The sequence below is a fragment of the Rhizobium sp. R634 genome (genome assembly GCF_002211305.1).
Taxonomy (GTDB): Bacteria; Pseudomonadota; Alphaproteobacteria; order Rhizobiales; family Rhizobiaceae; genus Rhizobium.
On the sequence record NZ_LOKW01000025.1, the window covers coordinates 56,675 to 113,573 of the forward strand.

Here is a 56,899-nt window from a genome sequence, read left to right on the forward strand (position 1 = left end):
GTCGTTCGAACTCATATCGTATCGCAACCGCCGTTAACATCTCTGATTTGTACTCCCATATAGTCCGCCTATACAGATGATTCAAATGATGGCTGGCATCTTCGCCGGCGTCCAGAGGAGACCGGCAAGGCCGGGGAAATGACGACCATGCGTTTTTCGATCCTGCCAGCTTTCATTCTGCTGCTGCCGCTCGCCGAAATTGCCGGTTTCGTCGTCGTCGGCCGGGCGCTCGGATTGGCGCTGACGCTGGCGCTGGTGATGCTCAGCTTCGTCGCCGGCATGATCCTGCTGCGCCGCCAGGGCATCGGCATTCTCCGGCGCATGTCGAGCGAAGGGCGAAACGGAATGATGCCGGGGCGCGAGTTGCTGCGGCCGGCGATGAACGTCATCGCCGCGCTGCTGCTGATCATTCCCGGCTTCCTCTCCGATCTCATCGCCATCCTCATTCTCATTCCGCCGGTGCGCGATCTCGTCTGGCGGGCGATCGCCAGACGTTTCGTCGTCGTCAATGCCAAGGGCGGCTATTCTCCCGGCCCGCAGCCCGATGTCCGGGATCGCAACCCGAATTCGAAGGTGGTCGATCTCGACGAGGAGGACTATCATAGGGAGCCGAAGCCGAACTCGCCGTGGTTCGGCAAACATCTCGGCGATTGAGGTCCGGCGGCCGATCAGCCGCGTCCAGCGCCCAGGGTTGTAAGCCCCTGTCTGAAATGTTAGATGGCGGCACCATTCATGCCCTTCGAGGAAAAGCCAATGGCAGACGATAACAACAACGGTGCGACCAGCCCCACCCTTTCGATCCTTGCGCAATACACCAAGGACCTCTCCTTCGAAAATCCGGGCGCCCCGCGTTCGCTGCAGGCCCGCGACAAGGCGCCGACGATCAACATCAACGTGAACGTCAACGCCAACCCGCTTTCCGACACGGATTTCGACGTCGTGCTGTCGCTGAATGCCGAAGCCAAGGACGGCGACAAGACGGTCTTCCATACCGAACTCGTCTATGGCGGCGTCTTCCGCGTTGCCGGCTTCCCGCAGGAGCACATGCTGCCGGTTCTCTTCATCGAGTGCCCGCGCATGCTCTTCCCCTTCGCCCGCCAGATCATCGCCGACGTCACCCGCAATGGCGGCTTCCCCCCGCTGATGATCGACCCGATCGACTTCACGCAGATGTTCGCCCAGCGCGTTGCCGAAGAACAGGCCCGCGCCAAGGTTCAGGCTGTTCCGAACTGATCGGACATTTCCGCTTTGAAAATCAAGATGCCCGGGCAAGTCCCGGGCATTTTTCATTGCAGCGCCAAATCGATTCCGATTTTAAAGCATGTCGCGCAAGAGTGTGCAGCGGGCGGTTTTGGGGCAACGGCATGCGTAAAACAAAGAGCTAAAGCGCGAAGAGCGAATCTGAAAGATCGCGACGCGCTTTGGGGAATTATGCGGGAGGGCTGCCGTATTTCGCCCAGATGCCTTTTTCGCCGAGTTTGGCGACCAGCGCCTCATGCGCTTGCGCCTCGGCCTGGCTGAGGCGGGGTGCAAGCAGTCGGGGCCGTTCAAGCGCCGCCGATATCACCGCATCGTCTTCCATCGCCATGTCGCCGCGCGCCGCCTGGCCGGATTGACCCGACATGCCGAGGCCGAGAGCCGCCTGCCTGCCGCCGATCATCTCGATATAGACTTCAGCGAGCAGTTCGGAGTCGAGCAGCGCGCCGTGTTTGGTGCGGTGCGAATTGTCGATGCCGTAGCGCCGGCAGAGCGCGTCGAGCGAATTCGGTCCCATCGGGTGCTTGCGACGCGCCATGGACAGCGTATCGACTACCCGTTCCGGCAGGATCGGCGGCAGACCGAGCCGCGCCAATTCGGCGTTGATGAAGCCCATGTCGAATGTGGCGTTGTGGGCGATCCACTTGGCATCGCCGAAGAAGGCAAGGATTTTTTCGGCCACTTCGCCGAAGGGCTGCTTGTCCTTCAGGAATTCGTCGGTGATGCCGTGGACGGCGAGCGCATCCGGATGAACCTTCTGATCACCGGGATTGATGAAGATATGGATCGTGTTACCGGTCGGGAAATGATTGAAGAGCTCGATGCCGCCGATTTCGATGATGCGGTCCGTCCGGTTGTCGAGGCCGGTGGTTTCCGTATCGAAAATGATCTCACGCATTCCGGAAATCTCCTTTGGCAATTCGCATTTTCAGATCGGCGACGATCTCACGCACCCGTTCCCCCGTCTCCGCTATGCTGCCGCTGGTATCGACCAGATAATCGGCGCGGCGGCGTTTTTCCGCATCCGGCGTCTGGCGGGAGAGAATCATGTCGAATTTTTCCTCGGTCATGTCGTCCCGCGCAAGCACCCTCTGACGCTGAATCTGTGGATCGGTGCTGACGACGACGATGACATCCACCCTCTCCCAGGCGCTGGTTTCGAAAAGCAGGGGAATGTCGAGCAGGACCATCTCGGCGCCGGCCGCCTGCTGGCGCGCCAGAAATTCGTTCTCGCGCTTGCGGACCAGAGGATGAACGATCGCTTCCAGCTGTTTGAAACCGGCCGGATCGAGAGCGAGCTGGCGGCCGAGCTCATGCCGGTCGACCGCCCCGTCCTTCATCGAACCGGGAAAGGCGGCGTCCACCAGGGGTGCAGCTTCACCGGCATAGAGATCATGGACCACGGCATCGGAATCGTTGAGCGGTATCCCGGCGTCGGCGAACAGCTTGCCGACCGTCGATTTTCCCATTCCGATAGAGCCGGTGAGACCGATCTTCAGCATCAGTGCGCTTCCATGTCCGCGACGATCAGGGCGCGCAATGCTGCGTCGACCATGGGGCGTTTGCCGAACCATTTCTCGAAGCCGGGCGCGGCCTGATGCAGCAGCATGCCGAGGCCATCGACGATGGAATATCCCTGTTCTTCCGCCTGTGCCAGGATCGGCGTCTTCAAGGGAATGTAGACGATATCGGTGACGACGGCATCGGCCGCAAGCACGGTGAAATCAAGCTGAGGTGCTGCTTCGCCGTCCATGCCGAGCGAGGTGGTGTTGACGAACAGACCGGCCCCTTTCATCACTTCGGCAAGCGCACCGGCCGGGTGGGCGTGGACTTTCGGACCAAAGCGATCAGCCAGCTCACGCGCGCGTTCGACGGTTCGGTTGACGACATGGATCTCCTTGAAACCGCGATCGCGGACCGCCTGGATGATTGCCCGGCTGGCCCCGCCGGCGCCGAAGACGATGGCCGTATCGTGCCGGTCCCAGCGCGGATGGCGTTCGTCGAGATTGGCGGTGAAGCCGCGGCCGTCGGTGTTCGTCGCCTGCAGGACGCCATCTTCCAGCCAGAGCGTGTTCGAGGCGCCGAGCTCCTGCGACAGCTCATCCGGTCTGTCGGCGAGGCGGCAGGCCATTTCCTTATGAGGGATGGTGACATTGCCGCCGGTAAAGCCGGAGCTGCCGTCTTTCAGGGAGGCGATGAAATCCGCAAAGGCATCGGGCGTTACTTCATGGGTGCGGTAGCTGCCGGGCAGGCCGAGTGTTTTCAGCCAATATCCATGGATGAGCGGCGAGCGCGAGTGCTTGACCGGAAAGCCCGTGACAAACGCTTTCGGCCCCAATGTTTCACGTGAATCATCCATCGATCGCTCCGAGTTCCCGCAGTTTTTCGAGAAGCGGCAGCATCGGCAGACCAAGAATAGTGAAATAATCACCCTTGATCTTTTCGAAAAGCTGAATGCCCTCTCCTTCCAATTGATAGGCGCCGACGCTGGAAAGCGCGCGTTCGCCGACCCGCGCCAGGTGCCGGGTGATGAAATCCGCCGTCAACGGCCGCATCGTCAAATCGGCATGGGAAAGATGTTCCCACAAGACCACACCGCTGCCGATAATCGCCACGGCACTGTTCAAGCGATGGGTCGCTCCAGACAGGGTCTGGAGGTGATTCGCGGCGTCGGCCATGTCTCTCGGTTTATGAAAAACGCGCTCACCGAGCGACATCGTCTGATCCGAACCGATGACCAGGCTATCGGGAAAACGGCGGCTGACCTCTTCGGCCTTGGCCTTGGCCAGGACGAGCGCCACGGCATCGGGTGCCGCGCCGGCTTTTTCCAACGGGGCTTCGACGGCCCTTTCATTGATCCTTGCGGCCTGCGCCTCGAAGGACAGGCCGGCATTTTCCATCAGCGCCCGTCGAAAGGGGCTCGACGATGCAAGGATGAGTTTTACTGTCATGCGGTCCTCGACGTGCCGGCGTTTCGTCAGCGCTTAGCGCAGCTTCGGGCGCAGGGCAACAATGGCCGCCGCCGTTTCCTCGATCGAACGGCGCGTCACATCGATCAGCGGCCAGCCGTGGCGAGCGCAGAGCGAGCGGGCATATTTCAATTCCTCGGAGATCGCGGCGCGATCGGTATAATGATCTCGGTCGAAACCCTGCGTCGTCCCGAGGATGCGATTTTCCCGCACCTGGGAAATACGGTCGGTGGTGGCGATGAGGCAGACGATCACCGGTTTCGTTGCGGCAAAGAGGCTCTCCGGCAAGGGTACGCCATAGACGATCGGAATGTTCGCCGTCTTGATGCCTCGGTTGGCGAGATAGATGCTGGTCGGCGTTTTCGAGGTGCGGCTGATCCCGATGATGACCACGTCGGCGTCATTATAGTCATCCGGCATCTGGCCGTCGTCATGGTCCATAGTGAAATTCAGCGCTTCGATACGCGCGAAATATCCGGCGTTCATGACGTGCTGCGCTCCGACCCGGCGGCGCGACGGGGCGCCGAGATAGACCTGAAACGCGTTCATGACAGGCTCCAGCACATTGACTGAGGCAACGCCCATTTCGGCGCAGCGCTCGTCGATGAGGCTCGCGAGCTCCCGGTCGACGATCGTATAGAGCACGATGCCCGGTGCGTCGTCGATCGCCTGCAGAACCGGCAGCAGCTGCTTGCGATTGCGGATCAAGGGATAGACGTGTTCGATCGGCTGGGAGGATCTGAACTGGGCCGATGCGGCGCGGCCGGCAGAGATGAGAGTCTCTCCTGTTGAGTCAGAAATCAGATGCAGATGAAAGAAGTTCGTTCTGTTCTCCACGCTATTTTCCGCTGCCTGTTGAAAAGACTGGATGATGAAGAGCTAAGTAGCCAGGGTGGGGCCGGGCTCGGGAAAACATGGCTGCTTATCCACATTACGAATTTTGCAAACCGGTTTCATCGGGCCCTGTGGAAGATGGGGAGCAGTTCAATTTCCTTAGAGCAGGTCCACAGCTTATCCACAAGCTAGCTGAAAATCATTCATTCGGAAGCGACTGGAATCACTTTCGGATTCGGCGTCTCCCCGAAATTTGAGCACAGCCGGAGAATCCTTGCCACGTTCTCTGGCGATGCGCGACAAATGGCATCGGCGGTGGATGGATTTTAATCCTTGATAGACACCGACTCTAAGAAATAGAAACCTTTTAAAATATCTTTGATTTTTTATAGGGAAGAAGCGCTTGAGCGAAACGCGCCGAAAGATCATGAGGGTTCTCGATGGCGAAAGCCTCTCCCCTCCTCCTCTCTGGCTGATGCGGCAGGCCGGACGTTACCTTCCGGAATATAGGGAGACGCGGGCAAAGGCCGGGAGCTTTCTCGATCTCTGCTACACGCCCGATTATGCCGTTGAAGTGACATTGCAGCCGATCCGCCGCTACGGCTTTGATGCGGCCATCCTGTTTTCCGACATCCTCGTCATTCCCGATGCGATGAAACGAAACGTCCGCTTCACCGAAGGCCATGGTCCTGAAATGGATCCGATCGATAAAGCCGGTATCGGCAGGCTGAACGGCGAAGAGGTTGTCGATTATCTCCATCCGGTTCTGGAGACGGTGCGGCGGCTGCGCAGCGAGCTGCCTGACGAGACGACCCTGCTTGGCTTCTGCGGCGCGCCCTGGACGGTTGCGACCTATATGATCGCGGGTCATGGAACGCCAGATCAAGCCCCTGCCCGTCTCTTCGCCTACAAGCATCCACGCGCTTTCGAGCATCTGCTGATGCTGCTGGCGGATGTGTCGGCCGATTATCTCGTCGCGCAGATCGATGCCGGCGCCGATGCCGTGCAGATCTTTGATTCCTGGGCCGGCGTTCTCGGCGAAAAGGAATTCGAAGCTTTTGCGATCCGGCCTGTCGCCCGGATGATCACTTCGATCAGGTCGCGGCGGCCGCATGCCCGCATCATCGCCTTTGCCAAAGGCGCAGGCTACCAGCTGAAGACCTATCGTCAGAAGACCGGTGCGGATGCGATCGGCCTCGATTGGTCGGTGCCATTGGCCTTTGCCGCCGAACTTCAGAAGGACGGGCCGGTTCAGGGCAATCTCGATCCGATGCGCGTCGTTGCCGGCGGCAAGGCTTTGGAAGAAGGCATAGACGATATTCTCCAGCATCTCGGCAATGGGCCGCTGATCTTCAATCTCGGTCACGGCATCACGCCGCAGGCCGACCCAGAACATGTGCGCATGCTGGTCGACCGCGTGCGGGGTCTGACGTGACGATGGAGAAGCAGACGGATCAGAGGACGGGCGCCTATGCCCGGCGCCGCGCGCATTTTGCGTTGGCCTTCTTCGCCCTGCTAGCGGTCGGGCTCTTCGCCTGGAGCCCGGACAATCTCTATCTCTGGATCAAGGCGCTCCACATCATCGCGGTGATCTCCTGGATGGCCGGATTGTTTTATATGCCGCGGCTGTTCATCTACCATACCGATGCCGAACCGGGTTCGGTGCAGTCGGAAACCTTCAAGGTGATGGAGCGCCGGCTGCTTCGGATCATCATGACGCCGGCAATGATGCTGACCTGGATTTTCGGTCTCTATCTGGCCTGGTCGGTCTATGGTTTCCAGGGCGGCTGGCTGCATGCGAAGATCGGTCTCGTCGTATTGCTGACCGGTGTTCATGTGTTCTTCAGCCGGGCTGTGAGGGCTTTCGAGCGGGATGAAAATCGCCGTTCCGCCCGCTATTGGCGGTTCATGAACGAGGCGCCGACGCTGCTGATGATCCTGATCGTGATCCTCGTCGTGGTGAAGCCATTTTGAGGAAAATCACCCCTCAGGTTAAATTTGCTTCATTTTAAGCAGCCCCCTTGCGGCGGCGATAACGAGTCGCTATTTTCCGCGCATCTCATCTACGTGGCATGTGTGTAGAGTTCAGTCGTCTGCGAGCCCCTTTCGCAGTACCGAATACGACCCAACATCGCCTTTCCCCTTCAAAATTGAAAAGAGCATTGGTCACTTCATGGCTGAAATGAAGCTTCAGGAACTTAAGAGTAAATCCCCGACGGATCTTCTGGCTTTTGCCGAGTCGCTCGAGGTCGAGAATGCAAGCACGATGCGCAAGCAGGAACTGATGTTTGCGATTCTCAAGATGCTTGCCAGCCAGGATGTGGAAATCATCGGCGAAGGGGTCGTCGAAGTGCTGCAGGACGGTTTCGGCTTCCTGCGTTCCGCCAATGCCAATTACCTGCCGGGTCCCGACGACATTTATATTTCCCCGTCGCAGATCCGCCGGTTCTCGCTGAAGACAGGCGATACGGTCGAAGGGCCCATCCGCGGACCGAAGGAAGGCGAACGCTATTTCGCGCTGCTGAAGGTCAACACCATCAATTTCGACGATCCGGAAAAGATCCGTCACAAGGTCCATTTCGACAATCTGACGCCGCTCTATCCGAACGAGCGTTTCAAGATGGAACTGGATATTCCGACCTCCAAGGATCTGTCGCCGCGCGTGATCGATCTGGTGGCGCCGCTCGGCAAGGGCCAGCGCGGCCTGATCGTCGCGCCGCCGCGCACCGGTAAGACCGTGCTGCTGCAGAACATCGCGCATTCGATCACGGCAAACCATCCGGAATGCTATCTCATCGTTCTCCTGATCGACGAACGCCCTGAGGAAGTGACCGACATGCAGCGTTCCGTTCGCGGCGAGGTCATCTCTTCGACCTTCGACGAGCCGGCGGTTCGTCACGTCCAGGTCGCCGAAATGGTCATCGAAAAGGCGAAGCGCCTGGTCGAGCACGGACGCGACGTCGTCATCCTGCTCGATTCGATCACCCGTCTCGGTCGCGCTTACAACACCGTCGTTCCTTCTTCCGGCAAGGTTCTGACTGGCGGTGTCGATGCCAACGCGCTTCAGCGTCCGAAGCGCTTCTTCGGCGCCGCGCGCAATATCGAGGAAGGCGGTTCGCTGACGATCATCGCCACGGCGCTGATCGATACCGGCAGCCGTATGGACGAAGTTATTTTCGAAGAATTCAAAGGCACCGGCAACTCGGAAATCGTGCTCGACCGCAAGGTCGCCGACAAGCGCATCTTCCCGGCCATGGATATTCTCAAGTCCGGCACGCGTAAGGAAGACCTGCTGGTTCCGCGCCAGGATCTGCAGAAGATCTTCGTGCTGCGCCGTATCTTGGCGCCGATGGGCACGACCGACGCGATCGAATTCCTCATCGACAAGCTCAAGCAGACGAAGAACAATTCCGACTTCTTCGATTCGATGAATACCTAATCCTTAGCCGGATTCATCTACGAGAGCTGGTGGCATCGTCGTGATGCCGCCAGCTTTTCTATTTAGAGAGACCGACTCGGATTCGAACCGATAGACAGACGCATGGCCATATCGCATGACACCATATATGCCCTCTCAAGCGGGGCGCCGCCTTCGGGCGTCTCGGTGGTTCGCATCAGCGGGCCAGCGACCAAGGACGTGCTTGTGAGCCTCATCGGCTCGGTTCCCGCCGATCGGGCGGCGGCCTATCGAACGATTCGAACTCGTAACAATGAGCCGATCGATCGCGGTCTGGCGCTGTTTTTTCCCGCGCCCAACTCGTTTACCGGCGAGGACGTTGCCGAGTTGCAGATCCATGGCAGCAAAGCTGTCCTGGCCGCATTGTTTCAGGCGCTTGGTGAATTTCCCAATGTTCGTATGGCCGTCGAAGGAGAGTTCTCGCGACGAGCCTTCGAAAACGGCAAGCTGGATCTTGTCGAAGTTGAGGGACTGGCCGATCTGATCGGCGCTGAAACGGAAATGCAGCGTCGCCTCGCCGTCGAACATAGCGCCGGCGGCCTGTCGGCGATTTACGATTCGTGGGCGGAACGATTAACCCGTGCGCGGGCCCTGATCGAAGCGGAATTGGATTTTCCGGATGAAGACGATGTGCCGGGCTCCGTCTCGGATATGGTCTGGTCCGATATGGAGACGCTTCGCGCGGATATCGCTCAGCATTTGAGCGCTGCTTCGGCGGGGGAAATCATCAGGGACGGCTTCAAGGTGGTGATCGCCGGCGCACCGAATGCCGGTAAATCGAGCCTGTTGAACGCCTTGGCGCGCCGTGACGTCGCGATCGTCACCGACATCGCCGGAACGACGCGCGATGTGCTGCATCTCGATCTCGATATCGATGGCTATCTTGTGAAACTCTACGATACGGCCGGCCTCCGGGAGACGGAGGACCGGGTGGAGATGGAAGGCGTGCGGCGGGCGCGTGTTGCCCTTCTTAACGCCGATCTCGTGCTGCTGCTGGTCGACATGACCAGTCCCGAGATACCTGGCGACTTGGAGCCGACTTTTCCGCATGTTACTGTCGGCACGAAGAAGGACCTTATCGGTATCGCCCCTGGCCGGTACGACCTGCAGATCTCCACGACGACAGGCGATGGTTTGCCGGAGCTGCGGCAGCTGATCGGCAGGGTCGTCGCAGCTCGCTTCGGTGGCCTGTCCATGGCGATTCCCAGCCGGCAAAGGCATAAGGATTCGCTGGCGAAATGTTTGTCGGCCCTCGACGAGGCGATTTCGCAGGTCGATGTGGATCTGGAACTGCGAACCGAGCAGCTTCGAGTTGCCGCCGACTATCTGGGTAGGATTACCGGTCGAGTGGATGTCGAGCAGCTGCTTGGGGTGATCTTCTCGGAGTTTTGTATCGGCAAATGATTCACGTGAAACCTTTCAGCCTGGACGGCTGACCGGTCTCAGATGAAGCTACCGCCGGATTGGAGTCTTGGAATGACCGTAGATGTCTATGATGTGATTGTGATCGGCGGCGGCCATGCGGGGTCGGAGGCGGCGAGCGCAGCTGCGCGGCTTGGCGCGAAGACCGCGCTTGTTACGCACAGGCGGGACACGATCGGCGTCATGTCGTGCAATCCGGCCATTGGCGGACTCGGAAAGGGTCATCTCGTGCGCGAGATCGACGCTATGGATGGTTTGATGGGCCGGATCGCCGATGCCGCCGGCATTCAATTCAGAATGCTGAACAAGAAGAAGGGTGCGGCCGTTCGCGGACCGCGGACGCAGGCGGATCGAAAGCTTTACCGGCTGGCGATGCTGGCCGCTATCGAAGCGACGCCGGGTCTCGACATTATCGAAGGGGATGTGTTCGATCTGGATGTCGTTGATGGCGGCGTGACGGGTGTCATCATGAAGGATGGCCGAACCTTTAAAACGCCTGCGGTGGTTTTGACGACGGGCACCTTTCTTCGCGGCCTTATCCATATCGGTTCGGAAAAGACCCCGGCCGGTCGTGTCGGCGAAGCGCCTTCGATGGGACTGTCCGCCACGCTGGCGCGGCTCGGCTTGCGGTTGGGGCGCTTGAAGACAGGAACGCCGGCGCGGCTGGACGGAAAGACGATCGACTGGCAGTCCGTGGGCCGGCAGGGCGCCGACGAGGAGCTCGTCCCCTTCTCCTTTATGACCGATCGAATTACGACGCCGCAGATCGACTGCGGGGTGACGAGGACCACTGAAGCGACACACCGCATTATCGTCGAGAACATCATGCGGTCGGCAATGTATTCCGGCCAGATCGAGGGTGTTGGCCCGCGCTATTGCCCCTCGATCGAAGACAAGCTGGTGAAATTCGGCGAGCGGGATGGACATCAGGTCTTTCTCGAGCCGGAGGGTCTGGATGACGACACCGTTTATCCGAACGGGATTTCGACCTCCCTGCCGGCAGAGGTTCAGGCAGATTTCATCAAGACCATTCCTGGTCTCGAAGCGGTGAAAATCCTGCAACCGGGTTATGCCATCGAATATGACCATGTCGATCCGCGGGAGCTGACGCCGTCGCTGGAGGTCAAGCGGCTGAAAGGATTGTTCCTCGCCGGCCAGATCAACGGCACCACCGGTTATGAGGAGGCGGCCGCTCAGGGCCTGGCGGCCGGTTTGAATGCTGCATTGCACAGCAGCGATTCGGATCCGTTCCAATTCAGCCGAACGAACTCCTATATCGGTGTGATGATCGATGACCTCACCTCGCGCGGCGTTACGGAACCGTATCGAATGTTCACGTCGCGGGCCGAGTATCGGCTGACATTGCGCGCGGACAATGCCGATATCCGCTTGACGCCCCTGGCGATGCAGCTCGGCTGTGCGAGCGGCGAGCGTGGGGAGCGATTCACCGCCTACCAGGCGGAAATCGAGGGCGGCCGAGCTTTGCTCCAATCGCTGGCCGTGACGCCGAACGAAGCGCGGCGGGCGGGCTTGAACATCAACCTCGATGGACAGCGCCGCACTGCCTATGATCTCTTGTCCTATCCGAACTACGATTTCGCCGAACTTCAGCGCGTATGGCCCGAGACCCTCGGGGCAATCGCACCCAAGGTCGCAGAGGCGCTGGAAATCGAAGCGGGTTATTCGGTTTACCTGGATCGGCAAGCCACGGCGATTGCCGATCAACAACGAGATGAGCAGCGGCAGATACCGCAGGATTTCGACTACAGCGGTCTTTCTGGACTTTCAAACGAACTGAAGGCCAAGCTGAATGCGGCCCGTCCCGTGAATATTGCTCAGGCGTCTGTTGTTGAAGGAATGACGCCGGCGGCCATCGCGCTGCTGTTGGTGCATCTCCGTCGACTCAATTCCCCGGCGCGGCAAAGCGCCTGACACAAAAGTTGAGAGTCCCTCAGAATGGAATTAAACGGTTTGCGTGTTTCACGTGAAACACAGGAGCGGCTTCGACACTTCGCCACGCTGTTCCAGAAGTGGGCAAAAACCATCAATCTGGTGGCGCCATCAACCCTTGCCGATCTGTGGCACCGGCATATTGCCGACAGCAGCCAAATCTTCCAGATCCATCCCAAGCCGGTCACCTGGGTAGACCTGGGAAGCGGTGGCGGTTTCCCTGGCGTCATTACCGCGATCTTTCTGGCGGAGCTGCAGGACGGATGGGTCCATCTGGTGGAAAGCAACCACAAGAAGGCGGCATTCCTGCGAACGGCGTTACGGGAAACGGAGGCGCGGGGAAGCGTTCACGCCATTCGAATCGAGGATGCCCCTGCGGAAATCGGCGAATGCGGGGCGATCTCCGCACGCGCGCTGACCGATCTCGACGGGCTTATTGCCTATTCCGCGCCCTGGATGCTGTCGCAAGAAAATTGTCACGGCTTTTTTCACAAAGGCCGGGATTACCTGAGGGAAATCGAGAAAGCGCGTGGCCGCTGGGAATTCGATCTGCTAGAACATAAGAGCGCCGTTGAGCAGGAATCTGTTATTTTGGAAGTATCGAATCTCCGGCGCTTGGTTTAACAAATCGGATATTGCAGCAATGGCTGGCGAACGACATCGGATAATCACCATCGCAAATCAGAAGGGTGGTGTCGGCAAGACGACCACTGCAATCAACCTGGCAACTGCGCTTGCCGCCATTGGCGAACGTGTCTTGATCGTCGATCTCGACCCGCAGGGCAATGCCAGCACCGGCCTCGGCATCGATCGCCGCAACCGCAAACTTTCCTCCTATGATCTGATGATCGGTGATCACGGTATCAGCGAAGTAACGCTGGAAACCGCCGTGCCCAACCTGTTCATCGTTCCCTCGACGATGGATCTGCTCGGGGTCGAAATGGAGATCGCGCAGGAAAGCGATCGTGTCTTCAAATTGCGCAAGGCGCTATCGTCGCCGGAAGCGATGGCCTTCTCCTATATTCTTCTGGACTGCCCGCCATCGTTCAATCTGCTGACGATGAATGCCATGGCGGCCGCGCATTCGGTGCTGGTACCGCTGCAATGCGAGTTTTTCGCGCTGGAGGGATTGAGCCAATTGCTTGAGACCGTCAGTCAGGTTCGCCGAACCGTCAATCCGCGACTGGATATCCAGGGTATCGTGCTGACGATGTTCGATGCGCGCAACAATCTCGCGCAGCAGGTCGTCAATGATGTGCGCACGCATCTCGGTGAGAAGGTTTATCATACCTTAATCCCGCGCAATGTGCGGGTTTCGGAGGCGCCCTCCTACGGCAAGCCAGCAATTCTTTACGATCTGAAATGTGCGGGCAGCCAGGCTTATCTGCAGCTGGCCTCCGAGGTTATCCAGCGCGAACGCCAAAGATTGGCTGCCTGATATTATTGCATGAGGGTCTAGGTCATGAATGACGATGTATCGAAAAGACGTTTGGGCCGCGGCCTTGCGGCGCTGATCGGCGAAATGGATCAGCCTGTTCCAGTCGAAGCTGACCGGGCTGTCAGTGCCGATAGGATGATTCCGATCGAGTTCGTCAGCCGTAACCCTCGCAACCCTCGCCGTTTCTTCGACGATACCGAGCTGCACGATCTCGCCAGTTCGATTCGCCAGCATGGCATCGTGCAGCCCATCGTCGTGCGGACGATGGGTCGGGATCAGTATGAGATCATCGCCGGCGAACGGCGCTGGCGCGCCGCCCAGCTTGCCGGGCTGATCGAAATTCCGGTCATTATCCGTGATGTCGACGACAAGACCGCACTGGAAATCGCGATCGTCGAAAACGTCCAGCGGGCGGATCTCAATCCGCTTGAAGAGGCTTTGGGCTACGAGCAACTCATCGCTGAATATGGCTATACCCAGAACGACCTCGGCGAAATCATCGGCAAGAGCCGCAGCCATGTTGCCAATTCATTGCGGCTTTTGAAGCTGCCGGATCCGGTGCGCGATCTGCTTGCCGCCGGTAGCCTGTCGGCCGGGCATGCGCGTGCGCTTGTTTCGACGCCGGATCCCGCCAGCCTTGCTCGAACCATCGTCGCGAAGGGCATGTCGGTGCGCGACGCGGAAAAACTGGCGCAGAATAACATCAAGGCGCAGTCGGAGCCGCAGCAGCCGGCCTTGCGGCGGGATCAGAAGGATTCCGACACACTGGCCCTGGAAAGAACATTGTCTGATGCGCTTGGTCTTGAGGTTTCGATCAATCACAAGACCAGCGGTGGCCAGATCAAGATTTCCTACAAATCGCTGGAGCAGCTCGAAGAGATCTGCCGCCTGCTCGAGCGGCGCTAATCAAGCTGACTTACGGCCCGACTGCAGGGTGGTGGAGAGAAGCGTCTGCATAGCGACGCTGTCTTCCAGCACTTGGCGCCGCCGGCTCTGCAGGATAGCGGCCTGCAAGCGGTTCGATTCACGGGCAATGCTTTCCGCACTCCAGTGACGCAGCGCCTGCTCGATAATCGGCTTGCGGCGAAAATGCAAATGCCGGCCCATTGTCTGCATGATCTGCGGCGCTTGAATTCGTTTCTCTTCCATTTCGGCGCGCATCGTATCGAGAAGCTGAAATTGCTTCAGGCATGCCTGGAGCACGAGGAAAATCGCCGTCTTCGAGCTGCTGATCTTCTGCATCGCGTGCAAAAAGGCGTTCAGATCGCCGGTGAGAATTGCGTCCACCGCGTCGTCAACCGAGATGGCGCTCGCATCGCCGATTATTTCGGTGACGTGATGTTCTTCAATGGTATCCAAGCCGCGGCAGTAGAGCGCCAACTTGCGCACTTCGTTGCGGGAAGCGATGCGATCGCCGCCGATCAACGCGACCAGCGCCTGGCGCGCGGCTGGCGTAATGCCGAGCTTTTCCGCGCCGAGTTCAACGTCTATCAATCCGTTGAGAGCGCGACTGTCGTCAGCATAGGAGGGGATCGTCATGATCGCTCGGGCGGCTTCCGCCGCCTTGCGAAGCAGTGATCCCTTCTTGAGATCGCCGGCTTCGACGATCAGATGGGCGGCTTCGAGCGGCTTTTCGGCCAGCAGCGCCAATGAATCGACCAGGTATTTTTCGTTGGCGGCGCCGCGAATCCAGATCAGTTTCTCGCCGCCGAACAGGCCGATGGACTGGGCTTCGTCAACCAGCCTGCCGGGATCCTTCTGCAGGTCGCCGATATCGAGCTTCGTCAACGAGAAAGGGTCGTCGAGGGCGACACCGGTCTTGCCGGCGAGCTGGCTCGCGCGCTCGGATACGAGACCGCGGTCCGGCCCGTAAATGACGAAGATCCGGTAGTTCCGCGCCGATTTCTGCAGAAAGTTTTCGAATTCGTGGGACTTTATCTCCGCCACATCTCCGCCCTCAACGGCTGAGGGCGGCGGCGATATCGGCTCCTACGAATTCTGCCGCCTGATCCGCCGCCCGGTTTTCCGCGTCACGAATCGCCCTTTGCTTGGCGAATTCCTGCTCGGAGAAGTCCACCAGCGCGGTCGCCTGGCGGCTGCCGGCCTTGATGACATGATTGTCGGAGGTCGCACGCAGCGTGTAGGTGACGTTGACGGTCACGCGGCCGGCTCGCGACGTGTCGGAGGATTCGACGAGCAGCGTATCGGCAACGGCCGAGGTGGCGTGCATCTCGACCTCATATTGCGGGTTGACCGCTTCGCCGGCGCCACGTGACGCCAGGAAGATCAGGCGGTTGCGCACCTGCTGCTCGACCCGGCTGCCCGCCTCGGAAAAGCCGACCGAGGACAGCTTTTCGACCACGCCGGATTGCTCGGAATAAAGCGGCCGGACCTGGCAGGCCGAAAGAAAAGCCGAGGCGGCAAGGATCATGGCGATGCCGGCATTGCGGGCCAGCTTGCAAGCGATATCAGACGACAATGTTCACAATCCTTTGGGGAACCACGATGATCTTCTTCGGTGCCTGCCCGTTCAGCGCGTTCTTCACCGCATCCAGATCCAGCACGGCGTTGGTGACGGCATTCTGATCTGCGTCGCGAGAAATTGTCAATTCAGCGCGCTTCTTGCCGTTGATCTGCACGGGCAGAACGACGTCGTTTTCCATCACCAGCGTTTCGTCGTAACGCGGCCAGTCCGTACGGGCGAGAAGCTCATCATTGCCGAGCGCGGCCCAGCATTCTTCGGCCAGATGCGGCGTCATCGGCGCGACGAGCTGGATCAGGATTTCGGCAGCGTCACGCACCGCCGCGCGATAGGCGGCATCGCCCTCGCCTGCCGCAACCTTCGTCAGCGGCGCGGCGAGCGCATTGACGAGCTCATAGATGCGGGCGACGGCCTTGTTGAACCAGAGCTTGTCGTAGTCGTTCTGAACGGCCTTCAGCGTCTTATGCGCCGCCTGCGAGATCGCCAGCGCCTCGCCTTCTGTGGCCGGCGCGGGTGTCACGGCCGACAAGGCTTCCGCGGCTTCGGAAATCAGCCGCCACAGGCGCTGGGTGAAGCGATGAGCGCCTTCGACGCCGGCTTCCGACCAGATGACATCGCGCTCCGGCGGAGAGTCGGACAAAACGAAGAAACGGGCGGTATCGGCCCCGTAAGAGGCAATGATATCGTCCGGATCGACAACGTTCTTCTTCGACTTCGACATTTTCTCGATCGAGCCGATGGCGACCTCCTCGCTTGAGGTCAGCAGGAAGGCGCGGCGTTTGCCGTCGAGCTCTTCGATGCGGATATCGGCGGGGGCCACCCACTCGCGGCTGGCGCCGGCGCCGCGGCTGTAGGTCTCATGGACGACCATGCCCTGGGTGAAGAGGCCTTTGAAAGGCTCACTCGCCGCGACATGGCCGGTCTCGCGCATGGCGCGGGTGAAGAAGCGGGAATAGAGCAGATGCAGGATCGCGTGCTCGATGCCGCCGATATACTGATCGACCGGCAGCCAACGATTAGCCGCCTCAGGATCTGTGGGCTTGGCTTCCCACGGCGCGGTGAAGCGGGTGAAATACCAGCTCGAATCGACGAAGGTATCCATCGTATCCGTCTCGCGGCGCGCGTCCTTGCCGCAATGCGGGCAGGCGACGTGGCGCCACGTCGGATGGCGGTCGAGCGGATTGCCGGGCTGGTCGAAGGTGACGTCTTCCGGCAGTTTCACCGGCAGGTCCTTCTTCGGCACCGGCACGACGCCGCAGGCATCGCAATGGATGACCGGGATCGGGCAGCCCCAATAGCGCTGACGCGAAATGCCCCAGTCGCGCAGGCGGAAATTGATCTTGCGTTCGCCCTGCGGCGCGTTGCCGAGCGACGCGGCCGACAGCTGGTCGGCAACGATATTAAAGGCCTCTTCCGTCGTCTTGCCGTCGAGGAAGCGCGAATTGATCATGACGCCATCGCCGTCATAGGCGGTATCGCCAACGGAAAAGCTCGCGGCGTCGCCGTCGCTCGGCATGACGACGGGCACGACCGGCAGGCCGTATTTCCGGGCGAAATCGAGGTCGCGCTGGTCGCCGGACGGGCAGCCGAAGATCGCGCCCGTGCCGTAATCCATCAGCACGAAATTGGCGATATAGACGGGCAGCTCCCAAGAGGGATCGAGCGGATGGCGGACGCGGATGCCGGTGTTCAAGCCCTTCTTTTCAGCAGTTTCGAGCGCTGCGAGCGAAGTGCCGGCGCGGCGGCATTCCTCGCAGAAAGCCTCGATTTCGGCGTTCTTGGCGGCGGCGTCCTTGGCCAGCGGGTGATCGGCGGCGATCGCCAGGAAGGAAGCGCCGAAGAGCGTGTCCGGACGGGTCGTATAGACGGTAATCTCCGTCTCGCCGGCCGGCGCCGTTTCCGGCACGATCTCCCAGCGGATCGTCAGGCCTTCCGAACGGCCGATCCAGTTCTTCTGCATCAGGCGGACTTTTTCCGGCCACTGGTCGAGCGTATCCAGCGCGTCCAGCAGATCCTGGCTGAAATCGGTGATCTTGAAGAACCACTGCGTCAGTTCGCGCTGTTCGACCAGCGCGCCGGAACGCCAGCCGCGGCCGTCGATCACCTGTTCATTGGCGAGCACGGTGTTGTCGACCGGATCCCAGTTCACTTTCGACTGCTTGCGGTAGACCAAACCCTTCTCCAGGAAATCCACGAAGAGATGCTGCTGGTGCTGGTAATATTCGACGTCGCAGGTGGCGAATTCGCGGCTCCAATCCAGCGAAAGTCCCATGGCCTTCAGCTGCGCCTTCATCGAGGCGATGTTCTGGTAGGTCCACGAAGCCGGATGGACGCCGCGTTCCATGGCGGCGTTTTCGGCCGGCATGCCGAAGGCGTCCCAGCCCATCGGATGCAGGACGTTATAGCCGCGGGCGCGCTTGTAGCGGGCGACGACATCGCCCATGGCGTAATTGCGGACATGGCCCATGTGAATGCGCCCCGAGGGATAGGGGAACATTTCGAGGACGTAATATTTTTCGCGCGGATCTGAATTGTCGGTTTCGAAGACCTTGTCTTCGTTCCATTTCTGCTGCCAGCGGGGCTCGGCATCGCGCGGATTATAACGTTCGGTGGCCATCGTATTCGAAATTCCGGAAAATCAGGGGAGGTTGGTCGAGACCTTCACCACGAAACCACGGTAGCGTCAAGTTTTGCAGGCGCTGCAAGCGTCCGATCTTCATGTGGCGCAAGCGATTTCGCGAAAGCGGGTCTTGGCAAGCACAGAATGGCTGGCTAGTTCATTGCCATTCTTTTCACGCTGATATGTCGAGGCAGAACAATGGAACTTCAAGAGCGCTTGGACGAGGTGCGGTCGCGGATCGCGGCCGGGGAACGCCAGGCAGGCCGTCCGGCTGGCTCCGTTCAGCTCGTGGCCGTGTCGAAGACATTCGAGGCGGAGGCGATCCGCCCGGCGATCGATGCCGGGCAGCGGGTCTTCGGCGAAAACCGGGTGCAGGAAAGCCAGGGCAAGTGGCCGGCGCTGAAGGTCGAGCATCCCGATATCGAACTGCATCTGATCGGGCCGCTGCAATCGAACAAGGCGGCGGATGCCGTGGCGCTTTTCGATGTCATCGAGACCGTCGACCGGGAAAAGATCGCCCGCGCCCTGGCGGACGAAATGAAGCGGCAAGGCAAGACGCGCCGGCTCTACATCCAGGTCAATACCGGCCTCGAGCCGCAGAAGGCGGGCATCGCTCCGGAGGAGACGCCGGCCTTCGTCACGCTCTGCCGCGATGAACTCGGCCTGTCCATCGAGGGGTTGATGTGCATTCCGCCGGCCGAGGAAAATCCGGGGCCGCATTTCGCGCTTCTAGCGAAGCTCGCCCTGAAATGCGGCGTTGAAAAGCTCTCCATGGGCATGTCCGGCGATTACGAGACGGCGATCGCCTTCGGCGCCACCAGCGTGCGTGTCGGGTCGGCGATTTTCGGCGCGCGCTGATACTCTGCTTTGGTCGGGCTTCCCGTTCCCCTCGCCGCTGCCTAGATTAATATCGAGGCTTTGCATGTCCTGGGGAGGAGCAGATGCAGAACGGCTATCATCAGGTCTATGCGGCCTGGAAACGCGATCCCGAAGCCTTTTGGCGCGAAGCCGCCGCCGATATCGACTGGTTCAAGCCGCCGGAGCGGATATTTTCGCCCGATGACGGCGTCTATGGCCGCTGGTTTTCGGGGGCCGAAACCAATACCTGCCATAATTGTCTGGACCGGCACGTGGCCGCCGGACGCGGCAGCGAGACGGCGATCCTCTTCGACAGCGCGATGACCGGCGAGAAACGCCGTTTCACCTATGACGAGGCGCTTGCCGAGGTGAAGGCGATCGCAGCGACGCTGCTCGAGTTCGGCATCGGCAAGGGCGACCGTGTGATCCTCTATATGCCGATGGTGCCGCAGGCGGTGTTTTCCATGCTCGCCTGCGCCCGCATCGGCGCTGTCCATTCCGTCGTTTTCGGCGGCTTCGCCGCCAGCGAGCTTGCGGCGCGCATCGACGACAGCGGAGCCAAGCTGGTGATCACTGCGAGCTGCGGGCTCGAGCCCGGCCGCACCGTCGCCTACAAACCCTTGGTGGATCAGGCGACCGAGATCGCGCAAGCGAAGCCCGGGCACTGCCTGGTGCTGCAGCGGCCCGAGCTTCGGGCAGATCTCGTCAGCGGCCGCGATCAGGATTTCGAGGCAGCGGTGGCGCGCCACCGCGGCGCCGAGATTGCCTGCGTTTCCGTCAAGGCGACCGACCCGCTCTACATTCTCTACACGTCGGGTACGACGGGGCAGCCGAAGGGCGTCGTGCGCGACAATGGCGGCCATATGGTCGCGCTCAGCTGGTCGATGCGGAATATCTACGGCTTGAAGCCCGGCGAAGTCTTCTGGACGGCTTCCGATATCGGCTGGGTCGTCGGGCATTCCTATATCGTCTATGCCCCGCTGATTGCGGGCGTGACGACGCTGATCTTCGAGGGAAAGCCTGTGGGGACCCCGGATGCCGGCGCATTCTGGCGGATCGTCTCGGAATATCAGGTGCGCGTTCTCTTTACGGCGCCGACCGCATTCCGCGCCATCCGGCGGGAGGATGGCGCGGGCGAACTGCTGCGGAAATATTCCATGCCGGATTTCCGGGCGCTGTTTCTCGCCGGCGAGAGGGCGGATCCGGAGACGCTGAAATGGGCGGAGCGCATGCTCGGCGCGCCCGTGATCGATCACTGGTGGCAGACGGAGACCGGCTGGCCGATCGCCGCGAACCCGCTCGGTCTCGGCGCCCTCCCCGTCAAACACGGCTCGCCGACGCTGCCGATGCCCGGCTACGACATCGCGGTGCTCGACGATGCCGGCCATCCGGTCGAGGCGGGAACGCTCGGCAACATCGTCATAAAGCTTCCCTTGTCACCGGGCTGCCTGCCGACCCCGCGGAAGGCCGACGACCGTTTTCGGTCGGCCTATCTCGACGAGTTTCCGGGTTCCTACAAGACGGCCGATGCCGGCTATGTCGATGAGGACGGCTATCTCTTCATCATGTCGCGCACCGACGACATCATCAATTGCGCCGGTCATCGGCTTTCGACCGGCGCGATGGAGGAGGTCTGCGCGCGCCATCCCGATGTCGCCGAATGCGCTGTGATCGGCGTGAACGACGTGCTGAAGGGCCAGGCGCCCTGCGGTTTCCTGGTGCCGAAACGGGATGTTTCCCGTGAAACCGCGGTGATCGAATCAGAGGTCGTGGCGATGATTCGCGAATCGATCGGGCCTGTTGCGGCCTTCAAAACGGCCATTACCGTTAACCGATTGCCGAAGACGCGCTCCGGAAAAATTCTGCGTGGCACGATGCAGAAAATCGCCGACGGCATACCGTGGAAAATGCCTGCGACCATTGATGATCCGGCGACTTTGGAGGAGATCGCCGAGGCGCTGCGCAAACGCGGTTTCGGCTCCCTGCCGATGTGAAATTAATCATTCCGAAAGTCTAATTGAGAAATTATTAACCATGTTGCGCAAGGATTTGTTAACGGCAATGGCTTGCACAGCAGGCTTTGCATGACGCGGTCGCCGTTACCGGCTCAGTCCGGAATGCCCTTTCTCAACGATTGTGGGACGGATCATGACAAGTATCCTCACGAACAACGCTGCCATGGCAGCGCTGCAGACTTTGCGTGGTGTAAACGATAGCCTCAAGGACACCCAGGGTCGCGTCTCCTCAGGGTATCGTGTGGAGAAGGCGGCCGACAATGCCGCCTACTGGTCGATCGCAACGACCATGCGTTCGGACAACAAGGCGCTTTCGGCCGTCTCCGATGCCCTCGGTCTTGGCGCGGCCAAGGTCGATACCGCCTATGCCGCCATGGACAGCGCTCTTGATGTCGTCAGCGAAATCAAGGCGAAGATCGTCGCCGCCACGGAAAAAGGCGTCGACAAGACCAAGATCCAGCAGGAACTCGACCAGCTGCAGGAGCAGCTCCTGAGCATCGCTCAGTCGGCTTCCTTCTCCGGTGAGAACTGGGTCGCCGGTGCTTCCGGCACGAAGAGCGTCGTCTCTTCCTTCGTCCGCGACGGCAGCAATGCGGTTTCGGTGAAAATGACGGATTACGTACTGAACTCGGGCACGCTCGGAAACGTGCTCTTCGGCATGACCTCCACCGGTGCGATCGAGACCACCAGCGGCATCATCGGAACCGCCTTCAATGGGACCTATGGCGGCACGGTCATCGTCATGCCGTCGATCTATGCGCTCGACATCACCAATTTCACCCAGGGCCAGCTCGATTCGGCTCTGACCGGCATCGAACTGGTGCTCGGAGCCATGACCGCGGCCGGCTCGGCTCTGGGTTCGATCTCGACCCGTATCCAGCTGCAGGAGAATTTCGTCAGCGGTCTTCACGATTCCATCGATTCGGGCATCGGCCGCCTGGTCGATGCGGATATGGAAGAAGAATCGAGCAAGCTCTCTGCATTGCAGACGCAGCAGCAGCTTGGCATCCAGTCGCTTTCGATCGCCAATAGCTCGGCACAGAACATCCTCACGCTGTTCCGCAGCTGATCCGGGACAGGCGATCCCCAATAAAAAACCCCGCCGGGCGGTTCATTCCATCCGGCGGGGTTTTTGATGTGGCAGCTGATATCTCAGTACTGATCTTCGTCGTCTTCGTCCTTCGGGGCCGAGCGCAGCGAGCTCAGCTTGCGGAAGACGGCATCGGCGTCGATTTCCTTTTCCTCTTCGCGCTCATAGCTCGGGGTCAGGCGCTCGGTTTCCTGGGCCGATTGCAGCGTTGCGCCAAGCTCGGCGGCGGTCGGCAGCGGACGGCCCTTGGAAGCCTTTTCCACTTCCATATCGAGATCGATCTGGCTGCAGAGGCCGAGCGTGACGGGATCCATCGGCGCCAGGTTTGCGGAATTCCAGTGTGTGCGCTCGCGGATCTGCTCGATGGTCGATTTCGTCGTGCCGACGAGGCGGGAAATCTGCGCGTCCTTCAGCTCCGGATGGTTGCGAACGAGCCAGAGAATGGCGTTCGGGCGGTCCTGGCGCTTGGAGACCGGCGTATAGCGCGGGCCGCGGCGCTTGGATTCCGGCACGCGCACCTTCGGTTCGGAAAGCTTAAGCTTGTGGTTCGGATTGGCTTCGGCGCGGGCGATTTCGTCACGGGAAAGCTGTCCCGTCGAGATCGGATCAAGGCCCTTGATGCCCTGGGCGGCTTCGCCATCGGCGATCGCCTTGACTTCCAACGGATGCAGTTTGCAGAACTGCGCGATCTGATCGAAAGACAGCGCCGTGTTGTCGACAAGCCAGATGGCGGTCGCCTTCGGCATGAGCAATGTTTGAGCCATGGATATAGTCCTTCTATCGTCCGCGCCGGTCGCGGTCCGTGGATTGTCACCACAATGTCCGGGAAATATGCCGCTATATAACCGTACTGTCGCAGAATTGCAATTCTTCCGAAATCAAATGACCTTTGTCTAATTGCCGTGGCGATGCGACCTGCTATGAATTGCCGTGATTTGAAGTCCGGGCTCATAAATCGCTTGGCCCGTCGCATGTCCCATGAGGAGGAGTTCCATGTCGGAGAAGATCCATCCGGTGCCGAAGCCGGTAAAGGCGCGTGCCCTGATCGATAAGGAAAAGTACCTGAAATGGTACGAGGAGAGCGTCGAGGATCCGGACAAGTTCTGGGGCAAACACGGCAAGCGGATCGACTGGTTCAAGCCCTATACCAAAGTCAAGAACACCTCCTTTACCGGCAGGGTCTCGATCAAGTGGTTCGAGGACGGGCAGACCAACGTTTCCTACAATTGTATCGACCGCCATCTGAAGACGAATGGCGACCAGGTGGCGATCATCTGGGAAGGCGACAATCCCTATATCGACAAGAAGATCACCTATAACGAGCTCTACGAGCATGTCTGCCGGATGGCGAACGTGCTGAAGAAGCACGGCGTGAAGAAGGGCGATCGCGTCACCATCTACATGCCGATGGTTCCCGAGGCGGCTTACGCGATGCTTGCCTGCGCCCGCATCGGCGCGGTGCATTCTGTCGTCTTCGGCGGCTTCTCGCCGGAAGCGCTGGCCGGGCGCATCGTCGACTGCGAATCCACCTTCGTCATCACCTGCGACGAAGGTCTGCGCGGCGGCAAACCGGTGCCGCTGAAGGACAATACGGATACGGCGATCCACATCGCCGCCCGCCAGCATGTGCATGTCAACAAGGTGCTGGTCGTGCGCCGTACCGGCGGCAAGACCGGCTGGGCGCCGGGCCGCGATCTCTGGTATCACCAGGAAGTCGCCACGGTGAAGCCGGAATGCCCGCCGGTAAAGATGAGGGCGGAAGATCCGCTCTTCATTCTTTACACGTCAGGTTCGACAGGCAAGCCGAAGGGCGTGCTGCACACGACGGGCGGCTATCTCGTCTATGCCTCAATGACGCATGAATATGTCTTCGACTATCATCATGGCGACATCTATTGGTGCACGGCCGATGTCGGCTGGGTCACCGGCCATTCCTATATCGTCTATGGGCCGCTGGCGAACTGCGCAACGACGCTGATGTTCGAGGGCGTGCCGAACTTCCCCGATCAGGGCCGTTTCTGGGAAGTCATCGACAAACACAAGGTCAATATCTTCTATACCGCGCCGACGGCGATCCGCTCGCTGATGGGCGCCGGCGACGAATTCGTCACGCGCTCTTCGCGTTCGTCGCTGCGGCTGCTCGGCACTGTGGGCGAACCGATCAACCCGGAAGCCTGGGAATGGTATTATAACGTCGTCGGCGACAAGCGCTGCCCGGTCATCGATACCTGGTGGCAGACGGAAACCGGCGGCCATATGATCACGCCGCTGCCGGGCGCCACCGATCTGAAGCCGGGTTCGGCGACGGTGCCGTTCTTCGGCGTCAAGCCTGAGCTGGTCGACAATGAGGGCAAGGTGCTGGAAGGCCCCGCCGACGGCAATCTCTGCATCGCCGACAGCTGGCCGGGCCAGATGCGCACCGTCTATGGCGATCACGACCGCTTCATCCAGACTTATTTCTCCACCTACAAGGGCAAGTATTTCACCGGCGACGGCTGCCGGCGCGACGAAGACGGCTATTACTGGATCACCGGCCGTGTCGACGACGTACTCAACGTCTCCGGCCACCGGCTCGGAACGGCGGAGGTGGAGTCCGCCCTCGTCTCGCATAATCTGGTGTCGGAGGCCGCGGTGGTCGGCTATCCGCACTCGATCAAGGGTCAGGGCATCTATTGCTACGTGACGCTGATGGCCGGCCACGAAGGCACCGACACGCTTCGCCAGGAACTGGTGAAACATGTGCGTACCGAAATCGGACCGATCGCCGCGCCCGATAAGATCCAGTTCGCGCCCGGCCTGCCGAAAACCCGCTCCGGTAAGATCATGCGCCGCATCCTGCGCAAGATCGCCGAGGACGATTTCGGCGCTCTCGGCGATACCTCGACGCTTGCCGATCCCGCTGTCGTCGACGATCTGATCGCCAACCGGCAGAACAAAGTGACTGCCTAAACAGAAAGGCCGCTCCTCGTTGTTGGAGCGGCCTTCTCTTTCACGTTGGAAAATCAAGTGCCTTTATGCGGCGTTAGCTAGATCAGCTGGAAACCAAACGGGGCTATCATAGGACGCCTTCATGATTTCAATGCTCCGTTCGCAGTCAGCACGCTTGACATAGCCTTCACTACTAACTGCAATGGTCTTAGCGTTGGAAGCATCATACTTCCAACGCCATTCGTTACGGGCATCCTTATACATCCAATAGGATGGGTATGTACGTGTGGCCACATTGGCCTCCTTACGTTTGAAAACGTTAGGCTTGACCACGGCGATAATCTCTGACTCAATACTGTTGTACGGATGCCGCGTCCCGCGCCTAACGCAATAGGCGGGATGCAAATCCAAAGCCGTCACTTTTCCTTGGTCGGGGGGGTGGCGGCTTTTTCTTTGCTAAAGCGAAGTAAGGAGGATTCGCTCAGCGGAGTCAAGAAACCCAACATGTAGATGCCTTGAAAATTGCGAAAAAGTAAATTATTGTAGATAAATCAGTGTATTATATGATTTTCTGACTTTGTTTCGATTGACGGACAAATCACAAAATGTAGATGAAGTCTCGTCTTCGGGACCGAATCAGAAATCGATCGCCCTACCATTGATCTCGTAGTCGCCGAAGCGGGCGGGCTCGGCGCCGCCGCGGCCGCCGATCTCGGGCGGCAGTTCCAGGGGCTTCTGGTTCTTCCGCCGTTCCTCGGCTTCGGCAAGCGCACGCCGGGCAGCCGGAGAGAGCATCTTGCGCGGCGGCTCCGATCCCTCGGCGGCCGGGATTTCGCTGTTGTCGTTGTCGGCTTCCTGCATTGGCTTCTCCTGCCGGAAAACATTGAAAATGGCGGGTGAATAACCAAATCATAATGCGCCGGCACCGGGATTGAAAGCTCGTGACGCCGAAATCGGAGATGGAGATCCGCGATGAACCTTGTCCGCACTGCCATGTTGCTCGCCTTCATGACGGCGCTTTTCATGTTTGTCGGCTTCCTGATCGGCGGTCGGGCCGGCATGATGATCGCATTCGTCATTGCCGCCGGCATGAATTTCTTCTCCTACTGGAACTCCGACCGCATGGTGCTTTCGGCCTACCGCGCCCAGCAGGTCGATGAACGCAACGCGCCGGAATTCTTTGCGATCGTGCGCGATCTCGCTCGCAATGCCGGCCTGCCGATGCCGAAGGTCTATCTCTACGACAGCCCGCAGCCGAATGCCTTCGCCACCGGCCGCAATCCCGAAAATGCCGCCGTCGCCGCCTCGACGGGTCTGCTGCAAGCATTGTCCCCGGAGGAGGTCGCCGGCGTAATGGCGCATGAGCTTGCCCATATCCAAAACCGCGACACGCTGACCATGACGATCACGGCAACGCTTGCCGGTGCGATCTCGATGCTCGGCAATTTCGCCTTCTTCTTCGGCGGCAACCGCGAGAACAACAATCCGCTCGGTTTCATCGGCGTCCTCGTCGCGATGATCGTGGCGCCGCTCGCCGCCATGCTGGTGCAGATGGCGATCAGCCGCACGCGCGAATATTCGGCCGACCGGCGCGGCGCCGAGATCTGCGGCAACCCGCTCTGGCTCGCCTCGGCGCTCGGCAAGATCGCGCGGGGTGCTGCGCATGTCCCGAACGAAGACGCCGAACGCAATCCGGCGACGGCGCATATGTTCATCATCAATCCGCTCTCCGGCGAGCGCATGGACAATCTGTTTTCCACGCATCCGAATACCGAAAACCGCATCGCCGCGCTGCAGGAGATGGCGCAGGGCGGCATGAATGTCTCGACTGGGCCGGTCCGTGCTGCTAATCCGTCGCGCAAATCGCGCTCTGTTCCGAATACGGGTCGCGGTGGTTCGCAACCGCCAAAAGGTCCGTGGTCTTGAATTCTGACGGCACGAAGAAGCCATTCCGCAAACAGAAGCCCTCCGCGCCCCGATCGGTGCCTGATAAGCCCGGCCTGCAGGCCCGGGCCGCGGCGGCGAAAATCCTGGCTGCCGTGGTCGACCGCAAGCTGCCGCTCGACGGCGCTCTCGACCACGAACATGGCAATCCCGCCTATAAGGCGCTGGGCGAGGGCGATCGGGCGCTTGTGCGCGCCATCCTGAATACCACACTTCGCCATCTGCCGCGCATCGACGCGGCAATCGCCGCCCTCCTGGATTCGCCGCTGCCTGAGGGCGCGCGGGCGCTGCATCACGTTCTCGCCATCGGCGCGGCGCAGATCCTCTATCTCGATGTGCCCGATCATTCGGCCGTCGATCTTGCCGTCGAACAGGCCAATCAGGATCCGCGCAATCGCCGTTTCGCCAAGCTGGTCAATGCCATCCTGCGCCGTCTCGGCCGCGAGAAGAACGAGGTGCTGGAAGAGATCGGCAAGGTTGCGCCGATGCCGGCCTGGTTCATTGCGAGGCTGGAGAAAGCCTATGGCGGGGAAGCGGCGCTGGCGATTTCCGAATCCCAGCTCGAGCCCGCCGCGATCGATCTGACCGTCAAATCCGCACCCGAAGATTGGGCGAAGCGCCTGAACGGCGTCGTTCTGCCGACGGGCGGCGTGAGGCTTGCGGCCTTCGAAGGCGGCATTCCCTTGCTCGAAGGTTTCGACGAGGGCACATGGTGGGTGCAGGATGCGGCGGCCAGCATTCCGGCCAAGCTTTTCGGCGATCTCTCGGGTAAACGCGCTGCCGATCTCTGTGCCGCGCCCGGCGGCAAGACGGCGCAGCTCATCCTTGCCGGGGCTGCCGTCACCGCCCTCGACCAATCGGAAAGCCGGCTAAGACGGCTGCGGTCGAACCTGGAACGGCTTGGCCTGAAGGCCGAGACGATCGCGACGGACCTGACCAAATTCGAGCCGGCCGAGCGCTTCGATGCGATCCTGCTCGACGCCCCCTGCTCCTCGACCGGTACCACCCGCCGGCATCCCGACGTGCTGTGGACCAAAGGGCCTGACGATATCGCCCGGCTTGCGGCGCTGCAGGAGCGGCTGCTGCGTCATGCGCTGACTTTGCTGAAGCCGGGCGGCATGCTGGTTTTCTCGAACTGCTCGCTCGATCCGGCAGAAGGCGAAGAGGTCGTTGCCCGTATTCTCGCCGGTACGGATGCGGTCGAGCGCGTTGCGATCGACGCCCGTGACTGGCCGGGCCTCGAAGCGGCGGTCACGCCGCTCGGGGAATTCCGCACCCTCCCCACAATGCTGAAAATGACCGGTGGTGTTGCCTCCGGCCTCGACGGCTTCTATGCGGCCGTGCTGCGTCGAACAGCGTAATCGCAGCTCCGAGAACCGTTGGATAATCTCCGGCGGCGCGCATGAATTTGAGTATATTCGAACCTTGTCACAAATTAATTCATTGCGGGCGATGAAATCGGCCGCTTTTCACCTATTCTTAACCACGAGGGTCAATAGACAATAGAATATGCAGTCCGGTCCGCGTTTTGCGAGCATGTATGTTCGGGAGGCTTGGCGGCGCGCCTTGCGCCGCGTCGCGTTGCTGCGCCTGAAGCTCATTCGCCATTCCATCAAACCGCCCGAGCGCCTGATCGTCGCGCCGACCGATCTTCGCGGCATCGATCCGCATGTCGCCGACGAAATCCTCAACGGGCGCTTTCTGCTGGCCGGGCGCATGCTCGAGACCAGTGGAAAATCGCCCTTTACCTTCACCCTGCCCTCGCGCCCTTTTGCGATCCGCCTCCATAGCTTCGGCTGGCTGCGGCATATGCGGGCGCACAAGACGGAGCGCAGCGCGGCCGCTGCCCGTGCAATCGTCGACAGCTGGCTTTCCATCCATGCCGGCCGCATGGAGGGCGTCGCCTGGGAGCCCGACGTCACCGCCCAGCGCGTCATTGCCTGGCTCTCGCACTCGCCTGTCGTGCTGCAGAATGCCGATCGCGGCTTCTATCGCCGTTTCATGAAATCGCTGGCGTTCCAGGTGAAATTCCTGCACCGCATGGCGCCGTTCACGCTGGGCGGCCTGGAGCTGTTTCGGCTGCGCATCGCGCTCGCCATGGCCTCCGTCGCCATGCCGACCCGCGCATCGACGTTGAAAAGAGCCGCGCGGGCCCTCGACCGCGAGTTCGATAGCCAGATTCTGCCGGATGGCGGCCACGTCTCGCGCAACCCGCGCGCCGGCCTGGAACTGCTGCTCGATCTGCTGCCGCTGCGGCAGACCTATGTCAATCTCGGCCACGATCTGCCGCAGAAGCTGATCTCCGGCATCGACCGCATGTATCCGGCATTGCGGTTCTTCCGCCATCAGGATGGAGACCTGGCGCTTTTCAACGGCGCCACCTCGACACTCGCAAACGAGCTGATGTCGGTGCTCAGATATGACGAGACGGCAGGCCAGCCGTTCAAAGCTCTGCCGCAGTCGCGTTATCAGCGGCTTTCCGCAGGAAAGACGGTCATCATCGCCGATACCGGCGTGCCGCCTTCCGGAGGCGCGCTACGGACCGCGCATGCTGGCAGCCTCTCTTTCGAGATGTCGTCCGGCCGGCATCGCTTCATCGTCAATTCCGGATCGCCGAAATTTGCCGGGCATCGTTATGTCCAGATGGCGCGCACGACGGCGGCCCATTCGACCGTCATCCTCAGCGACACCTCATCCAGCCGTTTTTCACATTCTCCTTTTCTCAGCCACGCGATCATCGAGCCGGTCAGAACCGTCAGCGTCGAGCGGGCCGAAACGGAGGATGGACGCGACGGCATCAAGCTCAGCCATGATGGTTATCTCAGAACCTTCGGCGTGATGCACGAGCGTGAACTGACGCTCAACGCCGCCGGCTCGATCGTCACCGGCCGCGACCGGCTCGTCGTCCGGGAAGGATATGAGAGTGATGAGCCGCTGAAGGCGGTCGCCCGCTTTCATATTCACCCGTCGATCGTGCTGGAGCAGAGCGACGGCGAATCCGTGCTGCTGACGGCGCCGGACGGCGAAAGCTGGCTGTTTTCCGCGCCCGGCAATGAAGTGCTGATCACCGAAGACATTTTCTTCGCCGACAGCTCCGGCATTTGCGGCTCGGACCAGATCGAGATCGATTTCGATCTTGCCGGCAAGACGGAAATCCGTTGGTTCCTGTCTCGCAAAGGTTAGAGCGCCCGGCGATCTTTCAGATCCTGTGCTGACTCCTGTTTGCGCGGGGGCAAAGCTGTGCTAACGCCACGCCAACATGCAGGCGTCCCCTGCGGATGTCTCCCGAGCCCGAACGGAGAAGGTTTCATGGCCGTCATTTCCAAGAAGATCCCCGCCCCCGACAAGGTCGAAATCAAGACCGCCCTCCTCTCCGTCTTCGACAAGACCGGGGTCGTCGAGCTTGCCCGCTCCCTGTCCGAACGCGGCGTGCGGCTGCTGTCGACCGGCGGCACTTACAAGGCGATCGCCGCTGCCGGCCTTGCTGTCACCGATGTCTCCGAAATCACCGGCTTTCCCGAGATCATGGATGGACGCGTCAAGACGCTGCATCCGACGGTGCATGGCGGCCTGCTGGCAATCCGCGACGATGGCGAGCACCAGGAGGCGATGAAAAAGCACGGCATCGAGGCCATCGATCTCGCCGTCATCAATCTCTACCCCTTCGAGGAAGTGCGCGCGACCGGCGGCGATTATCCGACGACCGTCGAGAATATCGATATCGGCGGTCCGGCGATGATCCGCGCATCGGCCAAGAACCATGCCTATGTGACGATCCTGACCGATCCGGCGGATTATGCCGAACTGCTCGAGCAGCTTTCTGCCGATGGTGGCAAGACCGCCTATGCCTTCCGCCAGCGCATGGCCGCCAAGGCCTATGCCCGCACTGCGGCCTATGACGCGATGATTTCCAACTGGTTTGCCGAGGCGCTGTCGATCGACACGCCGCGTCACCGCGTCATCGGCGGCGCGTTGAAGGAAGAGATGCGCTACGGCGAAAACCCGCATCAGAAGGCAGCCTTCTATGTGACCGGCGAGAAGCGCCCCGGCGTGTCGACGGCCACCCTTCTCCAGGGCAAGCAGCTCTCCTACAACAACATCAACGATACCGACGCGGCCTACGAGCTGGTCGCCGAGTTCCTGCCGGAGAAGGCGCCGGCCTGCGCCATCATCAAACATGCCAATCCCTGCGGCGTCGCGACCGGCGCGAGCCTGGTCGAAGCCTATCGGCGGGCGCTGGCCTGCGATTCAGTGTCGGCCTTCGGCGGCATCATCGCGCTCAACCAGACCTTGGATGCGGAAACGGCTGAAGAAATCGTCAAGCTCTTCACCGAAGTCATCATCGCGCCCGACGTGACCGAGGAGGCGAAGGCGATCGTTGCCCGCAAGCCGAACCTGCGGCTGCTGTCGGCCGGCGGCCTGCCCGATCCGCGCGCCGCGGGCCTGACGGCGAAGACGGTTTCCGGCGGCTTGCTCGTCCAGAGCCGCGACAACGGCATGGTCGAGGATCTGGAGCTCAAGGTCGTCACCAAGCGCGCGCCGACGGCACAGGAGCTCGAGGACATGAAGTTCGCCTTCAAGGTCGGCAAGCATGTGAAATCGAATGCCGTGGTCTATGCCAAGGACGGCCAGACCGCCGGTATCGGCGCCGGTCAGATGAGCCGGGTCGATTCCGCCCGCATCGCCGCCCTGAAGGCCGAAGAGGCGGCCAAGGCGCTCGGCCTTGCGGTTCCGATGACAAACGGCTCGGCGGTCGCTTCCGAAGCCTTCCTGCCGTTTGCCGATGGCCTTCTGTCGATGATCGCCGCAGGGGCGACGGCGGTCATCCAGCCCGGCGGCTCGATGCGCGATCAGGAGGTCATCGATGCCGCGAACGAACATGGCGTCGCCATGGTCTTCACCGGCATGCGCCATTTCCGGCACTGAATGAGGCTGCCGTCAGGTCCGGGCGCGCGTCGTATTTCCTACGTGCGGTCGGCCGGATAAGGCGTGCGGACCAGCAGCGCCAGGCCGCCGGCGAGGAACAGGATCAGCGTTGCCATTCCAAGCCGCGGCGATCCGCTCATATAGGTCACCAGCGAGAAGAGCAGCGTCGCCATGAAGCTCGTGGCGCGGCCGGAAAGCGCGTAGATGCCGAAATAGCGGCCGGCTTCCTCCAGGCTGACGCTGCGGGCGAGATAGGAGCGCGACGAGGCCTGCACTGGCCCGAAGGCGAGCCCGATCAGCAGGCCGTAGAGGATATAGGCTTTTTCCGCGGCAGTGCCGAAGAGACCGCCGGAATCCGTCGTCGGCAGCGGCATCAAGCCGAACAGGGTGTAACCCGGTCCTGTGGAAATGATGCCGAGGGTGGCGAGGAGCAGCATGGTCAGGCTGATCACGACGGTCGCCTTCGAGCCGACAGCCTTGTCGACGCGGCCGGCGAGCAGGCAGCCAAGGATCGCCACGATGTTCAGGATGATGCCGTAAATGCCGATCTCGATCGTCGCCCAGCCGAACATGCCGGCAGCGAAGACGCCGCCGAGGATCAGCAGGCCGTTGACGCCGTCCTGATAGATCATACGGGCGACCAGGAATTTGAGGATGCCGCGGCGCTCCTTGAGCTCCCCAAGGGTGTTTCTGAGTTCTTTCAGGCCGAAGCGGACGGCAGCGCCGAAGGGAAGGCCTCGGCGGACGTCGGGCGTGAAGAGGAACATCGGCAGGATGAAGATCAGATACCAGACGGCCGAAATCGGCCCGGTGATGCGCGCATCCTCGCCGGCATGCGGATCGAGGCCGAAAAGCGGGTCGAGGCCGAGGATGGTTTTGCCGCTCTCGGGACTTGCCGCAAGCAGCGTCACGACAGCGATGAGGACGATCATGCCGCCGAGGTAACCGAGCCCCCAGGCGGTGTTGGAAAGCTTGCCGACTTCGGTTCTGTCGACGAGGCGCGGCATCATCGAATCGTTGAAGACGATCGAAAACTCGGCCGAGATCGAGGCGAGGATCATGAAGATCACGGGATAGAGCATCGGCGAGCCGGGGGCGGCGAACCACAGGCCGAAAAGGCTCGCGATCTTGATGACCGCGAAGAAGCCGATCCAGGGCTTGCGCGCGCCGGACTGATCGGCGATCGAGCCGAGAACGGGCGAGAGCAGGGCGATGATCACCGAAGAGATCGTCGCCACGTTGCTCCACATCGCCTGGGCGGACACCGGATCATCGGTCAGGCGCGCAACGAAATAAGGCCCGAAGATGAAGGTGGTGACGACCGTGAAGAAGGGCTGGGCGGCCCAGTCGAAGAACATCCACCCCCAGATGCCCTTCTCCGTGGCCTTCGGCGGCTGCGTTCCTGTCCAGTCGATGCGATTCAACATCCGCTCCTTTTTTGGCGGACTGTCTCACCTCACCCGGTCGCGCGCAAGGTCGGTCAGGATGCCGGCGGCAACGGTAATGCGCGCAAGATTGGGATCGCCGCCGTCGCTGAGGCTCGAAAGCTCCTCGACGATGCGGTTGATGCGAATGCGATCCTGCGCATGCCAGGCCTGAACGGGCAGTTTCTCCTTGCCGTGATCGGAAAGGGCCGAGATGACGATATCGCGTCTGGCGCTGGCAATCTGGTCGATGCTGCGGGCAAGCGCCAGGTTCTCGTAATGGTCGGAGGTGAGGATGCGCCCGCCGGCTGCCAGCAGCCGGGCGATACGGAAGGTCTGCGATACCGCAAAATAGTTCTCGGCGGCGCGCACCAAGGGTTCGCCGGTACGCTCGGCAATCTGCATGATCTCGGGCACCAGCGCGAAACTCTGGAGATTGGCGATTTCGGCGGCGAGTTTTTCCGGCACCCCGGCTTGGAGATAGTCCGCCTGGCGCGCGGCGGCATCGGCGGCCGATTGTTCGGCGAAGGCAGGCTTGAGCTTTTTCAGGGCTGCTTGCAGCCGGCTAATGACTTCCGCCATATCGGCCTTGCCCATGCCGGTCTTCAGGAGCAGGCGCGTCAGCACGATGAAACTGTGGCTGATTTCCTCATAGATTCGGTTTTGCATCTCGCCGGAAACCTTGCCGTCGAGGGCGTCCGTTTCGGCCCAGAGCCGGGCCAGCTCAAAACCGTCGCGGGCGACGATGGCGGCGCGCACCACTTCCGGCGCAGATGCCGCCGTCGCATCCATCATGGCGACGGTGAAGCTCGGGCCGCCGCGGTTGATCGCCTCGTTGGCAAGCACGGTCGCGATGATTTCGCGCCGCAGTCGATGGCTGGCGATATCGCCGGCATTCGACTTCTGCATCTTCACGGGGAAGTAATTCGAAAGCGTCGCGGTGAAATAGGGATCGTCGGGCAGATCGCTGGCGGCGAGCGCATCGAAGAGCACGATCTTGGCATAGGAAACCAGCACCCCGATTTCAGGCCGCGTCAGCGGCCTGCCGGCGGCATAACGCTCGGCAAGCGTGGCGTCGTCGGGCAGCGTCTCGACCTTGCGGTTCAGTTGCTTGGCGCCTTCGAGCACACTCATGAAGCGGGCGAGCTCCAGGCCGTTTGCCGTGCCCTTGCGCTCCGTCAGCGAGATCGCCAGCGACTGCAGATAGTTGTTGCGCAGCACGAGGGTCGCCACTTCGTCGGTCATCGACGACAGGAGCTGATCGCGTTTTGCCCGTGTCAGGCGCCCGTCATGCATAGCGGCCGCGAGCGCGATCTTGATGTTGACCTCGACGTCGGAGGTGTTCACCCCGGCCGAGTTGTCGATGGCGTCGGAGTTGCAGCGTCCGCCGCTGAGGCCGTAAGCGATGCGGCCCTTCTGGGTGACGCCGAGATTGGCGCCCTCGCCGATGACCTTGGCGCGAACCTCCGTCGCCGTGATGCGGATCGGATCGTTGGCGCGGTCGCCGACTTCGGTGTCAGTTTCGGAAGGAGCCTTCACATAGGTGCCGATGCCGCCGAACCAGAGCAGGTCGACCGGGCTCCTCAGGATCGCGGTCATGATCTCGAAGGGTGTCGCCACGGCCTTGTCGATGCCGATCGCGGCAACCGCTTCCGGCGTCAGTGTCACCGATTTCGCGGCGCGGGAAATGATCATCGCACCCTTCGAAAGGGCATTCTTGTCGAAATCCTGCCAGCTCGAGCGCGGCAGGTTGAAGAGCCGCTGGCGTTCGGCCAGGGTCTTTTCCATGTCGGGATCGGGATCGATGACGATGTCGCGATGGTCGAAGGCGGCAATCAGCCGGATCTTCGGCGAGAGCAGCATGCCGTTGCCGAAGACGTCGCCCGACATGTCGCCGACGCCGGCGACGGTGAAGGGCGTCGTCTGGATGTCGATGTCCATTTCGCGGAAATGGCGTTTGACGGTTTCCCAGGCGCCGCGGGCGGTGATGCCCATCTTCTTATGGTCGTAGCCGGCCGAGCCGCCGGAGGCGAAGGCGTCGTCCAGCCAGAAGCCGGCTTCCTGGGCCAGCGCATTGGCGGTGTCGGAGAAGGTTGCCGTGCCCTTGTCGGCGGCGACGACGAAATAGGGATCGTCGCCGTCGAGCCTGACCGTATCCTTCGGCGGCACGATCTCGGCGCCGGAGATGTTGTCGGTGATCGACAGCAGCGTGCGGATATAGGTCTTGTAGGCCTCGCGGCCGGCATTGAAGATCTCGTCGCGGCTGCCGCCAACGGGGAGCTTCTTCGGGTAGAAGCCGCCCTTGGCGCCGACCGGCACGATGACGGCATTCTTCACCTGCTGCGCCTTGACGAGGCCGAGCACCTCGGTGCGGTAATCCTCGGCACGATCAGACCAGCGCAGGCCGCCGCGCGCCACCTTGCCGAAGCGCAGGTGCACGCCTTCGACCTCGACCCCGTAGACGAACATTTCGCGGAAGGGTCTCGGCTCCGGCAGTCCGTCGACGAGGTGTGGATCGAGCTTGAAGGCCAGCATCGCCTTCGGCGAGCCGTCCGGATTCCGCTGGAAATAATTGGTGCGCAGCGTCGCATCGACGATATTGACGTAACGGCGCAGGATGCGGTCGTCGTCCAGGCTCGGCACGTCGGCGAGTTCGGCTTCGATCGCCTGATGCAGCTCGGCAAGCCTCTTCACGCGGGCCTTTTCCGACAGCTTGGTGTCGAGCGTGTCGTGGAAGAGACGGAAGATGGCGGCGGCAATCGTCGGGTATTTGTCGAGCGTCGTTGCGATATAATCCTGCGAATAGGCGATGCCGGCCTGGCGCAGATAACGCGCATAGGCGCGTAGCACGTTGGCCTCGCGGGCCGAAAGCCCGGCCGACAGGATCAGCCTGTTGAAGCTGTCATTGTCGATCGTGCCGGCAAAGGCGGCGACGAAGGCTTCCTCCAGCGCGGCGCCATAACGCTGCAGATCGATTTCGCGGCCGGTGCGGGTTTCGAGTTCCATGTCGTGCAGGACGACGAGCTTTGTTTCCCCATCGGCGGCCGGCACGCGGATGTCAAAGGTGCGTTCGCTGACGACGTTGAAACCGAGATTTTCCAGAAGCGGCACGCGGCGCGACAGCGCCAGCTGGCCGGCGGCGTGGAAGATCTTCAGCGACAGGATGCGGCCATGATCTTCCTGGCGATGATAGAACTGGATGCGGAGCGGTTCGCCAGCGGCACAGGCGCCGATATCGGGGAGGTCGGCCACGGTTTCTTCAGGGGTGAAGGAATCCTGGAAAGCCTGGTCGACAGACAGTTTGGGCGCCTTGGGCCCGGCGAGCGCCTCGAAACGATCGTCCCAGCGGGCGGTGATTTCGCGGATCGTCTGCTCCAGCTTTGCCTGCGGAATGCGCGGCGTCTTGCCGCCGGAGCGGCCGATGATGAAATGGACGCGCGCCACGCCGCCTTCCGGGAAAGCTGGATAATAGGCGGAGACACGACCGTCATAGACGGTCTTGAGATAGGTGCCGATCCGCTCGCGCACGATCGAGTCATATTCCTCGCGCGGCACGTAGACGATCACCGAGACGAAACGGTCGAAATGGTCGATGCGCGGCAGAGCGCGCACACGCGGCCGGTCGGCGAGATCGTTGATCTGTTCGGCAAAGCTCGCGAGCAGCGTCGTATCGATCTGGAAAAGATCGTCGCGCGGATAGGATTCCAGGGTATTGTCGAGCATGCGGCCGGAATGGCTCATCGGGTCGAAGCCGAAATGCTCCTTCACCTTCTCGATCTTGGAGCGCAGCAGCGGAATTTCGGAGGCGAGCGAGGTATAGGCCGTCGAGGTGAAGAGGCCGACGATGCGCAGTTCCCCCGTGACGTTGCCCTTCGCGTCGAAGCGCTTGACGCCGACATAGTCCATATAGGCGCGGCGATGGACGATCGATTTCACATTCGCCTTGGTGACGATCAGGTAGTCGGGGCCGTCGAGGAAGGCGAGGATTTCGGGCGTGGTCGTCACGGCGTCCTTGCCGGTGCGCAGCACGAGAACGTCGGGATTGGAGAGGATGCCGAGGCCCGCCCCCTTGTCGCGCTCGACCTTGGCGTCGGCGCCCTTGCCGGAATAGACATATTCGCGCATGCCGAGGAAGGTGAAATTCTCGTCGCGCAGCCAGGTCAGAAAGGCGACCGCTTCGGCGTGTTCGGCCTTCCTGCGGCCGGCGCCGTTGGCCGCAAGCTCGGCGATCACGCCGTCGAGCTTGGCAAGCATCGGCTTCCAGTCGGAAACAGAGAGGCGGACCTGCTCGAGCACGGTCTGGATGCGCTTGACGAGATCGGCGGCCTGGGCGGAATTGAGCGGCGCGATATGAAGCTGGATATGGCTGACGCGGGCGGCGGGATCGCTCGGGTGATCGGCGGAATAGAGCGTGGGCGCCTTGCCCTTTTCCATCACCAGGATGGGATGCACGGCCATGAAGAGATCGCGGTGGGTGCTCGTCACTTCGCCCATGACCGATTCATAGAGGAAAGGCATGTTCCGGTCGGTCACGGAGAGCACCGAGACGGCAGTACCGGCAGGCGTCACATCGGCAATGGTGTCGATGCTGACGCGCGGGGTCTTGCCGTTCCAGGTGGCGAGTTCCCTGGCCGAATGCGCGGCGGTGAGTGCCAGCATTTCGGGCGTATAATGTTCGAGATCGTCATTGCTGGCCCGGCCGAAGAGAATATCCGGATCGAGATGCGCCTCGCCCGTCGCCTTGGCGATCTTGCGTGCATTTTCGATCTGCTTTTCCCGTTTCGGATTGTTTCTTGCAGCCATGAATCGCCTCCCGCAATGGACTTATTTCTGCAAGCTAGCAGAAGATTTCCCGAAAAAATCTCTAAAATAGAGGCCTGAAGGGTCGCTTTGATGCTTTTTTGACGCTCAAAATGGGAATTTGTTAGAGATTTTTCCGCTTTCGTGGCCAAAACGAACGGGAAGGCCCTTCTCCGGTTTTTCGCTCCGCCGCACATTTCCATGCTCACGTGAAGAATGGTTGACAGCGCGGCGTCAAAAAGATCATCAAACGCCATCATCAGTCGGACCTTGATATCATGTCGGAAAATGCAGCGGGTGCGGTCATCGTCATTTCCAGCCATGTGGTGCGCGGCTCGGTTGGAAACCGCGCCGCCGTCTTCGCGCTGGAGACGCTCGGTCATCCGGTCTGGGCATTGCCGACGATCGTGCTGCCCTGGCACCCGGGCCACGGCCGCGCGACGCGGCTGACATTTGCGGAAGCGGATTTCGACGCGGCGATCGACGATCTGATCCGCGCGCCGTGGATCGGTGAGGTTAAGGCGGTGCTGTCAGGCTATTTCGGCAATGCCGCCCAGGCGCGCTCCGTCGCCCGGCTGATCGGTGCGCTGAGGCAAAACAATCCCGATCTCGTCTATGTCTGCGATCCCGTCATGGGCGATCTTGGCGGGCTTTATGTGCCGGAGGCGACGGCAGAGGCCATTCGCGACCATCTCATTCCGCTCGCCTCGCTCGCCACGCCGAACCGCTACGAACTCGCCTGGCTTTCGGGGGCGGCCCTCGAAGACAACAGCGCGATCATGGAGGCGGCGCTGGCGCTCGGACCGTCGCGCATGCTCGTCACCTCGGCCGTGCCGATGATGTCCGGCGGCACCGGCAACCTCTATCTCTCCGGCCGCCACGCACTTCTGGCCGAGCATCGCGTCGTTGAAAACCCGCCGAACGGCCTCGGCGATCTGCTTGCCGCCGTCTTCCTGTCGCGCCTGCTGTCCGGCCTGGAAGATGAAAAGGCGCTGCAGCTTGCCACCGCCAGCGTCTTCGAAGTGCTTGCGCGCGCCGTCAAGCGCGGCAGCAACGAGTTGATGCTGGCAAGCGATGCGTCCAGCCTTTCGACGCCGATGGCGATGGTGCAGATGCGCCGGCTCGTGCATCCGGCGCAGCGGCGGAAAAAATGACGCATTTGCCAATGCACTCATTTTGCAGTGCAGCAGTTGATCTTGTCTTCGGTGCGCGCTAATCCAGAAGACATGCAGCGTTTTCCTACACCCCTTCTGGACGGCTATCGCAACTTTATGAACGGGCGCTATGCCGATGCCCGCGACAGGTATCGGCTGCTTGCCGAAAACGGCCAGAGTCCGAGTACCCTGGTCATTGCCTGTTCGGACTCGCGTGCGGCGCCGGAGCTGATCTTCGATGCCGGTCCGGGCGAACTCTTCGTCATCCGCAACGTCGCCAACATGGTGCCGCCTTACGAGCCGGATGGCCATTTCCACTCGACGTCGGCCGCGCTCGAATTCGCCGTTCAGGCGCTGAAGGTCTCGGACATCGTGGTGATGGGCCATGGACGCTGCGGCGGCATCCGCGCTGCCTTGGACCCGAACGCCGAGCCGCTGTCGCCCGGCGATTTCATCGGCCGCTGGATGTCGCTGGTCAAACCTGCCGCCGAGCAGATCCAGAGCAACGACGTGATGACGGCGGCGGAGCGCCAGACCGCGCTCGAGCGCGTCTCCATCCGCAATTCGATCAATAATCTCCGGACCTTCCCCGAAATCAAGGCGCTTGAGGAGGCAGGAGAAATGCATCTTCACGGCGCCTGGTTCGATATTTCGACCGGGGAACTCTGGGTGATGGACGCCGAAACCCGCGACTTCATTCGTCCCGAAATCTAGGGGCGCGCCGCTTTATCAGTTTTTTAAGAATTATTGATAAGCTCGCCGTCGATTGGTTGCGCACGACCGATATTTTGATCACCGTGGCGATTGGCGATGAAGTTCGAAACCATCAAGAAGGTTATCCTGGCTGCCATCATGCTGCCTTTCGTCTTCATGGTCATTGAAGGCGTCATCCTCCTGCGATCCTCGGTGAAGGAATATTGGGATCTCGAGAAGGATCGGCAGTTCGCCGATGTGCTTGCCCGCGGCGGGTCTATTGCGGCCACGGAGATCCTGACCGAAATCGGCGCCACCCGCCGCTACATCGCGCAGCCCAGCGAGCCGGCAGCGGCCGAGATGCAGCGGAGCCGGGCGATGCTCGACCAAGAACGCCGCGCCTTCTACGCCAGCCTGCCCTCCCGCGATGTGCTCGACGAGGGACTCGTGGACGAACTGTCGGCTCTCAACCTTGCCTACAGCCGCATCGTGGCGGCGCGAAGCGCCGTCGACCAAGGCCGTTATACCAATAGCGATCCCGGCTATATCTATTGGTATGTGGCCCAGAAGCAGCTTGCCGTCGTCGATGCGCTCTCGCCGCTGATCAGCGATCCGGTGCTGCTGGAGAAATCCAACCAGCTGATGGGCATCCTGCTGACCTATTACGGCGAAAGGCTGATCACTGTCGTCGGCACCCGTTATCTGGATCAGAGTTCTTCCGCCAGATTTCCGATTGAACTGTTCTTGCAGGGCAAGGTCATGCTCGGCGACGGAATGGACCACATGGTCTTTCCATTCCTCGAACTCGACCGTGCGCGACATCGTTGCCTATCTCGGCCGTAGCAGCCAGGTGAAGGCGAACGCGATCACCGATTCCATTCTCGCCGGATCGCGGCCGACGCGCGAGGTGCGCGACATCTGGACCGCTGCGCAGAACGAGCGCATGGCCTTCCTGCAGCAGAAGATCGTCGAGGCGGCCAACGATATCCACGAGACCGGCGAAGGCCTTTCGACGCGGGCCCACATTCACCTGACGCTGATCCTGTCGCTCTGCGCCGGCCTGCTCATTCTCGCCACGCTGGTGATGCTATTGGCGGCAAGGGGCCTGCGGCTGATCGACCGTCTGACGCGCGATCGCGAGACACTGGTGGGCGAGTTGCGCAACGCCGCCCAGACCGACCTTCTGACCGGGCTTTACAACAGGCGCGGCTTCGAGGTCGCCGCATCGGCGCTTCTCACCCAGGCCGAACATGGGTCGCGCTGGATCTCCGTCGTGCTCTTCGATCTCGATCATTTCAAGAAGATCAACGACGTTCACGGCCATGACGCCGGCGATGCCGTCTTGCGGCATGTCGCGAGCGTGGCGCGCGAGAATTTTCGTTCCTTCGATCTCCTGGTGCGCCATGGCGGCGAGGAATTCCTGGCGCTGCTGCCGGATTCGACACCCGATGATGCGGCAAGGGTTGCCGAGCGCGTGCGGCTGGCGATCGAGGCGGCGGAAATCCCGCTGGCGAGCGGCGATCGCCTGAAGGTCACGGCGAGTTTCGGCTGCGTCGGCCGGGCAAACGAAGCTTTCAACCGGAACTTCGAGGATCTGGTCAAGCGTGCCGATCTGGCGCTTTACGCTGCCAAGGCTTCCGGCCGCAACTGCGTCGTTTCGGGGCCGATCATGCCGGCGCCGGACGAGCGGCGCAAGGCGGCATCCGCCGGCGGCTTCGATTCCCGCATATGAAAAACGCCGCATTTGCAGCGGCGTTTGATTTTCGTTGCCGGTGAAGGCTTGGTCGGGGCGGCTTATCTGCCGGCGTCGATCTGCTCGCCGATATAGGCAATCGCCTGTTGGTAGACGCTGGCTGCATTCCAGCCCTGGATAGCGGCGAAATTGGGCTCGCCCGGCTGATAGCCGGCGCCGGGACGCCAGCCGTGGCCCTTCAGGAAATTCGCCGTCGAAGCGAGCGCATCGGCGCGGGAGCCAACCATGTCGACGCGGCCGTCGCCGTCGCCGTCGGCGCCGAAACGGACCACGTTGCGCGGCAGGAACTGCGTCTGGCCGATTTCACCATGGGCAGCACCCCTCGCCTGCGGGCTCAGATAACCCTCGGAGACGAGCTGGAGCGCAGCATAGAGCTGATCGGTGAAATATTCCGACCGGCGGCAATCGTAAGCGAGCGTCGAAACAGCCGACAGCGTATGCTGATTGCCCATATAGCTGCCGAAGCCGGTTTCCATGCCCCAGATTGCGATCAGGGGGCCGGCCGGAACGCCGAAACGGCGCTCGATCGAGGCGAACAGCGCCTGGTTGGCGCTCTTCATGCTGCGGCCGCGGGAGATGATGGCGGCGCCTCCGCGCTTCTTCATGAAGGCGTCGAAGGACAGCTTGAAGCTTTTCTGCCCACGGTCGGCGGCGATCGTCGGCTTGTTGTAATTGACATTGGCGAAGGCGCGGTTGAGGACCGACTGGCTGACGCCATTGGCTGCCGCCGTCTGCTTGAAATCGCTGACCCAGGCATCGAAGCCAGCGCCGGTATTGCCACATTGTGCGCCCTGCGCGAACGCAGGTGCCGCGTGGAGGACGCCTACTGCCACGGCGGCCGCCAGAAAGAACTTTGTCATGCGCATTGAGAACCCCGCTCTCGATCTGCATAGCTTTTGGCCGGCAGGAGAATGCCAGCCATCAGCGATTTTGTCACGATCACCTTTTGGCGAGCGCTTCCATGGCCGTTTCTGCCGGAAAGCCCCGCTCACCGAGCGGGGCTTTAGCACGTTATGGTTTACAAATGGTATCAAGCGGCCTGCTTGCGCGGCTTGACGAGGCCGCGATTGACGAGCAGCTCGGCGATCTGAATGGCGTTCAGCGCCGCGCCCTTGCGCAGGTTGTCGGAGACCACCCACATATTGAGACCGTTTTCAACAGTCGCATCTTCGCGGATGCGCGAGATGTAGGTCGCATCTTCGCCGGCGGATTCATAAGGCGTGATGTAGCCGCCGTTCTCGCGCTTGTCGATGACGAGGCAGCCGGGTGCGTCGCGCAGGATATCGCGGGCCTGATCGGCAGTGATCTCGTTTTCGAACTCGATGTTGACCGATTCCGAATGGCCGATGAAGACGGGTACGCGCACGGCCGTGCAGGTCACCTTGATCTTCGGGTCGAGCATCTTCTTCGTCTCGGCCAGCACCTTCCACTCTTCCTTGGTATAGCCATCTTCCATGAAGCTATCGATGTGCGGGATGACGTTGAAGGCGATGCGCTTGGTGAACTTCTTGTTCTCGATCGGATCGGCGACGAAAACGGCGCGCGTCTGGTTGAAGAGTTCGTCCATGCCGTCCTTGCCGGCGCCGGAGACCGACTGGTAGGTCGAGACGACGACGCGCTTGATCTTGGCGAAGTCATGCAGCGGCTTCAGCGCCACCACCAACTGGGCGGTCGAGCAATTCGGATTGGCAATGATGTTGCGCTTGGTGAACTGCGTGACGGCGTCCGGGTTCACTTCCGGCACGATCAGCGGCACGTCGGCGTCGTAGCGCCAGGCTGAGGAATTGTCGATGACGACGCAGCCCTGCTGGCCGATCTTCGGCGAAAACTTCTTGGAGACTTCGCCGCCGGCCGACATCAGGCAGATATCGGTATCGGAGAAATCGTAATTCTCCAGATTGGAGACCTTCAGCGTCCGGTCTCCATAGGAAACCTCGGTGCCCTGCGAACGCGCGGAGGCGAGCGCTACGACCTCATCGGCGGGGAAGCCTCGTTCCGAGAGGATGTTGAGCATCTCCCGGCCGACATTTCCGGTCGCTCCCGCAACTGCTACTTTGAAACCCATTTCTCAAGCTCTCTTTCTCTTCTCTCCTCTATCCGGTGAGGGGAAAGGCGCGAATACTCGCGTCTTCCTGTCCCCAGCCGAGCCGGGGAGAGAGCGGCAGGCCAGAGACGTCAGACGGTTTTCGTCGTCGTTTTGGCCTTGGTTTTGGAAGAAACCGGAACGGCAATTTCCACCCCGGCAACCCGTGCCCGGTCATTGCACTCAGCAATGGCGTGTTCGTCGCGAACCATGGAGATTCCTTTTCCGCTGTTGCTCTTAGAAGGTTTTCCACAGGAGTCAAGGTTTTTGCGCGCATAGCTTAGGCCGGACGAGCGGTCCGCAATCCGCGGCCGTTTGTCATGCCGCTGTCATCCATGGAAGATATTCCGGCGCGGTTGTTATGCCTGCAACGAAAACGGGGGTTTTCCATGCGTATGCTTCTCGCCGCTTTTGCGGCCACCACCATTCTCGCCGGCGCCGCTCAGGCGACGACGGTCTATCCGCTTGATCGCGCGACGATCCTTGTCGGTTCACCGTTCGATTTCAAGGTCGAGCTCAACAAGCAGGTCAAGCCGGAAGACGTGAAGATCACGGTCAACGGCCAGGATTACAAGACCGTTCTCGGAAGCGAGGCGCAGTTCGTCGAGCTTGAAAAGGGCAAGGAAGACAAGGCTCTCGGCTCCGCCCTCCTGTTGCGCGGCCTGAAGATTTCGGCTGCCGGCGCCTACAAGGTCGAGGTCACTGCCGGCGACGAGACAAAATCCGTGACCTGGAACGTCTACGAAACCGCCAGCCAGCCGAAGGCCAAGAACATCATCTTCCTGCTCGGCGACGGGCTTTCCGTTGCGCACCGCACGGCTGCCCGCATCATGTCCAAGGGCATGACCGAAGGGAAGGCGAATGGCCGCCTGAACATGGACGATCTCGACCATATGGCTTTCATCGGCACGTCTTCGACGAACGCCGTCGCCACGGATTCGGCCAACACCATGTCGGCCTACATGACGGGCCACAAGACGGCCGTCAACGCGCTCGGCGTTTATGCGGACCGCACGCCGTCCTCGCTCGATGACCCGCGTGTCGAAACCATCGCGGAAGCCCTTCGCCGCACGACCAAGAAGTCGATCGGCATCGTTGCAACGTCCGAAGTCGAGGATGCCACCCCGGCCGCGGTCGTCTCCCACACCCGCAACCGCAACGACAAGGCCGACATCGTCGGCATGCTGCTCGAGGTCAAGCCGGAGGTGCTGCTTGGCGGCGGCTCGGCCTATTTCCTCGGCCAGGAGGTCGCCGGTTCCAAGCGCAAGGACAACCAGGACTATATCAAGCTGTTCCAGGAAGCCGGCTACAAGCTCGCGACCGACAAGAACGAACTTGCAGCCAATGCATCGGCTGAAGGCAATCTGCTCGGGCTGTTCCACACCGGCAATATGGACGTCATGCTCGACCGCGAATTCCTGAAGAAGGGCACGGTCGAGAAATTCCCGAACCAGCCGGGTCTCGTCGACATGACCAAAGTCGCGCTCGATCGCCTCTCCAAGAATCCCGAAGGTTTCTTCCTGATGGTCGAAGCCTCCTCGATCGACAAGATGTCCCATCCGCTCGATTGGGACCGCGCGGTCGTCGATACTATCGAATTCGACAAGGCCATCGGTGTTGCCCGCGAATTCCAGAAGGCCCATCCCGATACGCTGATCGTCGTCACCGGCGACCATACGCACGGCGTTTCCATCATCGGCACGGTCGATGATGACAAGCCCGGCACGGAAATGCGCGAAAAGGTCGGGATCTATGCCGAAGCCGGCTTCCCGAACTACAAAGACGAAAACGGCGACGGCTATCCCGACAAGATCGACGTCAGCCGCCGCCTGTTCCTGAACGCCAATAACGGCCCCGATCACTACGAGACCTTCCGTCCGAAGCTCGAAGGCCCGTTCGTTCCGGCTATCCAGAACGAAAAGAAGGAATATGTCGCCAACGAGCAGTACAAGGATGTTCCCGGCGCCGTCTTCGTCCAGGGCAATATTCCTAAGTCCGGCGACTCTGGCGTTCACGCCGTCGACGACGTCGTCCTGCAGTCGGCCGGTCCGGGCGCCGAAGGCTTCCGCGGCTACATGGAGCAGAGCGATGTCTATCATGTGCTCGCCGACACCTTTGCTCTCGGCGCGAAGCAGACAAACTGATCTGGATTGATCCTGCAAGGCCGCTTGCCGGCCTTGCTCTTTCACCGATCATGGTCCCGGCCGGGGACGGCCGGGACCTGCTTCTTGGAGGTCGCCATGGAAACAGTTTCTTCGTTGCATCTCAGCCGCCGCCGGCTGATCGGCGCCGCCATTGTACTTCCCTTCACCGCTTCGCTCGTTCGCGCTGCCGATTCTTCGCTCGCCTTCGGTGAGCTCTACGGCAAGTTCGGCGTGCTCGGCCTCGAATTCTCCGACAAGGTGAAGCGCCTCGCCGGCCAGGAAATCAGCATGAAGGGCTTCATGGCCCCGCCGTTGAAGGCCGAGGCCCAATTCTTCGTGCTGACCGAAGTGCCCATGTCGCTCTGCCCCTTCTGTTCCTCGGATGCGGACTGGCCCGACAATATCGTCGTCGTCTATCTCTTGGAGAAGCAGACCTTCGTGCAGCCGCGCCAGACGATCGAAGTGCGCGGCACGCTGGAGTATGGCTCCTGGACGGATCCGGAAACCGGCTTCGTCAGCCTTCTGCGCATTCGCCAAGCCGAATATTCCGCCGTCTGAACCGATATGCTCGCTCTCGATATTGAAAACCTTGACGTTACTTTCCCCGGCCTGTCCTCGCCGGCGCTGGCGATCGGCCGCATGTCGATCGAAGCCGGCAGCAGGGTCGCCATCACCGGGGCGTCCGGTTCCGGCAAGAGCACCTTCGTCAATATCGTTACCGGGCTGGAGCGGACGCGGCAGGGCCGCATTCGCTGGAACGGCGAGGATATTGCGGGCTTTTCCGAAAGCCGGCGGGACCGGTTCCGCGCCGCCAATATCGGCCTCGTCATGCAGGAGTTTCATCTTTTCCCAGGCCTGTCGGCACTGGAAAACGTCCTTCTGCCGGCGCGCCTTGCCGGCGCTACCACGGCCGTCATCATCGAGCGGGCGCATGCGCTTTTGAGCACAGTCGGCCTTTCCCGCCCCGGCCAGAAGATCGAGACCATGTCGCGCGGCGAGATGCAGCGCGTGGCGATCGCCCGGGCGCTGCTGCGCAAGCCGGGCGTCATCATCGCCGACGAGCCGACGGCGAGCCTCGATGCCGAGAGCGGCGCGGCCGTCGGCGATCTGATCCTCGATCTTGCCATGGCCGAAGGCAGCACGTTGATCGTCGTTTCGCACGACCAGCGCCTGGTCAGCCGGCTCGACCGGCGCATTACCTTCGGTTCCGGGCGGATCAGCGACGATTCCGCTGCTGCGGCAGGGGAGGCTGCATGATCCGCTTCATCCTCGCCGATCTTCGCCGCCTCTGGGCGGGGTCGCTGGTGGTCGTGCTGCTGGTGACGCTTGCGACCGCACTCGGCGTCTGCGTCGTGCTGCAGGAGCGGGCGCTTCGTCTGGGCAGCGCCCGTGCCGCCGACAAGTTCGACCTCGTCATCGGCGCCGGCGGCAGCGAGACGCAGCTCGTGCTGTCTTCCGTCTTTCTGCAGCCCTCGCCTTTGCCGCTGATGCCGGGCGACGTGCTGGCGAGGCTTGCCGCCGACCCCCGTGTCGACTGGGCCGCTCCGATTGGCTTCGGCGATTCCTTCTCCGGCTATCCCATCGTCGGTACGACGATGGCGCTGGCGGACAAGCTCTCCGGCGGCTTTGCCGAGGGCAAGGTTTTCGCGCGCGAGGGAGAGGCGGTGATCGGCTCTGCCGTCAAGCTGCCGCTCGTTGGCGAGATCAAGCCGATGCACGGCTTAGCGGAAGAAGGAGGCGAGACCCACACCGAACTCGTCTATCATATCGCCGGCCGCCTGCAGCCCACGGGAACGGCCTGGGACCGGGCCATTCTCGTTCCGATCCAAGCCGTCTGGCACATTCATGGGCTGGGAGCAGAGGGACACGCAGAAGGCGCCGAGGAGGCAGAGCACGATCATGAGCAGGCCGGCGCCGATCACGATGCGCATGAGCATGAACATCATGGCGAAGCCCACCCGGATGCCGCGCTCGACGAAAGCTGGACTGCGAATGCTCCCGGCCTTCCCGCCATCCTCGTCAAGCCGAAGTCGATCGCCGACGCCTACAAGCTGCGGCAGGACTATCGCAGCGGCAATACCATCGCGGTCTTCCCGGGCGAGGTGCTGACCAATCTCTACGCCACGCTCGGCGACGCCAAGCAGATCCTCGTCGCGGTTGCTTCCGGCGCGCAGGCTCTTGTGGCGGCCTCGCTCGTGCTGGTCACCGTCATTCATATCGGCCAGCGCCGCCGCCAGATCGGCGCGCTGAGAGCCTTCGGCGCACCGCGCGGCGCGATCTTCGGCATCGTCTGGCTGGAATTCTTCACCCTCGTCGCAGCCGGCATCGGGTTCGGATTCGCACTCGGCTTTGCCGCAGCGCTGACCTTGTCGGGCTTGCTCTCGCAGACCAGCGGCATTGCCATGCCGGTCGGCTTTGCCCGGGAGGATCTCGCGCTTGCCGCGGTGCTGCTCGGCTTTGTCGCGATTCTTGCCGCGCTGCCGGCGGTGCTCGCCTACAGGCAATCGCCGGCGCAGGCGCTGAGGGCATAGCCGCAGAGGCGCGTCTCAAGGGCGGCGTATGGCTGGATGTGGATAACACGCTCGCCGTTGTTAGACTAAAGTCATAATCCCAAAGCATCCCTCTTTTTGGCCTGCCGTTTCTGGCACACTCTCGTCAGGCGTGTCGCGGCCGGGGATTTGCTTTTGAGGAGAGAGTAGGTCGCGCGCGTTGCTCATCACTCTGTGGAGGACAGACAATGGCAAATGTCGCAAGCATCGACGGCGCGAAGGCCGGTCCGATGACGGGCGAGGAGAAGAAGGTCATCTTCGCTTCTTCGCTCGGCACCGTTTTCGAATGGTACGATTTCTATCTTTACGGTTCGCTCGCCACCTATATCGGCGCGACCTACTTCACCCAATATCCCGAGGCAACGCGCAACATTTTCACGTTGCTCGCCTTTGCCGCCGGCTTCCTGGTGCGTCCTTTCGGTGCGCTGGTGTTCGGACGTCTCGGCGATCTCGTCGGCCGCAAATACACCTTCCTCGTGACGATCATGATCATGGGTCTGTCGACCTTCCTCGTCGGCATCCTGCCGGGCGCGGCCACCATCGGCATCGCAGCTCCGATCATCCTCATCGCGTTGCGCCTGCTCCAGGGTCTGGCGCTTGGCGGTGAATATGGCGGTGCGGCAACCTATGTCGCCGAACATGCGCCGAACGGGCGCCGCGGCTATTTCACCTCTTGGATCCAGACGACGGCGACGCTCGGTCTGTTCCTGTCGCTGATCGTCATCATTGTCGTTCAGTCCATCATGGGCCCGGCTCAATTCGCCGCCTGGGGCTGGCGCATTCCGTTCCTGGTTTCGGTCGTCCTGCTCGGCATTTCCGTCTGGATCCGCCTGAAGATGAACGAATCGCCCGCATTCCAGCGCATGAAGGCGGAAGGCAAGGGCTCCAAGGCGCCGCTGACCGAAGCCTTCGGCCAATGGCGCAACGCCAAGATCGCGATCATCGCGCTTCTCGGCGCCACGATGGGCCAGGCGGTCGTCTGGTACGGCGGCCAGTTCTATGCGCTGTTCTTCTTGCAGAACGTGCTGAAGGTGGATCTGCAATCGGCCAACATCATGGTCGCCATCGCGCTCCTGCTCGCAACGCCCTTCTTCGTCATCTTCGGCTCTCTCTCCGACAAGATCGGCCGCAAGCCGATCATCATGGCCGGCCTTCTCATCGCCGCGGTGACCTATAATCCGCTGTTCAAGGCGATGACCTGGGCGGCAAACCCGGCTCTTGCCGAAGCGCAGGCTTCGATCCGCGCGACGGTCACGGCCGATCCGGCGGACTGCAAGTTCCAGTTCAACCCGACGGGCACGGCGAAATTCACCAGCTCCTGCGACGTGGCGACGGCGTTCCTGACGAAGAACTCGGTGCCTTATGACGTCGTGGCCGGCCCTGCCGGACAGCCGGCAACCGTGAAGATCGGCAACGCGACGGTGACGAGCTTCGACGCCGCTGCCGCCGGCGACAAGGCCAAGGGCATGGCTGCCGCCTTCGAAAAGAGCGTCAACATCGCACTTCACGATGCTGGCTATCCGCTGAAGCGCGGCGTCGCCAAGGTGCCGGATGCCAAGCTCGATGCCTTCATCGCCGCCAATCCGGAACTGGCGCTCAATGCCGAAACCATCCGCGCCGGCGAGAAGGAAACCATGCCGGCAGCCAAGCTGGTCGAAGGCAAGCTGCTGACGGCAGATGAGGCCAATGGCGTTACCGACATGGCGGTCTACAACATCGCCAACGGCGGCACTTTCGCCATGACCGCCGATCCCGCCCGCGTCAACTGGGTCGGCACGGTCGCCATCCTGTTCGTCCTCGTCCTCTATGTGACGATGGTCTACGGCCCGATTGCGGCCCTTCTGGTCGAGCTCTTCCCGACCCGCATCCGCTATACCGGCATGTCGCTGCCCTATCACATCGGCAACGGCTGGTTCGGCGGCCTGCTGCCGGCAACGGCCTTCGCGATGAGTGCAGCGGCGGGCGATATCTATTACGGTCTCTGGTACCCGATCGTCTTTGCGGCGATCACGCTGGTGATCGGCCTGATCTTCCTGCCGGAAACAAAGAACAGGGACATCCACGCAATGGATTGATGACGCGCTCGCGTCTCAGAAGCTTAAGAAACCGGCCCGGCGCTCACAAGGCGCCGGGCTTTTCCATGTCAGGAAAGAGGCGCTTGGCGAGCGGCCAGCCGTCCGGCGCCAGTTTGAAAAGTAAGCCGCAGCGGGCAAAGACGATCGCCGTCAGCAGCGAGAACCAGCCGCCGAAGGCAAGGCCGGCGATGACATCGCTTGGATAATGGGCGCCGACCATGACACGCGTCATGCCGAGCCAGATGGCGCAGGCGATGAAGGCGACGCGGTAGCGCGGAAACAGAAGCGCACAGGCGGCGAAGAAGGCGCCGACCGTGGTGGAGTGACCGGAGGGAAAGCTTTCGAAAGCGGAACGGCCTGAAAAGGGTGTGAAAGAAAACATGCCGTAGTCGTGGAAGTGATCGGGGCGAGCCCTTCCGATCGCCCGCTTCAGGAGATTGGCGAGAAGCCCGGAGAAAACGACCGTAGTGAAGAGATAGGCGCCGATCCAGCTGACATAGAGTGCCTGCGCCCTGGAGCGCGCCGTCTTCAATAGCTTGTAGCCCGCCCTGCCCTGAAAGAAGAGCAGGATGCTGGTCAGGATCAGCCAGGCGGAGTCGCCGAAGCCGGTCAGAAGCTCGCCAAGCTGCTTCACCGGCGCTGGAGGCTCGCTGGCGCCGATCGGCGCATCGAAGAGCAGCATGGAAAGCATTACGGCATTGATCGTGATGAAGAGGCAGGCCTGCCAGCGCAAAGGCGGCATGGCCGCGCCGCTCCGGCGCCAGCGCCTGTCCAGGGAAGCCCAAAAAGCCCGCATTCCGTCGTCCGTTCGATTGGCCTTCGAGCGCCTGCGCATCCGACAGGCGTTCTCACTTTTGAATTGGCGCACAAGCCGGAAGTCGCTTCCGGCCGCCGAATGCGCCCGTTAAATCGGCGCAAAAATACACGAGATTATGGCCGAGGATAGTCCGTTTCGGATAAATCGGCCAAGCTGACGGCTTGTCTGTTCCGATAAAAAGCCCTCCGCATGGGTGATGCGAAGGGCTGGAGCTGTTTCACGTGAAATATATCAGGCGGAAAGCGCCTTAAACTCGGCGAGGATCGCATCGCCCATCTCGACGGTGCCGACCTGCCTTGCGCCATCGGCCATGATATCGCCGGTGCGGATGCCCTTGTCGAGCACGTTGGCGATCGCCCTCTCCAGGTCGTCGGCTTCCTTCACCATGTTGAAGGAGTAACGCAGGCACATGGCGAAGGAGGCGATCATGGCGATCGGATTGGCAACGCCCTTGCCGGCGATATCGGGGGCGGAGCCGTGCACCGGCTCGTAGAGCGCCTTGCGCTTGCCGGTCTTGCCGTCGGGCGCGCCGAGTGAAGCCGAGGGCAGCATGCCGAGCGAGCCGGTCAGCATGGCGGCGACGTCGGAGAGCATGTCGCCGAAGAGATTGTCTGTGACGATGACGTCGAACTGCTTGGGCTGGCGCACGAGCTGCATGCCGCCGGCATCGGCGAGCATATGTTCGAGCTGGACGTCGGAATATTTCGCCTTGTGCGTCTCGGTCACCACCTGGTTCCAGAGCACGCCCGACTTCATGACGTTGCGCTTTTCCATGGAGCAGACGCGGTTCTGGCGCGTGCGAGCCATTTCGAAGGCGACGCCGGCAATGCGTTCGATCTCGTAAGTGTCGTAGACCTGGGTGTCGATGCCGCGCTTCTGGCCGTTGCCGAGATCGATGATCTCCTTCGGCTCGCCGAAATAGACGCCGCCCGTCAGCTCGCGGATGATCAGGATGTCAAGACCTTCGACCAGCTCCGGCTTCAGCGAGGAGGCTGCGGCAAGAGCCGGATAGCAGATGGCGGGACGCAGATTGGCGAAAAGCTGCAGATCCTTGCGCAGGCGAAGCAAGCCGGCTTCCGGACGGACTTCGTAAGGCACGCTATCCCATTTCGGGCCGCCGACGGCGCCGAAGAGAACGGCATCGGCGGCGAGCGCCTTCTGCATGTCGGCTTCCGAGATCGCCGCGCCATGGGCATCATAGGCGGAGCCGCCGACAAGGCCCTCGTCGGTAACGAAACCGGCATTCATCGCCTCGTTCATATAGGCGATGATCTTGCGGACCTCGCCCATGGCCTCGGGACCGATGCCGTCGCCCGGCAGCAGGAAAAGATTGCGCGCTGTCATGAAACCCTCCTGGAAAAACAAGTTGCGGCTTCTTAGACCCCGGAAATGGGCATTTCAAGCGACAGAAGGGATGAATCGGTACGCTTCGCTGCCGGTTGCTCCTCTACCCGCAATCGGATTAGAACGGGCGTTCTATCTTTTACGACCGCGGATGTTTGCTATGGCTTCAGCTCCTCTCCATCTCGATACGCCGCTGGTTCGCACGGCTCCCGGCTACAGCGCCAGCGGCAAGCCGCTCTGGCTGAAGCTCGACGCGCTGCAGCCTTCCGGCAGCTTCAAGCTGCGCGGCGTCGGCTGGCTTTGCCAGCACGCGGTGGAAAATGGCGCGCGCGAGATCTTCTGCGCCTCCGGCGGCAATGCCGGCATAGCCGCGGCCTATGCCGGCCGGGCGCTCGGCGTGCTTGTGACGATCGTCGTGCCGGAGACGACGGCGGGCGATGTCCGGCAGACGATTGCCGCGACAGGCGCCAATGTTCTCGTTCACGGCTCGGTTTTCGATGAAGCCAATGCCCATGCGGTCGCCCTCGCCGAGAGCCGCGAGACGACCTATGTGCACCCTTTCGACCATCCGCTTCTGTGGGATGGCCATGCCACGCTGGTCGACGAGGTGGTGGCGAAGGGCGCGGCATTCGATTGCGTCGTCACCAGCGTCGGCGGCGGCGGGCTGCTTGCCGGCATCGTCGAGGGGCTGAAGCGGAACGGGCTTTCAGACGTCCCGGTCATCGCCGTCGAGACCGAAGGGGCGGCCTCGCTCCATGAAAGCCTCAAGGCAAACGAGCGTATTATGCTCCCCGCCATCACCTCGATCGCCAATTCGCTCGGCGCACGGCAGGTGGCGCAGCATGTCTTCGACCTGCCAAAGCAGCACCCGATCGAAAGCGTTCTCGTCAGCGATGCCGACGCCGTGGCCGCCTGCCTGAAATTTGCCGATGCACACCGCATTCTGGTCGAGCCTGCCTGCGGGGCGGCGCTTGCCGTTGCCGATGTGCATGCCGGGCTGCTGGCGCGCTTCGACAATCCGCTCATCGAAGTCTGCGGCGGCATCGGCGTGTCGCTGGAAAAGCTGAGGCTCTGGAAAGAGAAGTTTCTCTGATCTGTTATCAAAAAAAAAGCCGGGCGAAAGCCCGGCTTGATCGATCGTCATTCGTTCGGGCTCAGGCAGCCCAAGGATGCACAGAGGCGTTCTTCTTTTCGAATTCGTCGATCGCCTTGCCCTTTTCCATGGTCAGGCCGATATCGTCGAGGCCGTTCAGCAGGCAGTGGCGCTTGAACGCATCGAGATCGAACTTGATCGAGCCGCCATCGGGACCGGTGATTTCGAGGTTCTCCAGGTCAATCGTCAGAATGGCGTTGGAGCCGCGCGAGGCGTCGTCCATCAGCTTGTCGAGATCTTCCTGGCTGACCTTGATCGGCAGGATGCCGTTCTTGAAGCAGTTATTGTAGAAAATGTCGGCGAAGCTGGTGGAGATCACGCAGCGGATGCCGAAATCGAGCAGCGCCCAGGGCGCGTGTTCGCGCGAGGAGCCGCAGCCGAAATTGTCGCCGGCAACCAGGATCTTGGCATCGCGATAGGCCGGCTTGTTCAGCACGAAATCAGCGTTTTCGGATCCATCTTCATTGTAACGGGCTTCGGCGAAAAGGCCGGTGCCGAGGCCGGTGCGCTTGATGGTCTTCAGATAGTCCTTCGGAATGATCATGTCGGTGTCGATGTTGACGACCGGCAGGGGCGCCGCAACGCCCGTGAGCTTCACGAATTTATCCATGACCCATGCTCCATTTCAGCAAATGTACTTTCCTGAATGTGCATCTAGTCCAGTTTTTCGCCGAAATGAAGGAGAATCTTTCTAAAGTGGCGGCCACGCGATGTTTCGCGCGGCCGCAAGAGTGCCTGGGTTCTTACTTGGTCGGGGCGTTCAGGCCCCAGAGGACGCCGAAAGGATCGCGAAGCTGGCCGTAGCGGTCGCCCCAGAACATCAGTTCGATCGGCATGACGACCTCGGCGCCGGCGGCAACCGCGCGCTCCCACCAGAAATCGATATCGTCGATAACAAGCTGGATGGCGAAGCCTTCATGGCCTTTGAAGGGATGGCCGTATTCCGGATAGGCATCCGCCAGCATCAGGGAGCTGCCGTTGATATAGAGATGCACATGCATCGTCCGGCCGCTCTCGTCGACCGGCACCCTGTGCGCTTCTTCAGCGCCGAAAGCCTTCTTGTAGAATTCCGCGGCCTTCACCGCGCCATCGACCGTCAGATAGGGCAGCAAGCCATTCTTGACCGGCGGCATTTTAACCGGATTGTTTTCCGTCGTCGTATCCATGCTCGTCCTCCATCGTTTTCAAGCGCCGGCGGAATGCCTGGCTGCTTCAAGGACGTAGCATGGAACATGATCCGACAATGTCGGTCAGTTTTTATGCAAAGCGGCTCAGAGATCGATGATCGTGCCGCGGCCGTCGTTCCAGATGCGCATCTCAGGCTTACGGTTGTTCGCCTTGGCACGGACCGGAGCGGGCTTCATCTTCATCGAAAGCGCGCGGCCGACCATGAGCACGGTCAGAATGCCGCCGACGGCGAGCGTCACCGAGAAGGTGAGAAGCAGCATGGCCACGACAACCGTGGCGCCGGCAAGCATGATGAAGATGGAGCGTATGTTCTGCATGGGTTTGAGACCTTTCTTCGGAAAGGAATGTGGTCCTTCTTTTTCCTCTCTGCAAGGCAAGCATGGCTTTTTGTTGTCTTGCCGGGCTTTGCGAAGCTTGGCACTAATGTTCCATGAGCCGAACCGTACCTCTCCGTTCCTTCAATCTGCGCCGCTCGGTGCTGAGCGTGCCTGCGATCAATCTGCGCGCGCTCGAAAAGGCCCATTCCCTTGATGGCGATGCCGTTATTCTCGATCTGGAGGATTCCGTCGCACCGGAGAAGAAGGCGGAGGCGCGGGAAAATCTGAGACGGTTTTTTGCCTGGCCGCCGCTTGAGGGCAAGGAAAGGATCATCCGCATCAATTCTTTGTCATCCGAGTTTGGAGAGGCGGATCTCGACCTGGTCAAGGATGTTTTGCCCGATGCCGTTCTCTTGCCGAAGGTGGACGAGCCCCAGGATGTTATGGCAGCCGGCGATCTTCTCGCGGAAGCGGATGCGCCGGAGGAGCTGCGGATCTGGGCGATGATCGAAACGCCGCGCGGCGTGCTGAATGTCGGGGCGATCGCCGAAGCCGGCCGCACGCCGGGATCGCGGCTCGATTGCCTCGTCGTCGGCCTCAACGACCTGCGCAAGGAAACGGGCGTGCTGCCGCAGCCGGGGCGGAGCTATCTCGTGCCCTGGCTGATGCAGGTGATCCTGGCGGTCAAGGCTTACGGGCTGGATGCGCTCGACAGCGTCTTCAACGATTTTAAGGATAGCGAAGGCTTCGATGCCGAATGCGGGCAGGGCCGCGCCATGGGTTTTACCGGCAAGATGCTGATCCATCCCTCGCAGATTGCGGCCGCCAACCGGCATTTCGGACCGAGCGCGGAGGAGATAAGGGAAGCCGAAGCGATCATATCAGCCTTTGCCGACCCTGAGGCCGAGGGCCTCAACGTCATCAATGCGGGCGGGCGGATGATCGAGCGGCTGCACCTTGTCCAGGCCGAAGCTCTGGTCCATAAAGCTCGCCTGATTTCTGCAAGAAAGCCCGCCTGATGAAACTCTATCGCTTCCTGACCGGCCCCGACGACGCTTCCTTCTGCCACAAGGTGACTGCCGCCCTCAATAAGGGCTGGTCGCTGGAGGGCTCGCCGACCTATGCCTTCAACGCCGCGACCGGTGCGATGCAGTGCGGCCAGGCCGTCGTCAAGAATGTCGAGGGCAAGGATTACGATCCTGAGATGAAGCTCTC

General features: G+C 61.3%; 50 protein-coding genes and 1 pseudogene (2 of these 51 cut by a window edge). 29 read left to right on the forward strand and 22 right to left on the reverse strand.

Translation table 11 applies throughout. The features are described 5' to 3' along the window. A protein-coding gene (locus tag ATY77_RS23270; protein ID WP_088675388.1) for a Tim44/TimA family putative adaptor protein crosses the window boundary here: on the reverse strand, positions 1-15 show its 5' portion. 690 nt of this gene lie to the left of the window's left edge; only the first 15 of its 705 coding nucleotides appear in the window; its start codon is at positions 13-15; its stop codon lies beyond the left edge, outside the window. 132 nt (positions 16-147) lie between these two features. Between ATY77_RS23270 and ATY77_RS23275 the strand changes: the two genes are divergently transcribed. Next, the gene (locus ATY77_RS23275) at positions 148-654 is read left to right on the forward strand and encodes an FxsA family protein (protein ID WP_088689314.1); all 507 of its coding nucleotides are present in this window, start codon (positions 148-150) and stop codon (positions 652-654) included. A 99-nt stretch (positions 655-753) separates the two neighbouring features. Next, entirely contained in the window at positions 754-1,233 is a 480-nt protein-coding gene (gene secB, locus ATY77_RS23280) for a protein-export chaperone SecB (RefSeq protein ID WP_008528719.1), read from the forward strand. Positions 1,234-1,429: 196 nt separating this feature from the next. On the opposite strand, the gene dnaQ is transcribed toward secB, so the two are convergent. Genes dnaQ through ATY77_RS23305 form a run of 5 tightly spaced genes read right to left on the reverse strand, consistent with a single transcriptional unit; the run spans position 1,430 to position 5,063 of the window. Next, on the reverse strand, positions 1,430-2,155 hold the full coding sequence (dnaQ, locus tag ATY77_RS23285; protein ID WP_088689034.1) for a DNA polymerase III subunit epsilon: 726 nt from the start codon (positions 2,153-2,155) through the stop codon (positions 1,430-1,432). Next, entirely contained in the window at positions 2,148-2,759 is a 612-nt protein-coding gene (coaE, locus tag ATY77_RS23290) for a dephospho-CoA kinase (RefSeq protein ID WP_088689035.1), read from the reverse strand. Before coaE ends, dnaQ begins: the two co-directional genes overlap by 8 nt. Continuing rightward, the gene (locus tag ATY77_RS23295; RefSeq protein WP_088689036.1) at positions 2,759-3,616 is read right to left on the reverse strand and encodes a shikimate dehydrogenase; all 858 of its coding nucleotides are present in this window, start codon (positions 3,614-3,616) and stop codon (positions 2,759-2,761) included. The genes coaE and ATY77_RS23295 overlap by 1 nt, the downstream gene beginning before the upstream one ends. Further along, a complete protein-coding gene (locus tag ATY77_RS23300; protein ID WP_088689037.1) occupies positions 3,609-4,208 on the reverse strand; it encodes a Maf-like protein in 600 nt (199 codons plus the stop codon). Before ATY77_RS23300 ends, ATY77_RS23295 begins: the two co-directional genes overlap by 8 nt. Positions 4,209-4,241: 33 nt before the next feature. Further along, positions 4,242-5,063, reverse strand: coding sequence for a pyruvate, water dikinase regulatory protein (locus ATY77_RS23305; protein ID WP_088689038.1), 822 nt, complete (start codon positions 5,061-5,063; stop codon positions 4,242-4,244). 400 nt (positions 5,064-5,463) lie between these two features. On the opposite strand from ATY77_RS23305, the gene hemE reads away from it, so the two are divergent. The 8 genes from hemE to ATY77_RS23350 all read left to right on the forward strand — a co-directional run bounded on the left by hemE (position 5,464) and on the right by ATY77_RS23350 (position 14,233). Next, the gene (gene hemE / locus ATY77_RS23315) at positions 5,464-6,495 is read left to right on the forward strand and encodes a uroporphyrinogen decarboxylase (RefSeq protein ID WP_088689039.1); all 1,032 of its coding nucleotides are present in this window, start codon (positions 5,464-5,466) and stop codon (positions 6,493-6,495) included. 2 nt (positions 6,496-6,497) lie between these two features. Further along, entirely contained in the window at positions 6,498-7,034 is a 537-nt protein-coding gene (gene hemJ / locus ATY77_RS23320) for a protoporphyrinogen oxidase HemJ (RefSeq protein ID WP_088689040.1), read from the forward strand. A 199-nt stretch (positions 7,035-7,233) separates the two neighbouring features. After that, entirely contained in the window at positions 7,234-8,499 is a 1,266-nt protein-coding gene (gene rho / locus ATY77_RS23325; protein WP_003571435.1) for a transcription termination factor Rho, read from the forward strand. A 102-nt stretch (positions 8,500-8,601) separates the two neighbouring features. After that, the gene (mnmE, locus tag ATY77_RS23330) at positions 8,602-9,921 is read left to right on the forward strand and encodes a tRNA uridine-5-carboxymethylaminomethyl(34) synthesis GTPase MnmE (RefSeq protein WP_088689041.1); all 1,320 of its coding nucleotides are present in this window, start codon (positions 8,602-8,604) and stop codon (positions 9,919-9,921) included. A 72-nt stretch (positions 9,922-9,993) separates the two neighbouring features. Next, positions 9,994-11,871 carry a tRNA uridine-5-carboxymethylaminomethyl(34) synthesis enzyme MnmG gene (gene mnmG / locus ATY77_RS23335; RefSeq protein ID WP_088689042.1) on the forward strand — a complete coding sequence of 626 codons (1,878 nt, stop codon included), beginning with the start codon at positions 9,994-9,996 and terminating at the stop codon, positions 11,869-11,871. A gap of 24 nt (positions 11,872-11,895) precedes the next feature. Beyond that, on the forward strand, positions 11,896-12,513 hold the full coding sequence (gene rsmG, locus ATY77_RS23340; protein ID WP_088689043.1) for a 16S rRNA (guanine(527)-N(7))-methyltransferase RsmG: 618 nt from the start codon (positions 11,896-11,898) through the stop codon (positions 12,511-12,513). 19 nt (positions 12,514-12,532) lie between these two features. Next, positions 12,533-13,327, forward strand: coding sequence for a ParA family protein (locus ATY77_RS23345; protein ID WP_088689044.1), 795 nt, complete (start codon positions 12,533-12,535; stop codon positions 13,325-13,327). A 24-nt stretch (positions 13,328-13,351) separates the two neighbouring features. Beyond that, positions 13,352-14,233 (forward strand): ParB/RepB/Spo0J family partition protein, encoded by an 882-nt coding sequence (locus ATY77_RS23350; protein ID WP_088689045.1) that lies wholly within the window; start codon positions 13,352-13,354, stop codon positions 14,231-14,233. Here ATY77_RS23350 and holA read toward each other — a convergent pair whose 3' ends face one another. Genes holA through leuS form a run of 3 tightly spaced genes read right to left on the reverse strand, consistent with a single transcriptional unit; the run spans position 14,234 to position 18,426 of the window. Further along, on the reverse strand, positions 14,234-15,274 hold the full coding sequence (holA, locus tag ATY77_RS23355) for a DNA polymerase III subunit delta (protein WP_088689046.1): 1,041 nt from the start codon (positions 15,272-15,274) through the stop codon (positions 14,234-14,236). Positions 15,275-15,284: 10 nt separating this feature from the next. Next, the gene (gene lptE, locus ATY77_RS23360) at positions 15,285-15,806 is read right to left on the reverse strand and encodes an LPS assembly lipoprotein LptE (RefSeq protein ID WP_088689047.1); all 522 of its coding nucleotides are present in this window, start codon (positions 15,804-15,806) and stop codon (positions 15,285-15,287) included. Next, positions 15,796-18,426, reverse strand: coding sequence for a leucine--tRNA ligase (leuS, locus tag ATY77_RS23365; RefSeq protein WP_088689048.1), 2,631 nt, complete (start codon positions 18,424-18,426; stop codon positions 15,796-15,798). Before leuS ends, lptE begins: the two co-directional genes overlap by 11 nt. Before the next feature lie 201 nt (positions 18,427-18,627). On the opposite strand from leuS, the gene ATY77_RS23370 reads away from it, so the two are divergent. From ATY77_RS23370 to ATY77_RS23380, 3 genes are all read left to right on the forward strand, one after another. Further along, positions 18,628-19,287, forward strand: coding sequence for a YggS family pyridoxal phosphate-dependent enzyme (locus tag ATY77_RS23370; protein WP_088689049.1), 660 nt, complete (start codon positions 18,628-18,630; stop codon positions 19,285-19,287). Positions 19,288-19,370: 83 nt separating this feature from the next. After that, positions 19,371-21,281, forward strand: a complete 1,911-nt coding sequence (locus tag ATY77_RS23375; RefSeq protein WP_088689050.1) for a propionyl-CoA synthetase — start codon at positions 19,371-19,373, stop codon at positions 21,279-21,281. Positions 21,282-21,435: 154 nt separating this feature from the next. Further along, positions 21,436-22,371, forward strand: coding sequence for a flagellin (locus ATY77_RS23380; protein WP_088675407.1), 936 nt, complete (start codon positions 21,436-21,438; stop codon positions 22,369-22,371). Between the two features lie 83 nt (positions 22,372-22,454). On the opposite strand, the gene ATY77_RS23385 is transcribed toward ATY77_RS23380, so the two are convergent. Continuing rightward, complete coding sequence (locus ATY77_RS23385) at positions 22,455-23,156, reverse strand: DUF1013 domain-containing protein (protein ID WP_088675408.1); 702 nt, start codon at positions 23,154-23,156, stop codon at positions 22,455-22,457. A 229-nt stretch (positions 23,157-23,385) separates the two neighbouring features. Between ATY77_RS23385 and acs the strand changes: the two genes are divergently transcribed. Then, positions 23,386-25,341: an acetate--CoA ligase gene (acs, locus tag ATY77_RS23390; protein WP_088689051.1), complete on the forward strand. Its 1,956-nt coding sequence runs from the start codon at positions 23,386-23,388 to the stop codon at positions 25,339-25,341. A gap of 63 nt (positions 25,342-25,404) precedes the next feature. Here acs and ATY77_RS23395 read toward each other — a convergent pair whose 3' ends face one another. Both ATY77_RS23395 and ATY77_RS23400 read right to left on the reverse strand, forming a co-directional pair. Then, positions 25,405-25,584, reverse strand: a complete 180-nt coding sequence (locus ATY77_RS23395; RefSeq protein WP_245314392.1) for a DUF1508 domain-containing protein — start codon at positions 25,582-25,584, stop codon at positions 25,405-25,407. 372 nt (positions 25,585-25,956) lie between these two features. Next, entirely contained in the window at positions 25,957-26,181 is a 225-nt protein-coding gene (locus ATY77_RS23400; RefSeq protein WP_088689052.1) for a DUF1674 domain-containing protein, read from the reverse strand. Between the two features lie 111 nt (positions 26,182-26,292). Here ATY77_RS23400 and htpX point away from each other — a divergent pair, with 111 nt between their 5' ends. The 4 genes from htpX to purH all read left to right on the forward strand — a co-directional run bounded on the left by htpX (position 26,293) and on the right by purH (position 32,190). Next, positions 26,293-27,246 (forward strand): zinc metalloprotease HtpX, encoded by a 954-nt coding sequence (gene htpX, locus ATY77_RS23405; RefSeq protein ID WP_088689053.1) that lies wholly within the window; start codon positions 26,293-26,295, stop codon positions 27,244-27,246. Next, positions 27,237-28,625 (forward strand): RsmB/NOP family class I SAM-dependent RNA methyltransferase, encoded by a 1,389-nt coding sequence (locus ATY77_RS23410; RefSeq protein WP_088689054.1) that lies wholly within the window; start codon positions 27,237-27,239, stop codon positions 28,623-28,625. Before htpX ends, ATY77_RS23410 begins: the two co-directional genes overlap by 10 nt. 148 nt (positions 28,626-28,773) lie before the next feature. After that, positions 28,774-30,447: a heparinase II/III family protein gene (locus ATY77_RS23415; protein WP_088689055.1), complete on the forward strand. Its 1,674-nt coding sequence runs from the start codon at positions 28,774-28,776 to the stop codon at positions 30,445-30,447. A gap of 126 nt (positions 30,448-30,573) precedes the next feature. Then, entirely contained in the window at positions 30,574-32,190 is a 1,617-nt protein-coding gene (purH, locus tag ATY77_RS23420) for a bifunctional phosphoribosylaminoimidazolecarboxamide formyltransferase/IMP cyclohydrolase (RefSeq protein ID WP_088689056.1), read from the forward strand. Positions 32,191-32,228: 38 nt separating this feature from the next. On the opposite strand, the gene ATY77_RS23425 is transcribed toward purH, so the two are convergent. Continuing rightward, positions 32,229-33,617, reverse strand: a complete 1,389-nt coding sequence (locus ATY77_RS23425; RefSeq protein WP_088689057.1) for an MFS transporter — start codon at positions 33,615-33,617, stop codon at positions 32,229-32,231. A 24-nt stretch (positions 33,618-33,641) separates the two neighbouring features. Continuing rightward, positions 33,642-38,417: an NAD-glutamate dehydrogenase gene (locus tag ATY77_RS23430; RefSeq protein ID WP_088689058.1), complete on the reverse strand. Its 4,776-nt coding sequence runs from the start codon at positions 38,415-38,417 to the stop codon at positions 33,642-33,644. A 275-nt stretch (positions 38,418-38,692) separates the two neighbouring features. On the opposite strand from ATY77_RS23430, the gene pdxY reads away from it, so the two are divergent. The 3 genes and pseudogenes from pdxY (at position 38,693) to ATY77_RS23450 (ending at position 41,993) form a co-directional block, all read left to right on the forward strand. After that, on the forward strand, positions 38,693-39,568 hold the full coding sequence (gene pdxY / locus ATY77_RS23440) for a pyridoxal kinase PdxY (protein ID WP_088689059.1): 876 nt from the start codon (positions 38,693-38,695) through the stop codon (positions 39,566-39,568). Positions 39,569-39,640: 72 nt separating this feature from the next. Further along, positions 39,641-40,282, forward strand: a complete 642-nt coding sequence (locus ATY77_RS23445; RefSeq protein ID WP_088677388.1) for a carbonic anhydrase — start codon at positions 39,641-39,643, stop codon at positions 40,280-40,282. Positions 40,283-40,378: 96 nt separating this feature from the next. Then, positions 40,379-41,993: pseudogene (locus ATY77_RS23450) on the forward strand (GGDEF domain-containing protein). 62 nt (positions 41,994-42,055) lie between these two features. On the opposite strand, the gene ATY77_RS23455 reads toward ATY77_RS23450, so the two are convergent. The 3 genes from ATY77_RS23455 to ATY77_RS23465 form a co-directional block, all read right to left on the reverse strand. Then, entirely contained in the window at positions 42,056-42,880 is an 825-nt protein-coding gene (locus tag ATY77_RS23455; protein WP_088677390.1) for a lytic murein transglycosylase, read from the reverse strand. Positions 42,881-43,044: 164 nt separating this feature from the next. Beyond that, complete coding sequence (locus tag ATY77_RS23460; RefSeq protein WP_020922622.1) at positions 43,045-44,079, reverse strand: aspartate-semialdehyde dehydrogenase; 1,035 nt, start codon at positions 44,077-44,079, stop codon at positions 43,045-43,047. A gap of 110 nt (positions 44,080-44,189) precedes the next feature. Continuing rightward, entirely contained in the window at positions 44,190-44,402 is a 213-nt protein-coding gene (locus ATY77_RS23465; protein ID WP_088677392.1) for a hypothetical protein, read from the reverse strand. An 84-nt stretch (positions 44,403-44,486) separates the two neighbouring features. On the opposite strand from ATY77_RS23465, the gene ATY77_RS23470 reads away from it, so the two are divergent. The 5 genes from ATY77_RS23470 (at position 44,487) to ATY77_RS23490 (ending at position 50,865) form a co-directional block, all read left to right on the forward strand. Continuing rightward, positions 44,487-46,241: an alkaline phosphatase gene (locus ATY77_RS23470; protein ID WP_088689060.1), complete on the forward strand. Its 1,755-nt coding sequence runs from the start codon at positions 44,487-44,489 to the stop codon at positions 46,239-46,241. Between the two features lie 96 nt (positions 46,242-46,337). Further along, positions 46,338-46,799, forward strand: a complete 462-nt coding sequence (locus tag ATY77_RS23475) for a hypothetical protein (protein ID WP_088689061.1) — start codon at positions 46,338-46,340, stop codon at positions 46,797-46,799. A gap of 6 nt (positions 46,800-46,805) precedes the next feature. Further along, positions 46,806-47,498: an ABC transporter ATP-binding protein gene (locus ATY77_RS23480; RefSeq protein ID WP_088689062.1), complete on the forward strand. Its 693-nt coding sequence runs from the start codon at positions 46,806-46,808 to the stop codon at positions 47,496-47,498. Continuing rightward, positions 47,495-48,772, forward strand: a complete 1,278-nt coding sequence (locus ATY77_RS23485; protein WP_088689063.1) for an ABC transporter permease — start codon at positions 47,495-47,497, stop codon at positions 48,770-48,772. The genes ATY77_RS23480 and ATY77_RS23485 overlap by 4 nt, the downstream gene beginning before the upstream one ends. A gap of 206 nt (positions 48,773-48,978) precedes the next feature. After that, positions 48,979-50,865: an MFS transporter gene (locus ATY77_RS23490; RefSeq protein ID WP_088689064.1), complete on the forward strand. Its 1,887-nt coding sequence runs from the start codon at positions 48,979-48,981 to the stop codon at positions 50,863-50,865. Between the two features lie 43 nt (positions 50,866-50,908). Here ATY77_RS23490 and lpxE read toward each other — a convergent pair whose 3' ends face one another. After that, entirely contained in the window at positions 50,909-51,661 is a 753-nt protein-coding gene (gene lpxE / locus ATY77_RS23495; protein WP_190233729.1) for a lipid A 1-phosphatase LpxE, read from the reverse strand. 252 nt (positions 51,662-51,913) lie between these two features. Continuing rightward, the gene (gene leuB, locus ATY77_RS23500; protein ID WP_088677398.1) at positions 51,914-53,026 is read right to left on the reverse strand and encodes a 3-isopropylmalate dehydrogenase; all 1,113 of its coding nucleotides are present in this window, start codon (positions 53,024-53,026) and stop codon (positions 51,914-51,916) included. A gap of 160 nt (positions 53,027-53,186) precedes the next feature. Here leuB and ATY77_RS23505 point away from each other — a divergent pair, with 160 nt between their 5' ends. Next, positions 53,187-54,119 (forward strand): pyridoxal-phosphate dependent enzyme, encoded by a 933-nt coding sequence (locus ATY77_RS23505; protein WP_088689065.1) that lies wholly within the window; start codon positions 53,187-53,189, stop codon positions 54,117-54,119. 61 nt (positions 54,120-54,180) lie between these two features. Here the strand turns inward: ATY77_RS23505 and leuD are convergent, their stop codons facing one another. From leuD to ATY77_RS23520, 3 genes are all read right to left on the reverse strand, one after another. Beyond that, positions 54,181-54,789, reverse strand: a complete 609-nt coding sequence (gene leuD, locus ATY77_RS23510) for a 3-isopropylmalate dehydratase small subunit (protein WP_088677400.1) — start codon at positions 54,787-54,789, stop codon at positions 54,181-54,183. 133 nt (positions 54,790-54,922) lie between these two features. Next, complete coding sequence (locus ATY77_RS23515; RefSeq protein WP_088689066.1) at positions 54,923-55,345, reverse strand: VOC family protein; 423 nt, start codon at positions 55,343-55,345, stop codon at positions 54,923-54,925. 105 nt (positions 55,346-55,450) lie between these two features. Next, positions 55,451-55,684 (reverse strand): hypothetical protein, encoded by a 234-nt coding sequence (locus ATY77_RS23520; RefSeq protein WP_088677402.1) that lies wholly within the window; start codon positions 55,682-55,684, stop codon positions 55,451-55,453. Positions 55,685-55,797: 113 nt separating this feature from the next. Here ATY77_RS23520 and ATY77_RS23525 point away from each other — a divergent pair, with 113 nt between their 5' ends. Beyond that, on the forward strand, positions 55,798-56,703 hold the full coding sequence (locus ATY77_RS23525) for a CoA ester lyase (RefSeq protein WP_088689067.1): 906 nt from the start codon (positions 55,798-55,800) through the stop codon (positions 56,701-56,703). After that, a protein-coding gene (locus ATY77_RS23530; protein WP_088677404.1) for a DUF1737 domain-containing protein crosses the window boundary here: on the forward strand, positions 56,703-56,899 show its 5' portion. Its footprint extends 10 nt past the window's final position; 197 of the gene's 207 nt are visible here — the first part of the coding sequence; the start codon lies at positions 56,703-56,705; the stop codon falls past the right edge of the window. Before ATY77_RS23525 ends, ATY77_RS23530 begins: the two co-directional genes overlap by 1 nt.

What these genes read in the sequence shown, in the direction of transcription:
- ATY77_RS23275 (WP_088689314.1), top strand. Translation starts at nt 148, where the DNA reads ATGCGTTTTTCGATCCTGCCAGCTTTCATTCTGCTGCTGCCGCTCGCC.
- secB (WP_008528719.1), top strand. Translation starts at nt 754, where the DNA reads ATGGCAGACGATAACAACAACGGTGCGACCAGCCCCACCCTTTCGATC.
- dnaQ (WP_088689034.1), bottom strand. Translation starts at nt 2,155, where the DNA reads ATGCGTGAGATCATTTTCGATACGGAAACCACCGGCCTCGACAACCGG.
- coaE (WP_088689035.1), bottom strand. Translation starts at nt 2,759, where the DNA reads ATGCTGAAGATCGGTCTCACCGGCTCTATCGGAATGGGAAAATCGACG.
- ATY77_RS23295 (WP_088689036.1), bottom strand. Translation starts at nt 3,616, where the DNA reads ATGGATGATTCACGTGAAACATTGGGGCCGAAAGCGTTTGTCACGGGC.
- ATY77_RS23300 (WP_088689037.1), bottom strand. Translation starts at nt 4,208, where the DNA reads ATGACAGTAAAACTCATCCTTGCATCGTCGAGCCCCTTTCGACGGGCG.
- hemJ (WP_088689040.1), top strand. Translation starts at nt 6,498, where the DNA reads ATGGAGAAGCAGACGGATCAGAGGACGGGCGCCTATGCCCGGCGCCGC.
- rho (WP_003571435.1), top strand. Translation starts at nt 7,234, where the DNA reads ATGGCTGAAATGAAGCTTCAGGAACTTAAGAGTAAATCCCCGACGGAT.
- mnmE (WP_088689041.1), top strand. Translation starts at nt 8,602, where the DNA reads ATGGCCATATCGCATGACACCATATATGCCCTCTCAAGCGGGGCGCCG.
- mnmG (WP_088689042.1), top strand. Translation starts at nt 9,994, where the DNA reads ATGACCGTAGATGTCTATGATGTGATTGTGATCGGCGGCGGCCATGCG.
- rsmG (WP_088689043.1), top strand. Translation starts at nt 11,896, where the DNA reads ATGGAATTAAACGGTTTGCGTGTTTCACGTGAAACACAGGAGCGGCTT.
- ATY77_RS23345 (WP_088689044.1), top strand. Translation starts at nt 12,533, where the DNA reads ATGGCTGGCGAACGACATCGGATAATCACCATCGCAAATCAGAAGGGT.
- ATY77_RS23350 (WP_088689045.1), top strand. Translation starts at nt 13,352, where the DNA reads ATGAATGACGATGTATCGAAAAGACGTTTGGGCCGCGGCCTTGCGGCG.
- leuS (WP_088689048.1), bottom strand. Translation starts at nt 18,426, where the DNA reads ATGGCCACCGAACGTTATAATCCGCGCGATGCCGAGCCCCGCTGGCAG.
- ATY77_RS23370 (WP_088689049.1), top strand. Translation starts at nt 18,628, where the DNA reads ATGGAACTTCAAGAGCGCTTGGACGAGGTGCGGTCGCGGATCGCGGCC.
- ATY77_RS23375 (WP_088689050.1), top strand. Translation starts at nt 19,371, where the DNA reads ATGCAGAACGGCTATCATCAGGTCTATGCGGCCTGGAAACGCGATCCC.
- ATY77_RS23380 (WP_088675407.1), top strand. Translation starts at nt 21,436, where the DNA reads ATGACAAGTATCCTCACGAACAACGCTGCCATGGCAGCGCTGCAGACT.
- ATY77_RS23385 (WP_088675408.1), bottom strand. Translation starts at nt 23,156, where the DNA reads ATGGCTCAAACATTGCTCATGCCGAAGGCGACCGCCATCTGGCTTGTC.
- acs (WP_088689051.1), top strand. Translation starts at nt 23,386, where the DNA reads ATGTCGGAGAAGATCCATCCGGTGCCGAAGCCGGTAAAGGCGCGTGCC.
- ATY77_RS23395 (WP_245314392.1), bottom strand. Translation starts at nt 25,584, where the DNA reads ATGTATAAGGATGCCCGTAACGAATGGCGTTGGAAGTATGATGCTTCC.
- ATY77_RS23400 (WP_088689052.1), bottom strand. Translation starts at nt 26,181, where the DNA reads ATGCAGGAAGCCGACAACGACAACAGCGAAATCCCGGCCGCCGAGGGA.
- htpX (WP_088689053.1), top strand. Translation starts at nt 26,293, where the DNA reads ATGAACCTTGTCCGCACTGCCATGTTGCTCGCCTTCATGACGGCGCTT.
- ATY77_RS23415 (WP_088689055.1), top strand. Translation starts at nt 28,774, where the DNA reads ATGCAGTCCGGTCCGCGTTTTGCGAGCATGTATGTTCGGGAGGCTTGG.
- purH (WP_088689056.1), top strand. Translation starts at nt 30,574, where the DNA reads ATGGCCGTCATTTCCAAGAAGATCCCCGCCCCCGACAAGGTCGAAATC.
- ATY77_RS23425 (WP_088689057.1), bottom strand. Translation starts at nt 33,617, where the DNA reads ATGTTGAATCGCATCGACTGGACAGGAACGCAGCCGCCGAAGGCCACG.
- ATY77_RS23430 (WP_088689058.1), bottom strand. Translation starts at nt 38,417, where the DNA reads ATGGCTGCAAGAAACAATCCGAAACGGGAAAAGCAGATCGAAAATGCA.
- pdxY (WP_088689059.1), top strand. Translation starts at nt 38,693, where the DNA reads ATGTCGGAAAATGCAGCGGGTGCGGTCATCGTCATTTCCAGCCATGTG.
- ATY77_RS23445 (WP_088677388.1), top strand. Translation starts at nt 39,641, where the DNA reads ATGCAGCGTTTTCCTACACCCCTTCTGGACGGCTATCGCAACTTTATG.
- ATY77_RS23455 (WP_088677390.1), bottom strand. Translation starts at nt 42,880, where the DNA reads ATGCGCATGACAAAGTTCTTTCTGGCGGCCGCCGTGGCAGTAGGCGTC.
- ATY77_RS23460 (WP_020922622.1), bottom strand. Translation starts at nt 44,079, where the DNA reads ATGGGTTTCAAAGTAGCAGTTGCGGGAGCGACCGGAAATGTCGGCCGG.
- ATY77_RS23470 (WP_088689060.1), top strand. Translation starts at nt 44,487, where the DNA reads ATGCGTATGCTTCTCGCCGCTTTTGCGGCCACCACCATTCTCGCCGGC.
- ATY77_RS23475 (WP_088689061.1), top strand. Translation starts at nt 46,338, where the DNA reads ATGGAAACAGTTTCTTCGTTGCATCTCAGCCGCCGCCGGCTGATCGGC.
- ATY77_RS23480 (WP_088689062.1), top strand. Translation starts at nt 46,806, where the DNA reads ATGCTCGCTCTCGATATTGAAAACCTTGACGTTACTTTCCCCGGCCTG.
- ATY77_RS23485 (WP_088689063.1), top strand. Translation starts at nt 47,495, where the DNA reads ATGATCCGCTTCATCCTCGCCGATCTTCGCCGCCTCTGGGCGGGGTCG.
- ATY77_RS23490 (WP_088689064.1), top strand. Translation starts at nt 48,979, where the DNA reads ATGGCAAATGTCGCAAGCATCGACGGCGCGAAGGCCGGTCCGATGACG.
- lpxE (WP_190233729.1), bottom strand. Translation starts at nt 51,661, where the DNA reads ATGCGGGCTTTTTGGGCTTCCCTGGACAGGCGCTGGCGCCGGAGCGGC.
- leuB (WP_088677398.1), bottom strand. Translation starts at nt 53,026, where the DNA reads ATGACAGCGCGCAATCTTTTCCTGCTGCCGGGCGACGGCATCGGTCCC.
- ATY77_RS23505 (WP_088689065.1), top strand. Translation starts at nt 53,187, where the DNA reads ATGGCTTCAGCTCCTCTCCATCTCGATACGCCGCTGGTTCGCACGGCT.
- leuD (WP_088677400.1), bottom strand. Translation starts at nt 54,789, where the DNA reads ATGGATAAATTCGTGAAGCTCACGGGCGTTGCGGCGCCCCTGCCGGTC.
- ATY77_RS23515 (WP_088689066.1), bottom strand. Translation starts at nt 55,345, where the DNA reads ATGGATACGACGACGGAAAACAATCCGGTTAAAATGCCGCCGGTCAAG.
- ATY77_RS23520 (WP_088677402.1), bottom strand. Translation starts at nt 55,684, where the DNA reads ATGCAGAACATACGCTCCATCTTCATCATGCTTGCCGGCGCCACGGTT.
- ATY77_RS23525 (WP_088689067.1), top strand. Translation starts at nt 55,798, where the DNA reads ATGAGCCGAACCGTACCTCTCCGTTCCTTCAATCTGCGCCGCTCGGTG.